This window comes from Gilliamella sp. CG16 (assembly GCF_046635785.1).
Lineage (GTDB): Bacteria > Pseudomonadota > Gammaproteobacteria > Enterobacterales > Orbaceae > Gilliamella > Gilliamella apicola_I.
Genome location: NZ_JBIDFL010000004.1, coordinates 173,014 through 230,684, shown reverse-complemented (window position 1 = coordinate 230,684; position 57,671 = coordinate 173,014). Strand labels below are relative to the sequence as shown.

The window sequence follows — 57,671 nt, the reverse complement described above, 5'->3', positions numbered from 1 at the left end:
CTTGAAAAAGAGGGCATTAATTGTAATTTAACGTTACTATTTTCATTTGCACAGGCACGTGCTTGTGCTGAAGTCAATGTGTTTCTCATTTCGCCTTTTGTTGGTCGTATTTATGACTGGTATCAAGCTAAAAAACCAATTGAACCTTATATTGCCGATCAAGATCCAGGTGTGGTATCAGTACGTAATATTTATAATTACTATAAACAACATGGTTATAAAACGATAGTTATGGGGGCAAGCTTCCGTAAAGTTGAACAAATTTTAGCATTAGCCGGTTGTGACCGATTAACGATTGCGCCAAATTTATTGGCTGAAATGCAACATTCAACAGCGCCTGTTGAACAAAAACTGTATCCAAATCAAACTGTCGTTGAACGACCTGCACCGATTACCGAGTCTGAATTTAGATGGCAACATAATAGCGATGCCATGGCTGTCGAAAAATTGGCAGAAGGAATTCGTGCCTTTGCGGTGGATCAAGGTAAATTAGAAGAGATGATTGCAACACTTCTATAATAATAAAGGGGGAATCACCATTCCCCTTTCACTTTTTTTTATAAAGTTAATAATATAAATCTGTTTCAAAAATACAGAAAAAATGAATTTGAATAACTTAAAATATATTTTGGAGATTAAAACATGAATGCAACGACGCTATCTCACCGCGAGCTTGCAAATGCGATAAGGGCATTAAGCATGGATGGTGTACAAAAAGCAAAATCAGGTCATCCGGGTGCGCCTATGGGTATGGCTGATATGGCGGAAGTACTTTGGCGTGGATTTTTAAAACATAACCCGAACAATCCAACTTGGGCAGATCGAGACCGTTTTGTATTATCAAATGGTCATGCTTCGATGCTAATTTATAGTTTACTACATCTTACCGGTTATAAAGTTAGCATTGATGACTTGAAAAATTTCCGTCAGTTGCATTCAATCACAGCAGGGCATCCAGAATATGGTCATGTTCCGGGCGTTGAAACCACAACCGGACCTTTAGGACAGGGCATTGCTAATGCAGTTGGTATGGCAATTGCAGAAAGAACTTTATCTGCACAATTTAATAAACCAGGTCATACTATAGTCGACCATTTTACCTATGTATTCATGGGTGATGGTTGTATGATGGAAGGGATTTCACACGAAGCTTGTTCATTGGCTGGAACACTGAAATTAGGAAAACTCATTGCATTTTATGATGAAAATGGTATTTCAATCGATGGCGAAATAGAAGGTTGGTTTACTGATGATACCGCGAAACGCTTTGAAGCTTATGGATGGCATGTTATTCGCGGTATTGATGGTCATGATGCAAATGCCATTGCTCAAGCGATTGAACAAGCACAAGCTGTGACCGATAAACCTTCTTTACTGATGTGTAAAACAGTTATAGGTTTTGGATCACCAAATAAAGCGGGCAGTCATGACAGTCACGGTGCACCACTGGGAGATGCTGAAATTGAAGCAACCCGTCAAGCACTTGGGTGGAATTACCCGCCGTTTGATATTCCTAAAGCTTATTATGAAGCGTGGGATGCGAAAACCAAAGGCAAACAAATCGAAGATGAGTGGAACACTCGCTTTGAAGCTTATGCCAAAGCATATCCAGAACTTGCAAGCGAATTTAAACGACGAATGCAAGGCGATTTACCAGAAAATTGGCAACAAGTGGCTACCGATTTTGTCAATAAATTGCAAGCAAACCCAGCAACGATAGCGACGCGTAAAGCATCACAAAATGCAATTGAAGCTTTTGCACCAGTATTATCTGAGTTTCTTGGTGGCTCGGCTGACTTAGCACCAAGTAACTTAACAATGTGGTCAGGCTCAAAAGAAATTTTAGCCAATCCGGATGGTAACTATATTCACTATGGTGTACGTGAGTTTGGTATGTCTGCTATTATGAATGGTATTGCACTTCATGGCGGCTTTATTCCTTATGGGGCAACATTCTTAATGTTTATGGAATATGCACGAAATGCGGTACGCATGGCTGCCTTAATGAAGATTCGTTCACTGTTTGTCTATACCCATGACTCAATTGGCTTAGGTGAAGACGGACCAACCCATCAACCTGTTGAACAAATGGCAAGCTTACGGGTAACACCAAATGTCAGTACTTGGCGCCCATGTGACCAAGTTGAATCAGCCATAGCATGGCAATATGCCATTGAACGTAAAGATGGGCCAACAGCATTGATCTTCTCAAGGCAGAATCTTAAACAACAACCACGAACAGCTGAACAATTAGCCAATGTTTATCGTGGCGGTTACATTTTAAATGATTGTGCAGGAACGCCAGAGTTGATCTTAATTGCGACGGGTTCAGAAGTCGAATTAGCAGTAGAAGCCTATCATCAATTAACAAAAGCGGGGAAAAATGTACGGGTTGTTTCAATGCCATCAACCGATGCATTTGATAAACAAGACTGCGCTTATAAAGAGTCGGTATTACCTTCTTCGGTCACAGCGCGTATTGCGATTGAAGCCGGGATTAGTGATTACTGGTATAAATATGTGGGACTAAATGGCAAAATTGTGGGTATGACAAGTTTTGGCGAATCAGCACCTGCTGAACAGTTATTTGAAAAATTTGGTTTTACAGTTGAAAATGTGATTGCAAAAGCCAATGATTTATTGAAATAATTGTAATTCCTGTTTAAATCGCCATTACCATTTAGATAATGGCGTTTTTTTTTGGATCTATCTTAAGATATTATGATTTTATTTGATAAAAAAAGGATTCGGATCTTTTTTTAATTTCTCATAAGGATATAACTCATTTTTCCAATCTTTAATTTTAATCTTTGTTTGGTGTGGTATATCTGTCAACTTGTTTTGCATATATTCATGTGAAACATCTAAGGTGATACCCATCCATTTACTTAACAAGTAAACAAGCTGATAACCTGAGATTTTTTTCTCAATTTTTTGTTGTGTTGTACTTTTCGAATCAAAGAAAATAAAAGGTACTTCGTAGCTATTTTGGTATTCCCAGTTATGTCTTAAATCTTGATATTGATCCAAGTGGGTAAGACCATGATCGGCAAAATAGACAAGCGAATAATCTTCATTATGTTTTTTTAGTATATCAATTGTTGATTTAATCAGGTCGTCCGTTTCTTTTATACTGCTGACATAGCAAGAAATATTTTCGTTATATAGATTGAATTGAATATCAAATTGTAATCGACGACAAAAATTGGAATGAGAACCCATAAGGTGCATGACGATCAGTCTTGGCTTAGCCTGTTTATCTGATAATATTTTATCTAATTCTGGTAATAATAAAGTATCATGTTTTCCGTGTGATGACTTACCATTATATTCCCCTTTTTTGGTGTAGAAGTTATAGTTTGCATAAGCGGCAATGCGAGGTACGGTAATCTCAATTTTTCCGAGTTTGCCTTGATTAGAAAGCCAATAAGTTTCAAATCCTGCATCGTTAGCAATACTAACAATATTATTATTTAACTGAGCATTCACTATTTTATCGTCTGAATAAATAGCTTGGCTAATCAAATGAGGGACAGATGCTTGCGTATTCGAAGCGGGTGCGATTAAACCATCCCATATCACATTTGCATGTTGAGTGGCAAAAGGCGTATTGTCATAACTAAATCCATAGGCATTCATATAATCTTTACGGACACTTTCACCAATAATAATAAGGTAATTTTTGTGGTCTGGATTAACCGATAAAATAGGAATCGTATTTTGTTGTTCAATTTGTTTAAGTTGTGCTTCTTTCTCGGAACAATAAATTTTTCCACTGGTAAAAAGCGCTTTATAAAATTCAAAAAAAGGATATTTCACATTATCCATTATCTCTTCAGACAGTGAATGAGAAGGGGTCGGGATAAACTTAATATACGCTTTAATCGGTTTATAGCACAATAAAATCAATGTAAAAATAAACAGGTAATAATTGTGAACAGTAGGAAATGGCAGTTTGATAAATATAAGAACAAAAGCGATTATTAGTAAAAAGGTAATCAAAAATAGATAAGTCGATATTTGCGAACAGAATTCATTTACTTCGTCCATGTCTGTTTCAAATAAAGCACTTATTACTGCTACATTAGGAGGGCCGTAATAATAAGCAATGGGAAAGTAAAGAGCAGCTATAACAAATGATAGACCAAAAAAAAATCGAAAAATGGTGAATCTGCCTAGGAAAATTAATGAAAAATAAGTAAGCAATATACGATCTATTCTTTTCGGATATCCTAATAAATACACGACTAAGACTGCAAGGCTAAGACAAATACAATGAGAAAACAAAATTTTTTTTGAGAGCTTCACAACATTATTACACTATATTAAATTTATCTACAAGGCACGTGATTATATAGTGAATTATTATTTAATCAATTTATATCGTCATTTTGTGTTTGATTCAATTTGAATTGAACTAAATGATTTTTCTATCATTTATGTACCTAATAAAAGGCGTTTAACAGCCTTAAACGAAGGAATAAAATAGCTGTTTGAGTTAAAAATGGTTAACTGTATTGAATAGTTGTTATGGAGTAGAGGCTATCAATGATTTAACACTTATCGGTTAATTTGATAAGTGTTAAATATTAAGATGAGAAGTGGCTTACTAGCCAATAAATCGTTATTTTGATGATCGATTTAATATTATTGCTTCAGGCTGTTTTTGGATATAGATCATTCTGGCTATTAATAAAATAGCGGCGACTGCCAGACCTAAAATAATGCCAATCCAAAAACCGGCAGCCCCAATTGGCGCTATAATCAGATCGGTTAAACCTAAGATATAACCTACAGGTAATCCAACTACCCAATAAGAAAGCAATGTAATAAAGAAGATGCTTTGCGTATCCTTATAACCACGAAGCACATTGCTGGCTACAACTTGCAAATAATCAGAAGCCTGATAGATTGCTAATAAAATAATTAGGTGCATACATATCGTAATGACAGCAACTTCTTTAGTAAATAATGCAATGATTGGTGTTCGAAAGACAACCAAAATTAATGCGACAATAATTGCTATTGCCAACGAAATAGCTAAACTTATATATGCGGTATGTTTGGCAAGAGATAGCTTTTTTTGACCTAACAAATAACCAACACGAATGCTAGTAGCAACACCGAGTGAAAGCGGAATAGCAAATGTTAAACTGCTAATCGTAAATATGATTTGATGTGCCGCAACTGTAATTTTACCCAATGGGGCAATCAGTAATGCTATGACGGCAAATAAACTCATTTCGAAAAAATAAGCCAATGCCAGAGGTGTGCCTAACAGGATAACTTTTTTAATAATAGACCAATCAATAAGTTTTGTGAAAGGTGTTATACGAATATCACGTTGGCTAGTGGTGGTTAACGTATAAAGGCGAATTAAAAAAAACATTAGCCAAAATATAATCGCTGCGGTAATGCCACATCCAACTCCACCGAAAGCAGGCAAACCTAATTTTCCATAAATTAATACATAATTAATGGGAATGTTGGCAAGTAATGCAATAAAGATGATCACCATGGCTGGTTTGGTATTGGATAACCCTTCACACTGATTTCGGTAAACTAAAAATAATAAGAACGCGGGAACACCCCACATAATGGCACGTAAAAAAGAAACGGCAACTTCAACCATTTCAGGATCGATAGGATGTTCAACTGAACTTCTTAAACTAATCAGTTTATCTGAATGGTATAAAATGAACATCATTATCACTGATAAGAACAAGGCAATAACGACTCCTTGTCGAGTGTGATCAGCAACTTGATGACGTTTAGCAGCCCCATTTAAATTGGAAATAATCGGTGTTAAGACGCTAAGTAAACCCTGTCCAAATAATATGGTTGGTAACCAAATTGAGACTGCAATGGCAACCCCTGATAATGCTGTGTTACTGTAGTTACCAGCCATAATGGTATCGACGAAGGTAATCGCTGTTTGCGATATTTGTGCTATCAGTACGGGTACCGAAAGGGCAATAAGTTTTTTGATTTCGTTTCGATAATGTTGTTTCATTAGATGTGTTTACTGTTTAACAGTTCCCCATAAATCATATTCATCGGAATGTTCAACTTCAACTTGAACAATATCACCAACGTGAACATTTTTTTCTTCATTTAAATAGACAACGCCATCAATTTCTGGTGCATCAGCCATACTGCGTCCAATAGCGCCTTCTTCATCGACTTCATCAATAATAACCGATAAGGTTTTGCCAATTTTATTTTGTAATTTTTGGGTAGAAATTGTCTGCTGTAATTGCATAAAACGATGAAAACGTTCTTGTTTAATTTCTTCCGGAATTTGATTTGCGAGCTGATTGGCTGCTGCACCTTCAATCGGGCTATAAGGAAAACATCCCACACGATCAAGCTTAGCTTTGTTTAAAAAATCGAGTAATAATTCGAAATCTTGGTCTGTTTCCCCTGGATAACCAACAATAAACGTTGAACGTAAAGTAATATCTGGACAGATTTCTCGCCATTTATGAATTCGTTCAAGTGTTCTATCAATGGTGCCTGGGCGTTTCATTGATTTTAAAACCGAAGGACTGGCATGTTGAAGTGGTATATCCAGATACGGTAAAATTTTCCCATCCGCCATTAACGGGATCAAATTATCAACACTTGGATAAGGATACATGTAATGGAGCCTTACCCAAATGCCTAACGTTGCTAATTGTTCGCATAACGTTTGAATATCAGTTTTTAATGGCATACCATTCCAAAAGTTGGTACGATTTTTAATATCGATACCATATGCTGAAGTATCTTGAGCAATAACGAGTAACTCTTTAACGCCACTATCAGCTAATCGCTTTGCTTCATCAAGTACATTACCAATTGGTCGGCTAACCATTTCGCCACGTAGCGATGGAATAATGCAAAATGTACAGTTATGATTACAACCTTCTGATATTTTTAAATACGCATAATGCTTAGGCGTTAATTTCACACCTTGCTGTGGTACTAAACTGGTAAAGGGATTATATGCGGGTTTAGGGGCATATTTATTGACATGAGTAAGTACTGCCTCGTAGCTATGGGGGCCCGATATTTCAAGTACTTTAGGATGTACATTACGTATTTGATCTTCTTTTGCACCTAAACAGCCTGTTACAATGACCTTGCCATTTTCATTTAAAGCTTCACCAATGGCTTCTAACGATTCTTGTACGGCGCTATCAATAAAGCCACAAGTATTGACGATAACTAAATCTGCATTTTCGTAGCTTGGTACTACTTGATAACCTTGTGTTCGTAATTCAGTTAAAATTCGCTCTGAGTCAACCAAATTTTTGGGACAACCAAGGCTCACAAATCCAATAGTAGGGGATGACATATTCATAATATTTATAATAATGCTTAATATTTAAAGAGGAATTAAATTGATAATAAAATAAATTTTATCGATTAATTAGTTGTTGTTAATTTAAAATGTCGGCATTTTAACACATTTAAGCATTGTAAATATACTGATTTTCAAATTCTTAATTAACAGAAAATGGGTTTTAAGTGGTAACGTCAGGCAAGTGTATAAAATGGGATTTTGACCTGTTAAATTTACTATATTTGATTGAAATCATGCGAGCACAACTTAATAGATGAATATTACCTTCTCAAATTTTGTGACCTAAGAATACTTGTGGGCAGGTCGATTTAATGTGATAAATCCGTTGAATGCTAACTCATACAGCCTTTTAATTGGGCTGTATGAATTAATTTAAACAAAATGTTAATCGTTTAAAGCATTGAGCACTTCAGACACTTGACGGTCTAAACTTTCTGCTCCACCACCAGATAAGTACCAAAGATCAGGTGTCAAATAGACAACGGTGGTTTTACTTTTATTGAGAACTTTTGTATCAAAATAGTTGGCTTTCATGGCTTGTTGACCAATAGCATGACTTCGGTCAATGACAAAAATAATATCTGGCTTAACTGTTTTAATATATTTATCGTCAACAAAAGTAGGTGCTGGGCGTTCTTCATTTTTAGCTAGCTGGTTAATTAAAAGTGGTACCGCTCTTTTGACTTTCAACACATCATGGATTAGCACAGCACTTGAGCTATTATTAATAAGAATCATTTTTCCATTGTTGTGAATAGCGACAATGGCCTTTTTAGGGCTTGCTGAGGTCATTCTTTGAGCTTGGTTGATTTTGTTATTGAGCGAAGCAATGAGTTGAGTTGCTGTGTTTTCGGTTCCGGTAAGGCTCGCTAACAAATTGATATGATTTTTTGTTGATTCAAAATAATGTTTGCTATCAACACTTAAATTAAGCACTGGGGCAATTTTTGACAACTCATCTTTTTTATTTGCTTGACGTCCATCAATAATAATAAGATCAGGATTAGTTTGTTTAATTGCATCTATATTGGGTTCTTTCATATTACCCGTATCAACCACATCATCCCTTTTAAATTGATTCAAATAGGATGGAATGACCGATTGTGGGGTTGCCGTCACTATTGAGCCTTTACCTAAAGCATCTAATGTATCTAATGCTCCATAATTCATGACAACAATTTTTTTCGGAGATTTAGGTACGATGATCGTTTCACTATTGTTTGTGACAGTCATTGTCGACGGTGATTGACAACCGGTTAACCCCAAAACTATTAATGCAATGCTACTTAGCAGCAATTTTTTCTTTCTGTTCATAGACACCCTTTATATTAAATGTAAATAATAATTATTATCATTTAAAGTAAGTTGCTTGTCTAGCGAAAAATAATTTAATAAAAGATATTGATAATTATTATCATCTAATGTAGTGTTCATACTCATGGGTAATTATAAAATATCATTATAAATAATGGGGTTATAATAAATGAACGTTAAGCTAAAATTTAAACTGACAAATTATGTCATTAATTCAGGTTTTTTATTATTATCAAGTACAGCACTAGCCGCTGTGAATAGTTCAGATACTGATACAATGGTTGTTACCGCTTCGGGTTTTGCACAGCAAATCAAAGAAGCCCCTGCAACCATTTCTGTTATTACCTCAGAAGAAATTAGTCAAAAATCGTATCGTGATGTCACTGATGCGTTAAAAGATATTCCTGGTGTCACCATTACCGGTAGCGGTGATTCAACAGATATAAGCATTCGAGGTATGGATGCCAAATATACGATGATTTTAGTTGATGGCAAAAAGGTCAGCACCCGAGAAACGCGACCAAATAGTGACGGTTCCGGATTTGAACAAGGCTGGTTACCACCATTAACGGCGATAGAACGCATTGAGGTAGTCCGTGGTCCTATGTCATCACTGTATGGTTCTGATGCAATGGGTGGGGTAATTAATGTTATTACCAAAAAAGTGTCAGATAAATGGCATGCAGGATTACGTTTAGAATCTGTAATTCCTTATCGTTCTGAAGAAAAAAACACTTATACAGGAAGTTTTTCAGTCATGGGACCGATTGTTGATGATAGAGTTGGCATCCAACTATATGGTCAATATTCAAAACGAAAAGAAGATAAATTTTTAAATGGTCATGCCCAACAAAAACTTCAAAGTCTAAATGGTAAGCTGTCTTTAAATGCAACAGATACGCAACGATTTGATTTAGATATGGGGCGTTCAATTCAAAAAAGTAAGGCAACAGCGGGTAATACCCGAGCTAAGAATAGAGGCGATTTTCCTCGTGATAATCGCCGTAATACGTATAGTTTAACTCATACTGGGCTGTTTGGTGATATTTCGACAACTTCATTTATTGCTTATGAAGGTAATAATAACCCGGAAAGAAAGATGAAAATTCGAAATACCGATCTTGATACCCGTGTAACAATTCCGCTTAATATTAATATGTTAACAGTAGGGGGAAAATATAATTACCAAGAGTTACACGATAAAGGTAATCAATTGAAGAAGACATTAACTAAAATAGATCGTTGGAATTATGCTCTATTTGCTGAAAATGAAATAAGTTTATTAGAAAATTGGAATTTAACTGTTGGATTACGTTATAACAAAGATGAAAATTATGGAAGCAACTGGAATCCAAGAGTTTATAGCGTATGGAATATTGATGATAATTTCACTCTCAAAGGCGGCTATTCAACGGGTTATGCAACACCACAATTACGGCAAGTCGTTGCTGATTGGGGACAAGTTACAGGGGGTTCCGGCACGGGTAATAAAGGAATGGTACTGGGAAATCCTAATTTAAAACCTGAAAAATCAGACAATATCGAAATTGGACTGGGCTATACTAATGATTATGGAATAGATGCTTCAGCCACGGCGTTTTATACAAAATATAAAGATAAGATTCAAACTTATTACATTTGTCAGGGACCAGCTGGAAAAGGTAAATGTAAAGTGAATGGTTACCAAGAAAAATTTGATTTTGTTCAAGGCAGAGAAAATGTCGATAAAGCCGATCTTAAAGGCGTTGAATTAACGTTTAAAACGCCATTGTTTAATGAGTTCTTGTTGACGTCAAATTATTCATGGACAAAGACAGAACAAAAAACCGGTATCAATAAAGGACGTGCATTAAACCGTACACCTAAACAAAAATTTAATATGCAATTGGATTGGTACATCAGTCATAATTGGGACTTATGGGCTAAGATGGCATACTACGGACAAGAAAACGCCAATAAGCGAATGGGTAAACAAAGTAGGTATGTCACGTATCCTGGATATACGTTCTGGGATATGGGAGCAGCGTATCAAATCAACAAGAAAGCAAAAATTTACACGGGTATTTATAACTTGTTTGATAAAGATGTTGACAATGAAGATTTTGGTAAAACCTTAGATGGACGTCGCTATTTTGTTGGAACAGAAATTAGTTTCTAGATAACATTTTTCTCATCAATTGGTCATCAAATGTATTTAATTGATGAGAATGATTGTTTTTAGTCAATGGTATGATTAATAACATCTTTATCAAATCTTCTTTTTTAATCATATTTTTAATCTTAGGTAAATTCTCATTGAAATATTTGAATTCATTTTGTACAAATTACACATTGCTTACTTATTCATAACAATCTGTTTACATATGTTTTAATAAATTGTAACTTACTTAACCTATAATTTTGATAGGAAAAATTTATTGAAGAAAATGAATTGTATAAAACCTAGATAAAACGCTTAAAAATAAATTAATATTATTCATTATGTTATTTTAAAGTGTGAACTAATGTGATTAACCTGTTTTTATGTTTGCATTATAACGAATATGTCATAAATATCGTGATTTTATGTTGTTTTGATAGTGATTCTAAATTGATCGTATATTGATAGATCGATAAATCCGATCAATAATATTTTTGAAGATTATCTCTTCTTTTAAATTAAGTGGATAAATTTTTCAATTATTAAATCAATTTTATTATCTCCTCATATTGAAAATAATGTAAGGAATATAGCAGTATCTTATTATTTTTGATAGTGATTTTAAATTGATTGGGTGTTGATGGATCGATAAATCCGATCAATAATATTTAAAAGGATCACCTCTTCATTTAAATTAATTGGATGAATGTGAAGTTATTAAATCAATCTTAAGATTTGTGATTGATTTGTTATTTTGTTAATGAAGAAAACTATATGAAGCACATTATCAACCCTAATTCACGAAATTTTAGTGAATACAAACCTAACCATTTAGTCATCTCTAAATTGAATATAGGTTCGCATTTAAATTGCTTATTATCTATGCTAAAAAAAAATAGGACTGCAACTAAACTGAGTTATTTAAGTGCAGTTTTGGCTTTCATTTCAGTTAATCCTGCTAATGCAGCACTATCAACAACGACCGTCAATTCGATAAAAGGGGATAAACCTGTCTTTTTTGCAACAGAATCGATCGTTAATAAATTAGGTTTTAATTACAACGGTACTGATTACAATGAAATATCCGGTAACATCACTAGTAATACCACCAAATATTTTGATCATACGACCAACTTAAATGATTTTGTCATAAAAAGTTATTTTGTTCCTAGAACAACTATTGATGATAATAAGGGTGATTATTTTGATATTAATAATGATGCTTTTGATCCTAAGCAACCCATCAGCAACACATTAAATTACGTTTGGAAGGATAGTAATAATGTTAAAATCGATCCTGCAGATTTTAATAATATTGCTTGTAGCCATAACAAATATAAAATGCCGTTAAAATTAGAAATCACCGCGACTGATATTAAAGTTCATACTCAATTTGGCGATCCTAATGAAAGTGATCCTGTCAATTTTATTGAAACTCAATCAATGGGTGCTCAGCCTATAACAAAAACTTATCAAATAGCTATCGCTAATACTTGCTTTGCAAAACCTTATAGTCTTATCTCAGATCCACTTACTCAATGGCGTTCAGTTAAAAATGACAAATCTGAGAATGATGAAAAGTGGAATCTCACCGGAATTGGTATAAATAACATTCCTAAAAATAAACCTAATTTTGCAGTAGGTGGCGGAGTAACTGAAGATTATGTCTTCAATCAAGGATTTAAAGTGACACCTACCTTATCTAAAAAACATTTTCCAACGACAGGTTTTGCCGGTGCGCAATTTCAGTTAGTCATGGGTGGTGTACAAAACGATTATACCTTCACGACAAATAATAGTTCTGTTACTGTTGATAAAGATGGTTTAATTACGCTTAACCAGCCTACTAAAACGGTCACTATAACGGCAACCTTAAAATCTGATGATAAAATCCATTATGATTATACATTCAGTCTTGATTTATGGCTTGAACCAAAATTACAATCTTTCCAAAATCAAAACGATGCAAGGGCTCAATGTACAGGTTCTTCAAAATTGTTGAGCCGAAAAGAATTAAATAATTCATCCGAGTTCTCGACTAAAAATTTAGATGGTGCGAAAGGTCGTATTTATAATGTGTTTACACGCGGAATTGGATATGGTGTCTTCAGTGAGTGGGGGAGATCGCTTAATCAACAGTATAATAGTTTGATTGTTACTTATCCAAAATCTAATTGGAAATTTGGTTGGTATTATACTAATGAATCTCACAACACCACTAATGACAATAATGAAGCCATTTCAGAAGCGATTCTGGTTTCAAGTCACGATGGAATGATTTCGTTTCCTAGTGCTTGGGGTATAGATGAAGCAAAAAGAGCCGTTTGCGGAACTTACTTATAATGATTATAAGGAGTATTTAACCCATTCAACAAGGATTGTTATTTAGCTAGTATTAGGGATGAATTTACACTGACTAATACTTCAAAAGTAGCGTTACCTATTAAAATGATTTTATCAAGTCTGATATGAAAATATGATAGGTAACCTCTATATCACTTTACCTTTTTCTTCCAATAAAATGCCTATATTAAATCACAGTTATGATCAAAATGATTTTTTGTTATCTTGCTGGATTTCATCATTAACTGTATTGTTTTAACCTTTTTATAAAAATTTGAATAGTCATAATAAGGTTAAAAAAGCCCCAATATAGGGGCAAAAATGTGGACTACCACTGTCTTTCCAGTTGTCAGGTACTCAATATTGTAACTTTAAAATACGCTATCAAGTACCGTATCAAAACTGCAGTATGTTCGTACGCCTCTGCTAGCTACTTGAATCTTCTTACCCCATTAGTAACTCGTGGTCTTGCTAACTTTATGGTAAGTCAATTAGTTTTGATAAAATCAATGATAATATAAGTTATCAATTTAGTCAATACTAAAAGTTATTGTTTTTCAGTTTTAATCAAATATTAAATACCACTATTTTGATTTTAAATTGTACTATACATATTAGAACATTATTTTTGTTGTCGTAATATTTATTAATAAATAATTGATATTAAGTTAATTTATGTTTTTTGTTGAGGTGGTATGACACCAATTTTAATAAAAATATTATGTTAGTGTAAAACTTTAAACATTTTGTTTTTATAGGATTATCATTAATTTTTTATAACAATAGTTATTGATTTTAATGATAACTATTGTTATTATGGGTGTGTTTTATTTTGAATAGGAAAACTTTATGATGACACCACAACAACAATTAGCTTTACTTGATGAACAAATAAAAGTCGCTGAGAAACATGTTGACCAACTTTATGATTATCGCCGTCGACTCATAAATCAATATGATCTTAATAAGGGAAAATATCAAAACATTAAGGTAACGCGTCCTCTTTTTTAATTCTTCCTATCGATATTGTTACTAAAAAATAAGTACTTCAACATATGACAATAAGTTAATAGTCACAGATTAATAAATAGTTAAACATTATAAATTGGAATTATATGGAAAAGTTATGAGGTAAATAATGACAGCACAGAACCTGAATATTCAAGAAAATAATAAACCAAAACAATGGCTAAATAAAGTGAGTTTAAATGCTGATTATGATATCACTCAAGTATTAACCCGTTGGGGTAATTGGGCTCGAAAAGAAGCCTATCAACAACGCAAAGTATTTAGTCTATATCAATCTCAAAGAAAGGAATATAAACAGGTCTGTTTAGATAAAGACGGGTTAATAATAGATGGCATTATTTCGACGATGAAAAACAGTAAAATTGCGAAAATAAAAGATGAAGCAAAAGTCTTAATTAAATTCTATTATGGAGACGAAATGATTGTTAATGATCATCTTTATATCGAACGAAGCAAAACACAAACATCGTCGACATTAATTATCAAACCTAAAAATTTACGTGAAATAGCGAAGGATTTAGCCTGTAGTGAAGGCAATATCCGAAAAATAAAAAGTAGTGGTGAAAGTTACATTATTGGTGCATTATCGATGCAAACGATGTTAACCGGCACTGAACTGGAGTTATTGCAACATTTAGTGTTTTAAAAAAGTGGGAAAGTTAATCTTGACAACGTACGCTAATGCATGTATAATTATCTCAAAATCAAGAATTGTTACTTAAGCCCGCTAAGCGGGCTTTTTTATTCTTCTTATTGCTATCTTAACTATTTAGTCAATAGTGTTAATAAATAAAATCTCTCAAAACAATAATTCAATTTATTAGCTATAACTTTTCTCATATTTCTGCCTATATTCGTGCTAAATAGATATTCATTTTATGTTAATACGATTAGTCATATTTTTAATAATTTCATCCTAATTTTATTAATATGATTATTTAACATCTCATAAATAATGAGAATTTTTGAATTTCAATTATTTTTCCCTATTGTGCCCTTATTAAAACTTATTTTATTAAGCTTAACGAATAATATTAGAATGAAATATTAGCTCAAGGGGTTGACAACGTACGCTAATGTAGGTATAATTATCTCAAAATCAAGAATTGTTACTAAAGCCCGCTAAGCGGGCTTTTTTATTGCCTTTAATTTGCAACATATTATTTAACATCCTGTTTATTCATATAAAATAATTAAATCAAAATAAATTAAATTAAATAAACTTCTTTAATATAAGTTTCTTTTATTCAATCGCTTCATTGCGGTTTTTTTATGTCTACGATTTAACTATCAGTTATCACAATTCAACGGGTTCGCAGAGCAATCTCAGAAAATAATTTATACATAAGTGCTGCGTAACCCTTTCTTATTTTTAACTGCCTCAGCAGAAGGCTCACGATGAAGATGAAACCTATGCCAATCAAAGAGCCTGACCATATCAATTGGTATGTTGTCGTTTATTTGTTTTTTGTCACCTTACTGGGATCATTAGCCAGTTATTGCTATCACATTATTAATGGGAATAAGTTTAATCTGATGATTTTAATTGCTCAGATATTTATTTCTACTTTTGCCGGCGCGCTGGTGGTGTTGGCAGCCAGTTATTTTAACTGGCAGTTTGAGCTGGCCGGCGGTGTTGCCGGTTTAGCGGGGTGGTCGGGTGCAACCTTAATTAAAGCGCTTGAAGAACAATTAATAAAAAAAACACGTGGACATGATGATTAAAAGGAAAACTAATGAAACTGACTGAACATTTTAAACTGGATGAGTTTACCTACTCATTGACGGCCAGTCGATTAAAAATTGACAATTCCGTACCGGCAGCACTGATGCCCAATATCCAATTAACAGCAATAAAACTTGAACTGGTCAGAAAAGCCCTTGAGCACCCCATCATCATTACTTCCGGTTACCGTTGTCCGGCATTAAATGCCCGGGTAGGCGGGGTGGCAAGTAGTGCACACACTCAAGGTTTGGCGGTTGACTTCCGTTCGCCATTCGGCACACCGAAACAAATCTGTCAACGATTGATAGATGCAGGAGTCGTGTTTGATAAGCTTATTCAGGAGCATAATCAATGGGTTCATATCGGATTCAGTCCCACTCATAATCGCCAAATAGTGCTGACCGCCGTTAAAAATGGTGGTAAAACCGTGTATTTAAACGGATTAGTATGATGAATAAATTAACATTGTTGATTAAGTTATTACCGTATTGTTGCATTGTAATAACCGGTTTAGCGCTTTATTTTGCGTACCACTGTTGGCAAGGTGAACAACTGGCAATGGCTAAAACGGTGGCGTTAGAAACGCAATTTAACGCATATAAACAAGGTAATAATACCATTAAATTAATTGAGTCAAATATTCTTGAGACAATAAAAGATGAACAGGTTAAAACAGATAGTTTACGTGATGATGTGGATAATGGTCTTGTCGAGTTGCGCATCAAAGTCGCCACCCTCGAACGAAATAGTGCCGCCACCGGCGATATTGCTGACAAAGCCTTACGACTTGCAAAATCTTCTCAACAAGATTATTACCGTCTCACCCACGCAATCAGCTATAACCAAGCCCTAATTGAAGGATGGCAACAATACTATTGTCAGGTCATTGCACCTCAAAATAACACACTGTTTATGTGTAATAAATAAATTACGCATCACCCTTTATTTAATATTAAATAATATATGGCGTTATGATGATTATATCCTAATGATTAACGCAGTTTTATAACGTTATATCAAACTAGTTTTATACAATCACAATTGTTTTTACTTCGATTGGGTTAAAAAATTTTTAACCTAATTAATCCCTGTTTATATGATTTAACAATGGATAATGTGAACAATCAATTCAACTAGATTTATCAATTTATTACAAATAATAAATCAACAACAGCATGGTTTTTATATTATCACCTTATCGTTAAACCCTATCTTCTTTTTTATGGAGTCATTATGCCAATCACGACTGTTTCTAAGCTTGAAATGACTGAAGTTAGACGTTTGATAGCGGAAATTCTGTCTTTACCTGAAACAATTATATTTGAGGAGGATAACATACCCGATGTCTCTCGTTTAGATAAATTCATCACTGTTCTTAATATGTCTCAAACCGAGATAGGCAAAGAAATTTTATATCACGGTGAAGATGAAGAAGAAGTGATATCGACACTAAAAGAAGCAACCATTACCGTCAAAGCATACGGTAAAGATGCCTATGAACAGCTATGCAAATTAACAGAATCAATGCAGTTCACGCCTGTTTGGCAAAAGTTAAAGAAATTAAGAATGGGGTATCTTCGATGCTCCGATATTGAAAACGTATCTACAACTTCTGCAGACAAAACCGTTCAACATGCACAAGTAGATCTTATTTTTTCCATCAATCCAATCGTTAAAACCAGCGTTAAACGCGGTGATAGCGTTAATTTTACATTCGAGGTTACTAAATGAGTTTACCATTAAGTCAAGTCGTAGATGCAACTCTACAACAATCGCCAAGAGGGGCACAAAAACGTGACCTAAGCGTTGTGGCTATTTTTACAAAAGATATGTGTGAAGAATTCAGCAATAAAGATACTCGTTATGTTGTTGTTTCAGATGCAACAACAGTTGCAAATTTATTTGGCACTGATTCTGATGCATATCAAGCTGCTTGCGCATTATTCTCTGCTCAACCTAAACCGAAAACGGCATTGATTGCTAAATATATGCAAGAGGGGGTTACCACTAAAGCGTTGAGTTCAAAAATTAATGGCTCTGCTTTAGCTGTCAGCTATATTCAATTTAAGAGTATTAAAGATGGTTATTTTTCTTTTAACTTTGGTGATGCTAAACATCAAATTACTGATCTGGATTTTAGCAATGTATCAAGTATGAATGATGTTGCAACTGTCATCAATACTAAATTAAAAGATAGTGGAGTTTCAGTTATTTATGATTCTGTTGGTAATAGATTTATTTTAGCTGCTCAAAAAGAAGGTAAAGGCGACAATTTTGGATATGTGTTTGATTCTCAATCAGAAGGCTCTTATATCGGTAATCTTTGTAATTTAATTGATGGTAAAGCATCATTAATTAAAGGAGAGGATGCGACAACTTATCGTAAAGAGTCGCCTGCTGAAGCATTAACTGCATTACAAAATCAATATCAAAATTGGTATGGTGTGTATTTTGCAAATACTATTACAGATAGTGAATTAGTGGAAGCGCATGATTGGGTTGTTGCTCAAGGGGTTGAAAATGCCAAAGTATTAGCCTATACCGAAACTCGAGAAAAAAATATTGAATACAGTGATGATAATGTTCTTAAAACATTGTCAAAACGAAACAGCGGACGCTTGATGGTTCAATATAACAACAAAGGTAATAGCCATGCAGCTGCTGAACTTATGGGCATTGCGTTAACCACCGTATGGACAGGTATTAATACCGCTAAAACAGTCAAATTTAAACAAGAAGCTAGTGTTACATCAGACGACAAAATCACTGTCAATGAAGCGATGAAATGTCGTCGTTTAGGTATCAATTTTTATACAGATTATGCTGGTGTTAATATGCTTGCAGAAGGCGTTATGGTTGGTGGGACATTCATTGATGAAACCACAGGACTGGATGCATTCATCAATGCAATTCAAGTACAAGCATTTAATGCGTTACAAGGTGAACCGACTAAAATTCCACAAACCGATAAAGGACAACAACGTTTAATCAGCAAGTTAAAAATTATTGGTGAGCAATTTGTCAATAACGGTTTTCTTGGCATGGGTAAATGGTCGCTTGGCGATATTGGTGAGCTGAAATTTGGCGATACGGTGAATGGATACTATTTCTATTCAGATTCTTTTGATACGCAAGACACGGCTGATCGTGAAGCGCGCAAAATGATGCCAATTAATTGCGCATTGAAACTTGCTGGTGCAGGTCACAGCGTTGATATTATTGTTCAATTTAATCGATAAGGATACACGATGTCTAATAAATCTTTTTCTTTAGAAGATGCTGTCTTAACAATAGATGGCTATGAAATAACAGGTTATGAAAATGCTCAAGATTCCATTAGTATTGCACCCATAGGGGATGACGGTGATATCACTTATGGTATCAATGGTGAAGGGGTGTTTGTTAACACTTGCAATAAAGGTGCTACTGTCACGATTAAAACATTACAGCACACTGAAACTAACGAAGTATTAAATCAATTACGACAAGCCCAAATTAATAATCCGACAAAAGCTAAAGGTAAATTAATTACCTATAAAGATTTGCGTAATGGTGATGAATTTTTATTGACTGGATGTTGGTTTACCACGCCACCAACTATTGCACGTGGTACAGCTCACAATGGTTTAACATGGACACTTAAAGCAACGAAAGCTGAATTTAACATCAAAGGAGGTCAATAATGGAAAACAAAGATTATATGATAGATAATGTTGTTTATACCTTTAAACAAGCAGATTTTTACAAAGCCAATAAATATCTCAAAAAACTCACAGCCCTCTTAAAGGGCTGTTTTTCTGTCGGTGATACTACATCAGGATTTGATATTGGACAGTTAGCTTCTAATATTGGTACTGAGCAATTTGAAGAAATTGAGCGATTTATTCTCGATTATGTCACTGCCACAGATGAAGCTGGAAAAAAGATACTATTCCAAAATCCAAGAGAAGCCAGTGAATTTTTTAATGCGCATAGAAGTCATTATTACCAAATCATCATTGAAGGATTGAAGTTCCATTTTTTGGCTTTTTTACCAAGTGGCCTATTATCCAATCTAAATACGCTCAGCTTGGAGGAGATAGCCAAGAAAGCGATATAGATTGGTTTATGTGGAGTGTTATTGTCAACAATTATGCAACACTCCACGAATTAAAAACTGTATATTCACTTGATGATGTTATCGATATGCACCATGTGATAGCAGAAGTTAGATTGGCTGAAAAGCCAAAGGAGAATTAAAGTGCATCTAGAGCAATATTTGATAAAAATTGGTGTTGATATCTCACAGGTAAACAATCTAACTAAAGTCACGGCTTTTTTAGAAATCAGTGCAATGAAGTTATCTAACATTGGTAAAGTTATAAATACTACACTTAATAATGCGATTAACGATGCGAGTCAATCTAATGAAAAAGTGGCTGAGTCATCTGAAAAAGCTAAATCTAAATTTGAGATTTTAAAACAAGCTTTAACAAGTATTACGGCTGCAGCCAAAAACTATGGGGAAAAATTGATTAGCGCTTTTAATAGCGCTATTGATAAAGCAGAAGAACTTGCTGGCAAAAAAAATCTCTTATTTTCGATTTCAGAAAATGAACTGGCACAAGTTGAAATATATAAGGCCGAAATTGAAAAATCAAGTCTTGCGATAGACAGCATAAAAACCAAAATAGCTGCGGGGTTATTACCAAGTGTAAATGAACTTATTATAAGCTTTAATGAATGGCTCGAAACTAATAAGGAATTGATTGCTAAAGGTATCATAGTTGTTATTCGTTTTCTTTCAAATTTTATTCGTGTTATAAAACATGCTTGTGAATTTATCGATCTGATAATTTCTAATACCATTGGTTGGGAAAACGCCATAATAGCCTTAAGTGTTGCTTGGGCAGTTTTTAATCGTGCTATGCTGTTCAGTCCTATTGGACTAGTCATCGGTTTGATAGCTGGATTATTGTTGATCATTGATGATTTTATGGTTTTCTTGAAAGGTGGTAAGAGTCTATTTGGTCCATTTTGGCAAGCCTGTATCGACAACATCAAAAATGCCATAACTTGGTGGCAAAATTTAGATAAAAACTGGAAAAGTATTATTTTTGCCGTATTGGGCTATTTGCTTTTATTAGGCGGAAAAATAGCGTGGGTATCAGCTAAGGCTAAATTAATTACCTCAATCTCCAATGCTATTCATAGTATTGGTAATGCTCTCAAAACGCTTGGAAATTTAGTTAAAATTATTAAAACAATTGGCAGTGCAATAAAAACACTGACGTCTATCATGATAGCTAATCCTATTCTGGCTATAATTACTGTTATCGCTTTGGCTGCTTATCTTATTTACGATAATTGGGATTTTCTTGTTTCCTTTTTTTCTGATTTTTGGAATAAAGTCACTAATTTCTTTAAAAATGGTATAAAAGATATACTCATGTACTTTGGTATGAGTGAAGAAAATGCCGAGAAAACGGTCAATGCAATAGGCGCTACCTTTGACGCAATTTCAGACTTAATTACGGCACCATTTAAGGCTGCTTGGGAATTGGTTAAAAGCTTATTTACAATTTGGGCGGATGATAGCACTTCAACAACTGAGAAAATTGGTCAAACTTTTGAAGCAATAAATGATTTTATTACAGCGCCATTTAAAGCTGCTTGGGAATTTATAAAAGGATTGTTTGAGATTTGGGGTGTTGATGTCACTTCTTTTATTGATAATTTAGGAAAAACGTTTTCAGTTATTCTTGACTGTATTACGCAACCTTTTAAAGATGGATTGAAATGGATTGAAGACAATTTTTTTGCTGTCATCGATACGATGAAAAGTAAAATAAAAGGTGCACTTTCTTTTTTTGGTTTTGGTAGTAATAAAAATGAACAAGGTCAAGAAGAACATCTTAAAGCCACGAATTATTCCACAACCCAAAATCTTGCACGCGTGAGTACAGATGTAGCAAAAGTTGGAGGTTTATCTGCATTAAATAAAAACGTCAATAATAATAGTGAAATAATAATTCATAATACAATGAATGTAACTACACCTCAGAATGGTCTCGATCAAGTTTGCAATCTTGTCGACAATGCTGCGAGACGAATCAATGATAATACAGTTACAGCGATGGGGTCTAACTGATGTTTCAATCTATTTTAAACAAATCATCAAAAAATAGTGGGTTAATTGTTACTGATAATTTTGTATTCAGTTTAGATATTAATACTGTCGAACAACATACATCAAAATTAAAAGTCACAGAAAATCCCATTGAAAATGGGGCTAATATTGCCGATCATGCAGTTTTAGAACCAAAGGAGATTTCAATAAATGGTCTTATTGTGGGATATGAAAAAAATACTTTCTCGATTGACCATTCTTTGGGAATAGATTTATCCAATTACCCTTTGCCGATGCCAATCAAAACTTTTGCTGAACAAGCGGAAAACATGGTAAATCGTTTTGCATCACATTTTCAAACAAGCGCTGAAAAATTGAATCAAGTCGTGGCCGATTTTCTACCTGAATATCAATCTCCTATTATAAATAGCTTATTTTCAGATCGTATTGCAGACGCTTACGAAAAATTGCTGGCAATTCAACGGAGTGGTGAACCTGTTATCCTGCAAACTAATGCTAAGCAATATAATAATATGGTTCTAAGTTCTGTGGGTTTGACTCAACAAAAAAATACTTATGGTGAGTTTGCCTTAACGTTTCGAGAAATTTTTATCGTCGAAACGCAAATTGCAAGTGGTCTAAATCAAACGGTTAAAAAACAGAATCTTGGTAAAACACAACCACAGAAAATCGAAGAACTAAAATCTGTTCTTTATAAGATTTTTAGTTGGTTTATTAAGTAATGTAGATAACTTCAAAGCTATAAAAGTGATTAGTTGTTGGTAAATAAAGAAAATTTGAGAGATTAAGTATGTATATAATTCAGACAACTTATGATGATGTGCTAGAACAAACCTTTACATTATACGATATGAATTTACGATTAACATTAAGATTCAATACGGTATTAGTCGGCTACCAATTTGATTTGTTTGATATTAACAATAATCAATATATTACAACCAATAAAGGACTGTCTGTAGGCAGTCCAGCGCTTATTGAATTTGACCTTCCTTTTGTTTTAGTCCTTTATGACAAATCAGGATTAGGAATTAATGCAATAACGAAAAATGACTTACATAATCGAATGCAATTATTAATTATGACAAAGGATGAATATCGTGAGACAATTCGGGCGAGTTTTAGAACTGAAAATAGGCAATCGTAAAGAAAGTATTGTATTGAACAATCTTAGAGTCACTTTCTCGGTCAACAAAACACTTACTTCCGATCCTAACACCGCTGAAATTTCAATATACAACCTCAACGATTCAAATCGTAATTTAATCAGCACGAAGCAATATGATTATGTAGAATTATATGTTAGTTATCAGGATGATGTCTTACGAATGATTTTTTGTGGTGATATTTTAACGGTGGAAAATCAACTTTCCGAGCTGGATATTATCACGACCCTAAGGTGTGCTGATGGTCACAAAGCTTTTACAGAAAAAGTTATTATCAAAACATTAAAAAAAGGACAAACTGACAATGATTTTTTTAATGAAGCGTTAAAAAGTTTTGGTTTAAAAAAAGGCAATGTTAATCTTCCTAATAATAAAGCACTTCCTCGCGGAAAAGTTTTCATGTGTGATACTCGCGAACTTATGCACCAAATAGCAAATAATAATGATGCCGATTGGTCTATCCAAGATGACGAACTGATTGTTATCCCCAAAAATAAGGCTATTTCAAATCATGAAGGATTTGTTATTTCAAGAACGACGGGCATGATAGGAACGCCTAAAAAGACAGATAAAGGGTTAGAAATAACAACATTATGTAATCCGCATTATAAGATAGGTGCATTAATTCGAGTTGAATCTAAACTCACAGAACTTAATGGAGACTATAAAATTAATGCGTTACAACATAGTGGGGATCTATATGGAAATAACTGGCAAAGCAAATTACAGTGTATTTTTGGTAATTTCGAAAAAATTTGATTTGTTATCAATTTAGATATAGGATGAGCATCCCAATATAATTTATAAAAGGATGGAAAAATGAAAAAATTACTTGTACTTTTAATGTCTATAACTTTATTAACTGCTTGTGGCGATAAAAAGATTGATGCTTCAACACCTGAAAAATATCAAGAATCATTAGCTGAAGTTGTAAAAGACCTTAACTTCAGTGAAGCGCAATCTTTTACAGCAGCTTTGAGTAAAATTAATATGCAGGCGGCTACCGAAGCAAATTACGATAATAAGAAAATGGAAGAAATCATGAAGCAAAAACTTGATGGTAAAACTGTTTCAGAAGTGATTAAACTTGCTGAGCAAATTAATTAAACCTATTAATGCAATCAAATGAATATTCTTGATTAATATCTAAAAAAGATTGCAATTTTTGGGATCTGGTCATTTTTATTGTTATTGTACCATTGTTTAGATGTTTTAAGTAAAGCTTAGTAAAAACAAAGTTAACACGCTTAATCTAATCAAACATTTTACTGTAATATTAAAGTTAGCAGATATACGCTAACGTTCCCGAAGCTAAAGATTGCAATCTCAACGTAATTTTTTTATTTCCATTCGTTTCAAATATTTTCTAATCTATCAAATCAAAATTAAATTTCTGGTATCTTTTATAAAACAATAAGTTATTTTAATTAAAATAATCATTATATCAGTCAATACTAGACAATTACTCTGTAACCAACAATAAATTAACCACCTGCCAAAGGTGGTTTTTTATTGGCTTAAATTCGTAGGTAAATTATGGTTGATACGCTATACCAAGCAATTGAAAATCAAATTAAACGTGCCCAATCAAATATTTATACGGCATTGCCTGCAAAGGTGATCAGTTTTGATGGTCATACAGTGCAATGTAAACCGATGATTAATAGAGTATTAGCAAATGGGGAAGAGATATCGATTCCGCCATTGGTTGATGTTCCTGCACAATTTCCTCACGCCGGCGGTTTTTGTATTACGGTGCCTATCAAAACAGGTGATGAAGGTCTGGTGGTCTTTTCCAGTCGTTGCATTGATGGCTGGTTTGCATCGGGCGAAGCATCAAAACCTCTTGATAATCGTATGAATGACTTAAGCGATGGTTTTTTTATCGTTGGTTGTAACAGTGTACCTAACAAAATTCCAGATTTTTATCATGATGGCGTATCGATGCAAACAGATGACGGGCAAACTCATATTCGATTAACGGAAGGAACAATCTATATCAAAGGCAATATTGTACATGAAGGAAATAAGCAACAGTTTGGAAACTATGACCAAATTGGTAGTTTCAATCAATCTAACGGCAATACAATTAGTGCCGGCATAATCACTGCACAAGATGTCATAACAAACAAAGGAATTAGTTTGAATACTCATAGACATACAGGTGTGAAAAGCGGCGAAGACACGACAGGAGAGCCAACATGAAAGTAAGAGAGTTAGACAATAATCATGATTGGACATTTGGGCAAGGTTTGGCTAATTATTTACATCAGTCAGATGCAATAGCCCAATGTGTAAAAACTAAATTATTATCCTTAAAAAAAGATTGGTTTTTGGATCGCAATGACGGTATTGCCTGGTTTGATTATCTTGCAAAAAACCCAAATACTAAACAGTTGGAAATTGATATAAAAAAACAAATTTTCAACATTGAAGGTGTGATTAGTATTGATGAGTTCGATATTTTATTGGATAGCGAGACGCGTGAGTTTCTCATTCAAATTACCTACACAGATAAATTCAACAATTCTAATGAGGCTTCATTTAATGTTACAGATAACAGATAAAGGAATTGTTATTGATGATTTTGACACAATTAAAAATCGTTTAATAACAAGTTTTAAATCGATTTATGGTGAAAATGTCAATTTAGATAGTGATACGCCAGATGGGCAATTGCTCGGTTTATTTTCTCAGGAATTATCGAACATACATCAAGCAGTATCATTTATTATTCAGATGTTAGACCCTTATCAAGCAACGGGGCAGTGGTTGGAACAACGGGCAATGTATGCAGGATTAACCAGAATAACCGCATCATATTCATACATCGATGAAGTCATTTTTAATGGAATGCCAAACACATTGATTCCTCAAAACGCTATTTATGTTGATAAAAACAAAAATAAATGGGTAACAACTGAGCCAATAAAATTAAATGATTTAGGTAGTGCTCGTTCAAAATTTAGGTCGCTAGAGTTAGGTCATTATACCGTTAACGCAATGGATGAATTTACACCGAGCACTATTATCATCGGCATAGATAAAATTACTGCCAACACCCAAAGCTATGGCGGAGTTGATGAAGAAACTGATGCGCAACTATTAAAACGCTTTATGTTATCACACTCAATCAATAATCATGATGATCGCCAAGGCATACAGTCTGCATTAATGAATATAACCGGTGTGACTAAATGCGTAGTATATGAAAACTATACGAATAAAACGGATGAAAAGGGTGTGCCTGCTCATTCATTTAATGCCGTGATCCTTGGTGGCGATGATGAACAAATAGCAGAGGTGATCACTAAAAAGAAAATTGGCGGTTGTGGACTATTTGGAAAAATTGAGACGATGTATTTATTAGATGAAATACATCGAAAAGTTCACTTTGATAGACCAAGAAAAGTCGATATCAATGTCTCAATGACAATTGGTCGTTACAAATCTTTTAATGATATCAATTCAGAACAGATTAAAGCTAATTTAAAAAGTCTTGATTTTGAAATTGGTGAAAATGTGTATGCATCTCGCATTATTTCAAGCATTAACTTAGTTGACGGATTTTATATTAAAGAACTCGCTGTAAACAGTGCCAACATTGTCAATATCGATTATCGAGAGTATGCACAGATAACGCATGTTGAGGTGCTAATAGATGAATAGAGAAAAATTCCTCATTTGGCAATATCGTACAAAACCCAAGGCATTAGGCACTATCAGAGCTATCAATAAAGAGACTGGTAACACATTTAACAATGTCATTCAAATTGCGGATGTTCTCAGCATCAACGACGCGACAGGTTATGCACTTGATTTGATTGGTCGTCATGTTGGCGTCTCGCGTGTGTTACCTTCTGCTATCACCAAAGAATATTTTGGATGGTTAGAAGATAACACAGCATTATCATTTGATATTGGTGAATTTTATCGACATGGCGATGCTTTAACGGCATCTGTTGTATTAAATGATAGCGATTATCGTTTCTTTATTAAGGCAAAAATTACTAAAAATTATCAAAGTGGTGAAATATCAAACATTGTAAAATCAATTAAATTCGTGATTGGCAAACATGGAAATATTATTGATTCCCAAAATATGACAATGAATGTATTAGTTAACAGTGATCAACTCAATTCACTTACTTTATATGCAATTAGTAAAATGGATATTTTAGCCCGACCTGTTGGTGTTATGTATCAATATATTGTTCTAATTAATAACGAACCGTTTGGATTTTCGCATGACAATGCATCATTCGGTTTTAATTTAGGCAAATTTGTTCGACTTCAAGAAATAGGAACTATTCAATGATTATACAAAAAAAACCAGATTATTTAATCTTTGCAGATTCAGCAAAAAAAGGGGAAGTTACGGATTTTCCTGATGTAAGTCGAGGCTGGGGAATCACCATCGATCAAACTGCTTCGAAACCACCAATGGAATGGATGAATGGCGCATTTAACCGTATTGATAAAAATATACTATATCTGTTACAACAAGGCGTTCCGGAATGGAGCGAACAAGTTTTCTATCCCGCTAATGCAATCATTAAATTTAACGGAATAATTTATATTGCCAAAGTAGAAAATAACGATAGTAATCCAGCGAATAGTATAAATAAATGGACTAAATTAATCCCGGATGCCTCAATCGAACACAAAGGCATTGTGCAATTAAGTTCAGCTATTGACAGTAAATCAGAAGGGCAAGCGGCGACATCAAAGGCAATAAAAACAGTTAATGACAAAGTTGAACAGGTTGCGCAAACATTACTCCCAAAAACGGGAGGGACTACCTCGGGAACGATAAAAGCCAAAGCCCCCGTTATGGATAAGATTATAACTAGTGAGCAATGGAAAGAAGGGCTAGATAATAAATCGATAATATCTTCAGATCAATGGGCAATATTTAATGGGACTGACTGGCCGTATCTTGGCAAAACATCAAATATAACCATAGCTAGTTGGTGGGGGGTTGGTTTTGCTCCGCTCTATTCGTTAGATGGACAACCAAAAAATAATACTGTCGTCATTGACACTCGAGCTGGAACGGTGACAGCAAAAGGGGGATTTTATGATAACGGTGTTAAATTAGTAAAACAAGGTGACTACGGTCTTGGTACCCGAGGAATGGCAACATCAAGCACTAATCGACCTATGGGCAGTGCTTTCATTGCAATTGCATCGACTGATGTAGATAAACCAAAAGTAAATGGCGGTGTATGTGGCTTTCAGTCATTTAGTACAAATAATGGCTACGGTATGCAACTTGTTTCAACTAATAATGCTGATACACCAATGAAGATTTTTGCCCGTTCTGTTGAAAATGATAAAAAAGTTGGCGAATGGACAGAAATAGTAAAACAAGGCGATCGCGGTTTATTCTTGCACCAACAATCATGTACTAAAATTGATAATATTTTACAACTCACATCGATGCTTTCAGGTGAACGTCTTTTTGTTAAAGCTGATAATACTAACATTTTACCTACTACGGTTTATGGATACTTATCAAAATTGGGGGCAAGAGATATTGATGGTGGCGGCTTTTATCTCTTTTGTGAATTTACGGAAAATGGAGAGATTTGGAAAGGAACCAATCTATCTGTAGATCAACCAATCAAGTGGAATAAAATTATTACCGATAATGCTGTTAACAGTTATTTTGCAGTCGGTATCCCCAAACCATGGCCATCTGCTATTCCTCCAGAAGGCTGGCTTAAATGTGACGGTTCAGAATTTGATAAAAGTAAATATCCACTTTTAGCTAAAGCCTATCCACTTGGAAAGCTGCCAGATTTGCGTGGTGAATTTATCAGAGGCTACGATGACGGTCGAAAAGTTGACTTGGATAGAACAGTGTTATCACAACAGGGAGATCAAGCAAGAAATGCTGTTGGTTTTTGGCATTGTAAAAATCGTAGTGGTGTTGACGGAATTCTTATTAAAAAAACCGGATACACACGTGGTGGTGGTGATGGCAGTGGTTCATCAGATCAACATACAATTGATTTTTCGGCTGTCTGGCCGACCGGAGATGAGTTTAGACCACGTAATATCGCTTTTTTATATATCGTTAAAGCTGAATAACTCAATAAATATAGGACTTATCAATGAATTATCAATCACAATCCCAAAAAGCAGAGTTTGACCCGACTACTGGCTTTGCAACTGTTTCAGGTTGGACAGATGTTTATCATTACAGCGAGACAACTCGAGAGTTTATTAGCGCAACTTATGATTTTATTTGTGAGGGTGTTGGTCTCCCAGCATATTCATGTTCAGATGTACCTCCACAACCAATTGAAGGTAAAGCGATTATTCGTAAAATTAACAAATGGGTTTATGTAAATGATTTTCGAAATCAAAAAATTTATTCAACTGAAACAGGTATTGAATCGATTATGCAAGATATAGGCGATATTCCAGATAATTACACTAGGCTTAAACCTGAAAGTGAATTTGACGTATGGGATGGGAAAAAATGGCGACTTGATCGCGATAAAAAGCATCAATATGAAGTCGAAAATGCAACAATCCAAAAGAAGCAAATGATTGAAGAAGCTACCAATCAGATCGGTTATTTACAAGATGCCGTAGATATCCAAATGGCTACTGAACAAGAAATCAAATCTTTAGCTGATTGGAAAAAATATCGGGTATTACTTAATCGAATAAATACGGATCTAGCGCCTAATATCACATTCCCTGAAAAGCCTAATAAATAAATTTAATCATTCAGGATAATTGTATTTATATAAAATAATGCAGTTATCCTGAATTCCCTCAGCAATTTCTACCAAGTTCAATTTTCCATTTCTAATCGTTTTACCTATCGTAATTTCTCTTTCATACACGAAATATATCTTAATTATGTCCTCATTATAATAATCGACAAGATAGTAACATCACTCTTTTAACTCCATACTTATATATCTATAAACTATATATTACTTATTTACTAAATAATTCTATATTTTTAATCTAAGATTCAAAGTGAAAAAAGTGTAGTAAAAAACGAGTTAAATTTTTTTATATCAAATTATTTGCAATACTATTTTAACAATTTAAAATAAACTAAAATGTGAACTCTTGATAAACCTTTTCGAATAAGGCTTTAGAATGGTACGCCCGGGTGGACTCGAACCACTGACCCCCACCATGTCAAGGTGATGCTCTAACCAACTGAGCTACGGGCGTAAATTTGAAACACGCAAATATTAGCTTTCAAATTGATTACAAGCAAGTAAAAAAATTATTTTTTGGTTGTTTTTTCAGCTGTTGAACATTTTTGACTATAAAAAACACAAAATTTGTTAGTTTTAAAACTATAACAAATCTAAATTGAAAACAAATATCAGTTCAAGGTGGTTTGTTGCTTTAAATTTAGCTATACTCGATAAATTAACAGCAGTGATTTATTTTTAGGTTAGCATGTCGATAAAAGATCAGATTGATACAGTTTTGCATAATGTTTTTGGTTATAAATCTTTCCGAAATCAACAAAAAGAAATTATCGAATCGATTATCGATGGGCGTGACACTTTAATTATTATTCCTACTGGTGGCGGAAAGTCGTTATGTTACCAAATCCCCGCTGTAATCCTACCCAAAACGGCAATTGTAATTTCACCCTTAATTTCATTGATGAAAGATCAGGTAGATCAATTAGCCGCAAATGGTATTCCTGCTGCTTATCTAAATGGTTCTCAATCGTCATCCGAACAGCAAAATGTCATAGAACAATACCTTAATCATTCTATTAAGCTTTTATATATCTCACCAGAAAGATTGGCATTAGCGTATTTTCAAAGTTTAATCGAACAAAATCCACCGTCTTTAATCGCAATTGATGAAGCACATTGTATTTCACAGTGGGGGCATGATTTTAGACCTGATTATCGGCAATTGGGACAACTTTCAGCACGTTTTCCTGGTGTGCCGATTGTTGCTTTAACGGCTACTGCCGATAAAATGACTCAAGCGGATATTATTACCCAATTAAATTTAGTGGATCCCTTAGTTGTCGTTCGTAGCTTTGATCGTCCAAATATCCGTTATACTGTTGTCGAAAAATATAATTTAACCGACCAAATTGTCTCATTCATTGAAACCCAAAAAGGGAATAGCGGCATTATTTATTGCGCTAGTCGTTCAAAAGTAGAAGATATGACTACCAGACTTGCTGCACGGGGATTTTCCGTTGCAGCTTATCATGCTGGACTGACTAATCAACAACGCCAACAAGCACAAGAAGCTTTTTTAAAAGATGATATACAAATCATTGTTGCAACCGTTGCTTTTGGGATGGGCATCAATAAACCAAATGTTCGTTTTGTTGTTCATGCCGATTGTCCACGCAGTATCGAGGCTTACTATCAAGAGACCGGGCGAGCAGGGCGTGACGGTGTGCCGGCTGAAGTTATGCTACTGTTTAATGCCAATGATCTGAGCTGGTACCGACAACAGATTAGTGAAAAAATGGAAGGACAACACAAAGATGTTGAATTCCATAAAATCGATGCAATGCAATCATTTGCCCAAAGTTTAACTTGCCGTCGTATCGTTTTACTCAACTATTTTGGTGAACAACGACACGAACCTTGTAATAACTGCGATATATGCCTTTATCCTCCTGAACATTATGATGGTTTAGTTGATGCGCAAAAAGTATTATCTTGTATATATCGTGTTGAGCAGCGCTATGGTGCGCAATATATTGCAGAGGTTTTACGAGGATCAAACCGATCGAAGATAAAAGAAAACGGACATGATCGTTTATCTGTTTATGGTATTGGAAAAGAACACTCCATTGATTATTGGCTTCATGTGATAAGGCAATTAATTTATCATGGCTATCTAATACAAAATATTGCTGCGTATAATACCCTACAATTAACAGAGCGTGCACGCCAAATATTGAAAGGTGAAATTGCATTATCCTTGGCTAAACCACGACTTGAAATTGTGAAGAAAAGTCGTTTAAATCGTTATGCAAGAGCAATAAATTTAACCACTATCTTATCTTATGAAGAGCGTATTTTATTTGGTTATCTTAAAAAATTACGTAAAGACATTGCCGATAGTGAAGATGTTCCACCCTATATTATTTTTAGTGATGCAACCTTACTCGAAATGGTACAAACGATGCCTGAAAGCAAACAACAATTACTCAATATTACTGGTGTTGGTAAAATTAAATTAGAAAAATATGGCAATCTTTTTCTTGATAAAATTAAAGAATACATGATTAACAATATATAATATTAAAACTATTTAAAAATAAACTTAGCATAATAATTATTTGTATGATCCAACAGGAAAAGTTAAATAATTAACAACCAATAAAATGGAGCTTTTTATGTCAACAATGAATGATATGTCTCAAATGCTTGCATTAGTATTATTGCTACTAATTCTTTTTTTAGGCGATATCGTATCTACACGAACCAAAGCATGGGTGCCGTCAGTTTTTGTTTGTGCCGTGCTTTTCTTAGCAGGTTACTTCACTTTTTTCCCAAAAGATATTGTCGCTCGAGCAGGAATACCTAAAGTTGTTGCTGTCATGTTTATGTATCTGTTAGTCGTTAACATGGGAACTTTGCTTTCAGTTAAAGAGTTACTGCGTCAATGGAAAACTATCGTTATTTCACTGTCAGGTATTGTTGGAATCATCATTGTGGTTGTGATCGTTGGATACTTATTTTTTGACTACAACACAGTTATTGTTGCGATTCCGCCTTTAGTTGGGGGGATTGTTTCCGCGATTATAATGGCTGGCGGTGCAACGAAAGCCGGTTTACAAGATCTTGCTGTGTTTGCCATTATTATTTATGTCATGCAAGGTTTTATTGGTTATCCTCTCACTTCAATCATGCTTAAACGTGAAGGGCGCAGAGTGCTTAAACAGTATCATGACGGTACATGGAATGCTTTAAATGATCCTAAGCCTACATCGAATAAGGAAGAAACCGAATCTAATGATGAACATCCAATGCCAAAAATGTTTGCGATGTTTTCAGCACGGTATAACACAACCTATTTTATTTTTTTACGAATTGCAATTATTGGCTTTTTTGCTTATTACGTGGCGAAAGTATTGGATCCTATTATCAGTATAAGTCCATTTGTACTTTGTCTATTATTCGGTGTAATTGCCGCATCGTGTGGTTTTCTTGAACGTCATCCTTTAAAAAAGGCGGGTGGTTTTGGTTTAGCGGTCATGGGGCTTATGCTGTTTATTTTTGACACATTAAGTCAAGCTACACCTGACATGCTAGTAAGATTAATTACGCCTTTGGTTGTCTTTATATTAGCGGCGGTACTTGGTATGTTTATCTTTTCGCTTATTGCCGGAAAAATGCTAAACGTTAGTCGAGAAATGGCGTTTTCGATAGCACTAACAGCACTCTATGGGTTTCCTGCTGATTATATTATTACCAATGAAGTGATTAATAATTTGACCAAAAATGAAAAAGAAAAAGAGGTACTTACTCGTCATATGTTACCGCCTATGTTGATTGGTGGATTTATTTCAGTCACTATAGTGTCGGTTGTTTTAGCAGGTTTTATGGTCAATATGATAGTCGCACCTGCAATACAGTAAATGATAAATGTCTACAAGTTTGATGACAACTAATCGGATAACAAGATTTAAGAACAGTTTTTCTAACTATCTTCTTAATATGTTTTCAATATCAAACGCATTAATTTTGATGGACTAAATAACAAGAACAAAGGTAGTAAAATGATAAATCAAGATATTAAAAAGATAGTACAACAAAATATAAAAGAAATGGTCGCTTTTCGCCGTGATTTGCATCGTCACCCAGAATTACCGTGGGAAGAGTTCAGAACGACAGATAAAATTGCAGAGCAGCTTAATAAAATTGGCATCCCTTATCGTCGTACTGAGCCAACCGGTATTATTGCCGATATCCAAGGCGGAAAACCAGGTAAAAGAATTTTATTGAGAGCTGATATCGATGCGTTACCGGTGCAAGAGTTAAACGACAATATTGATTACAAATCAACCATAGACGGTAAAATGCATGCTTGCGGACATGACACGCATGCAGCCATGCTACTGAGTGCGGCAAAAGCGCTTTATGCAATACGTGATCAACTAAAAGGTAATGTGAGATTGGTTTTTCAGCCTGCTGAAGAAATCGCACAAGGTGCAAAAGGCATGATAAAACAAGGTGTATTAAATGATGTGGATACAGCCTTTGGTATGCATATCTGGTCACAAACGCCTGTCGGAAAAGTATCCTGTGTGGTAGGTTCAAGTTTTGCTTCTGCCGATTTGCTCACTGTCCGATTCAAAGGAAAGGGCGGGCATGGCTCGATGCCTCACGACACGGTTGATGCTGTCATGGTGGCATCTTCATTTGTGATGAACATACAATCGATTGTCTCACGTGAAGTGTCTCCGCTTACCCCTGCGGTGGTCACCATAGGAAAAATGGATGTCGGCACTCGTTTCAATGTTATAGCGGAAAATGCGGTTTTAGAAGGTACAGTTCGCTGTTTTAGTGTTGAAGTGCGAAATAAAATTGAAGATGCTATTCGCCGTTATGCCAATCAAGTTGCTGCAATGTATCGTGCAACGGCTGAAGTAGAATACATTTATGGCACGTTACCCGTCATTAATGATGAACAATCTGCGCTATTAGCACAAAAAGTCATTGTTGAATCGTTTGGTGAACAAGCCCTTTATTTCGAGCCACCAACAACTGGCGGTGAAGACTTCAGTTTTTATACTGAAAACATTCCTGGTGCATTTGCATTAGTGGGTTCGGGTAATCCTGAAAAAGATACACAGTGGCCACATCACCATGGTTGTTTTAATGTTGATGAAGACGGCATGATTATGGGCGCAGAATTTTACGCACAATATGCTTGGTCATATTTGAATCAACAATAAATATGAATAATCCAACCATTATGGAATCGAAATAATGGTTGAGATTTATCTACTCTGGATTCAAATTTTCAACTACAATGAATCTGTATTAGTAAACACGCCCATATTTCTGAATAACTAACCACAACAAATTCAATTTATTCTTATTATTCATTTCTTATTAATAATCTATTTATTAAAAGCATTCATCAAAATAAACGTCAATAATAAAAATTGACTGGATTCTCATTCAATAAAGTATTGTAAATTGTTTACTGTCATCTTAAAGACTAATTTTACGCTTTATGATATTATTGATGCCAAATTGATTAGTTATACGCAATGGTGAATATGAGTTATCAAGTTCTGGCACGCAAATGGCGACCAAAATCATTTACTGAAGTCGTAGGGCAACAGCATGTCCTCAAAATTCTATCAAATGCACTTTCGCTAGGTCGGGTTCATCATGCTTATCTATTTTCAGGCACGCGTGGTGTTGGAAAAACCTCCATTGCTCGCTTACTTGCTAAAGGCTTAAACTGCGAAACAGGGATTACTGCCACGCCTTGTGGGGTATGTGATAATTGTCGTGATATTGAGCAAGGCAGATTTGTCGATCTTTTAGAAATTGATGCCGCTTCACGAACTAAAGTTGAAGATACACGTGAAATATTAGATAACATTCAATACTTGCCAACTAAAGGGCGCTTTAAAGTCTATTTAATTGACGAAGTGCACATGTTATCTCGCAGCAGTTTTAATGCCCTGCTAAAAACATTAGAAGAACCACCAGAACATGTCAAATTTCTGTTGGCAACAACCGATCCACAAAAGTTACCGATTACCATTTTATCACGCTGTCTACATTTACATTTAAATGTGCTTGATACTTCGCTTATATCGGAACAGCTTTCTCACATTTTACAACTTGAAAAAATTGAATCTGAACCGAAGGCGATTCAGTTATTAGCCAAAGCGGCTAATGGTAGTATGCGAGATGCCTTAAGTTTAACCGATCAGGCTATTGCCTTAGGTAATGGCGTTGTTGATGCGCAATCAGTCAGTGTTATGTTAGGGACACTGGATAAAACAATTCCTTTTTTATTGGTTGAGGCACTTTATCAAAATGATGGCAATGCTTTGATGCAACAGATTGAAGCAGCTGCAACACAAGGCGTGGATTGGGATAACTTATTGGCTGAAACCATTACGCTTTTGCATCAAATCGCTTTATTACAAATTGTACCAACAGCATTGGGTGATTATACCGATAATGAAGAACGAATACGCTTTTTAGCACAATACATTGCGCCAAATGATATTCAGTTATTTTATCAAATATTATTAATGGGGCGAAAAGAATTAGCCTATTCACCCGATAAAAAAATAGGTGTTGAAATGAGCTTTCTAAGAGCATTAGCATTTCAACCCAAAACTAATGATAACAATACGTTAGTGTCAAATACAAAGCCAACGGTTCAGGCACCGCAGCCATCAAAGCCTTTACCTATTCAAGCATCAGCTAATAAGAGTGACATATCAAACGCCACATCTGACTCGATGAGTCATGTATCGCCCGTGACTGATAATCATCAAAAATCAGCATCTGGCTCACCACAATCAGTGCACAATTTTCAACAAGATGAGTTAGAAAAGACATCACGTATTGAGAGTAACGCACAATCTGATATAAAACACTCTCAAAATAATCAGCAACAACCGGCTAAACACGATATGCCGATCCCAGATGATGTCTCTTCAATGACGAAAAGTATTTTAGAAATGCGGATGCAATTAATACAAGAGGAACAAAATAAAAAAAAGTCTGAACTGGTTGAAAAAAATCAACCAATTCAGGCGAGTATCAATGCATCATTAGCGCATGGCACAGACAAACGTTCACACGTAGAGTCAAATGAAAATAACTTAAATAAGCCCGATAAGGATGAAGAGCAAATTACCGCAGAAAATTATCAATGGCAGGCGTGTGGGCTGATTGAAACCAAAGATGAATTAATCATTGATACGAAAAGTTTTCGCGAATCATTAAATGGTGATAAAACGCCCGAAATGATGAAAAAATTAATTGATGAAATGGCACAAAAAGACGCATGGTGTGCCGAAATTGAGCAACTCGATATTGCGCCTTTAATTAAGCAAATTGCGATAAATTGCTCTATTGAACAAATAGATGATGAAAATATCGTTTTACATTTGCGATCAGCGGTAAAACATCTCATTAATGCATCAGCAAATATTTCAAAATTAGAAAAAGCAATGTCGAATTATCGACAAAAACCGTTAAAAATTAACGTTATTATTGATGATAATCAAACGATAAAAACACCTTTGGAAATGCGTGAAGATCTTTATCAACAAAAACTTGCGCAAGCTAAAGTGACAATTAATCAAGATCCAAAAGTGGCAATGATCTGCCAATATTTTGAAGCCAAGATTGATGAAACAAGTATTCGTCCTGTATAATTATGGACTAAATATATTTAACGAGGAATAATTATGTTTTCAGGTGGAAAAGGCGGTTTGGGTAATTTAATGAAACAAGCCCAGCAAATGCAAGCAAAAATGCAGCAAGCGCAAGAAGAAATCGCCAAATTAGAAGTAACAGGAGAGTCGGGTGCAGGAATTGTTAAAGTCACCATTAATGGCGCTCATAACTGTAAACGAGTTGAATTAGATCCGTCATTATTGAATGAAGATGACAAAGAGATGTTAGAAGATCTTATTGCAGCAGCTTTTAATGATGCAACTCGCCGATTAGATGAAGCTCAAAAAGAGCGTATGGCTCAAGTTACAGGTGGAATGCAATTACCACCAGGTTTCAAAATGCCTTTTTAATTTAAGCAAATTATCATCTGTTTCTACTCACTATTTTGCCGAATTGGTCGGCAAAATTTTTCCTTTTATTGCCTGTCTATTTATACAGTTTTTCTTTATTATTTCAATTTCATCAGGTAAACTAAACAACAATAGTTTATACACTCGATATCAATGACAACATACACTTTACTCATTAATACTGTATTTGATTGGGTAATTATTCTTTTTTCATTGTTAAATGTCATTGATAAATTTGATAACACTCAATATTAAGGATTAATTGTGATAGGTCGTTTACGCGGAATCATTATAGAAAAACAGCCACCCAAAGTGCTTATTGATGTGGGCGGTGTCGGTTACAATGTTTTTATGCCCATGACCTGTTTTTATGAATTACCCAACAATGGTCAAGAAGTTATCGTTTTAACACATTTGATTGTTCGTGAAGATGCCCAATTATTATATGGATTTAATCATGAACAAGAACGCGAATTGTTTCGTGAATTGATCAAAGTGAATGGCGTTGGACCAAAATTAGCATTGGCAATATTATCAGGAATGTCGGCTCAACAATTTATCGTGGCGGTTGAACAAGGTGAAATCAAAACGCTGGTTAAATTACCGGGCGTGGGGACTAAAACGGCAGAACGATTAATCGTGGAAATGAAAGATCGTGTTAAACGCTTTGGTGAAGAATTATCTGACTCAATGACCATTGTTGAAACTGGCAATATCAAAAAATCCTCAAATCAAATTGAAAGTGAAGCTGTTTCCGCCCTTATTGCTTTAGGCTATAAGCCACAAGAGGCCAGCCGTATAATCAGTAAAGTTATCAAGCCTGAAATGGATTGTGAAACGCTTATACGTGAAGCATTAAAATCAGCGTTATAAAAAGGTAAGCATTATGATTGAAGCGGATCGTTTAATAGCTCCACAAGCTCAAAAAGAAGAAGAGTCTCTAGATCGTGCAATTCGTCCCAAGTATCTGGATGAATATATCGGGCAACCTCATGTACGTGAGCAAATGAAAATTTTTATTCAAGCTGCAAAACAGCGTAGTGATGCACTCGATCATGTTCTTATTTTTGGCCCTCCTGGGCTGGGTAAAACAACCTTAGCAAATATTGTTGCTAATGAGATGAGTGTTAATTTGCGCACTACCTCTGGCCCAGTTTTAGAAAAAGCGGGTGATCTTGCTGCCATGTTAACTAATTTAGAGCCTAATGATGTCCTTTTTATCGATGAAATTCATCGATTATCGCCAGTCGTTGAAGAAATCTTATATCCGGCAATGGAAGATTATCAACTAGACATTATGATTGGTGAAGGCCCTGCTGCACGTTCAATAAAAATTGATCTTCCGCCTTTTACCCTTATTGGTGCGACAACAAGAGCTGGTTCGTTAACATCGCCATTACGTGATCGCTTTGGAATCGTACAACGCCTTGAATTTTATCGTGTCGAAGATCTGGAATATATCGTTAGTCGAAGTGCCAAATTTTTGGGTATGGATTTATCCTGTGAAGGGGCTCATTTAATTGCCAAACGTTCACGGGGGACCCCTCGAATAGCTAACCGTTTATTACGTCGGGTTAGAGATTATGCTGATGTAAAATCAAAAGGTATTATCGATGAAAAAATAGCAACCCAAGCACTCGATATGCTCGATGTCGATAATGAAGGCTTTGATTATATGGATCGTAAATTACTGCTAGCTATTATTGAAAAATTTATGGGTGGTCCGGTTGGTTTAGATAATATTGCTGCTGCAATTGGCGAAGAGCGAGAAACGATTGAAGATGTGCTTGAGCCTTTTTTAATTCAACAAGGTTATATTCAAAGAACACCAAGGGGCAGAATTGCAACACCGCATGCTTATCGGCATTTTGGCATTATTCACGAATAACGATTTTAATCAGTTTAAATTATTAATAGATCTCTAAATTAAGTGGATTAAATACCGTCAATTGACGGTATCTTTTATTTTAAGTCATCCTAATTCTTTATCGGTAAAAATCCCGCTAAATAAGTCAGTACTTAAATAACGTTCACCCGATGAAGGTAATATTACCACAATGGTTTTATTGCTATTCTCCGGTAAGTTAGCCAATCTATCAGCGGCAAAAACTGCTGCTCCTGAAGAGATTCCCGCCAAAATTCCCTCCTTTTCCATTAAAATGCGCGCAGTTTCGATCGCTTCTTCATTCGATACTTTTTCCACTAAATCAATTAAACTCAAATCCAAATTAGCCGGAATAAAACCCGCTCCAATACCTTGAATTTTATGTGGCCTTGGTTTAAGCGGTTCGCCAGCAAGTGCTTGAGTGATTACAGGTGACTGGCTTGGTTCGACCGCAACCGCCGTAATATTTCGACCTTGGGTATTTTTAATGTAACGTGTTACGCCTGTGAATGTTCCGCCTGTTCCTACCCCTGCGACAAAAATATCTATCTTTCCATCAGTATCAAGCCAAATTTCAGGCCCGGTTGTTTTTTCATGAATTTCGGGATTGGCTGGATTGCTAAATTGTTGTAGCATAATATTACGTTTGGGATTACTTGCTACCATTTCCTCAGCCTTTTCAATGGCGCCTTTCATTCCTTTTGACGCTTCTGTTAAAACTAAATTTGCACCTAATGCTTTCAACAATTTTCGTCGCTCAATGCTCATGCTTTCAGGCATGGTTAACGTTAATTTATAACCACGCGCTGCGGCAACAGCTGCTAATGCGATACCTGTGTTACCGCTGGTGGGTTCAATCAATTCAACATCCGGCGTTAATAAACCACGCTTCTCCGCATCCCAAATCATATTTGAAGCTATACGACATTTAACACTAAAACTGGGATTGCGTGACTCCACTTTAGCTAAAATATTACCATGACCAAAATGCTTTAAACGAACAAGAGGTGTATAACCAATAGTTTGAGAATTATCATCAAATATCTTACCCATGAATAAATCCTTATTAAAATATTAGAAACGGATAGCATTGGAACATTATCGCTAATCATAGCTAATATTATAAATAGAACTCAAAAAGATGATACTAATTATTCATTATAACATTATGCATTTTAGCTATATCTTTGATCAAAGGAGTAATGCAATAAATCTAGACGCTGATTTAGCGATTATTTAAAAAGTTCATCGAAGTCAACAATATTCATTCCGTGTGCTTTGGCATTTTTTTAATAAATACCGCTTTCCGTATCTAATTCCTGTTCAATGTTTTTGATCGCTTGTTCACACCGATAAATACGATTATCCAGTGTTGCAATCTTGATTGGATCGATTGACTCAGCAGAAAGTAATAACTCATATTTCATTTCTTGCAATCGACGCAAATAATCTAAATGGCGACAATGTTTTTCAGAGAGTGTTTCTTGAAATGAAAGTTTAGATTCTTCTTTTTTACGAAGTTGATGCGTCGCTAATTCACGGGTGAGGGCGGTGATTTGATTAACTAACATTTCAGACAAATAGACAATTTGTTCATCTTTTTGATTCATCACATTATTGACTAAAGCTTGAAAAGTTTGTTTGATTTTTTCTAAATAAAAAGCGTTATCCGTATTGATTTTGGTGGTATTAAATAAGTGTTCATCAAAATAGTGTTCTTGATAATTTTGTTGTTCAGATATATTGACTTGTTGTTCAAGTATATCAATTTGTTTTTTTAGTGATACCAGCCGTTTCTGCATTTATTTTGATCTTAATAATGAGTTTCTGAACTATCATCTTGAGCAAAGTAATTGCCAAAATGCTTTTTTGATAAAGTTATCAGCTTCATAAATGATTCGAAGGTTAATTTTTCGTTCGTTTCTTTATTTTCTACCAAAATTTTTTTTTCAATTAGTTTTGATTGAATATGATTATAGCAATCGACTAAATTGAGTGGTAACGGAGATTGTGAACGCTTGCCTAACCAATAGATACCCTGAACAGGTAAACTTAACGCAAACAAGATTGCGATAATCGTCACCGCTAATTGTGCTGGCATATAATATTGCCAAACAGCTAACGCAATAATTATTGGGGGTAAATACTTCTTCGCGGTTTTTATGTGGTTTATGATTTTTAATTCGGGAAATGAATACGAAAGTGCTTTATCTTTTGGACAAAGTTCCATATATCGTTGACCAGTCTTAAATGCCTTAACTAAATTCATAAATTTGTGATTCCTCGACATTCACCTATTATTGTCTTAAAATAGTGCCATCCAATTAGGGGCTTTCTTTATTTTATCTTAAAATGCAGAATATCAGAAGTCACCTTGTATATTCACATCGATTATTAAATCATGTGTAGAGTTACCAATTTTGATTGGTATATATCTTTTTATTCAATTTATAGGAATTACTATGTCGTCAAGTAACAATGTTCTTGTTCTAAATTGCGGAAGCTCATCTTTAAAATTTGCTATTATCAATCCTGAAAATGGCGATGAATTTTTATCTGGGTTAGCTGAATGTTTTAATCTTCCTGATGCACGCATTAAGTGGAAACTTGATGGAAGTAAAAACGAAGCATCTTTAGGCGCAGGAGCTGCACATAGCGAAGCAATTAAATTTATTGTTAATAGCATCTTCCCACAAAAACCAGAATTATTAGATAGTATTAAATCTATTGGGCATCGAATCGTTCACGGTGGCGAAAAATACACGCAATCAGTTGTAATTGATGATTCTGTTCTAAAAGGAATTGAAGAAGCATCAGCATTTGCACCATTACATAATCCAGCGCATTTAATCGGTATTCGTGAAGCATTTGCTGCATTTCCTCATTTAAAAAATAAAAATGTGGCTGTATTTGATACGGCATTCCATACAACTATGCCGAAAGAAGCATATTTATATGCAATTCCTAACGAATTATATACTAAACATGGTGTTCGCCGTTACGGTGCTCATGGTACAAGTCATTACTATGTTAGCCGTGAAGCGGCAAAATTATTAAATAAACCAGTTGATCAAACCAATGTGATCACTTGTCACTTAGGTAACGGTGCGTCAATCACAGCAGTTAAAAATGGTAAATGTGTTGAAACCTCAATGGGGCTAACTCCATTAGAAGGTTTAGTCATGGGAACTCGCAGTGGCGATATCGACCCTGCAATTATGTTCTTCTTACACGACAACTTAAAAATGTCTGTTGCTGATATCAATAACTTGTTAAATAAAAAATCAGGTTTATTAGGTTTAACTGGTGTAAGTAGCGATTGCCGTTATGTGACAGATCACTATGACACTGATGAAAATGCGAAAAATGCCCTAGATGTATTTGTTCATCGTTTAGTCAAATACATAGGTGGATATGCAATGTTATTAGATGGTCGTTTAGATGCGATTATCTTTACAGGTGGTATCGGTGAAAATGCGGAAGAAGTTCGTCGTATGGCGCTTCAAAAATTATCAATTTTAGGATTTGAACTTGACCAAGAACGCAATTTAGCTGCACGTTTTGGTAAAGGTGGCACAATCACTAAAGATGGTTCAGCAATTGCAATGGTTATTCCTACAAATGAAGAACTCGTCATTGCTCAAGATGCTGCGCGTCTAACTGCTTAAAAGACAAATAAAACCGCCTTTATGGCGGTTTGTTTTTATATTTAATAAAGAATTAAGAGGAAATTGATTATGTCTCGTACTATTATGCTAATCCCAACCGGAACAAACGTCGGGTTAACAGGTGTGAGTCTTGGTGTTATTCGAGCAATGGAGCGTCAAGGAATTAACTTAAATGTATTCAAACCTGTTGCTCAACCAAGAGCAGGTGGGGATGCGCCTGATAACACCACCACTTTAGTAAGCAGCAACACATCTATACCAGCATTAAAACCACTAAAAATGAGCCATGTTGAAAATCTATTAGGTTTAAATCAACAAGATGTGTTAATGGAAGAAATTGTCGCGCTTTATGCTGAAAATACCAAAGGGGCCGATGTTGTTTTAGTTGAAGGGATTGTGCCTACCAGTGATTATCCTTTTGCTAACGAACTAAATAATAATATTGCTAAAACATTAGGTGCTGAGATTATTTTTGTTGTTAATATGGGTAAAGATACTCCAGAACAATTAAAAGAACGAATCGAAATTGCACGTTCTAATTTTGGCGGTATTAAAAATGAAAAAATCGTAGGTGTTATTGTCAATAAAGTGAATGCCCCCGTTGAAGAACAAAGCCTTGCACGTCCAGATGTGGCAGAAATTTATCATACACCAAAATTTGATGATAAAAAAATCACAATCGACGATTTAAATGCGCACAGTCCTTTACCGGTACTTGGCTGCATTCCTTGGAATATGGATTTAAGTGCATGTCGTGCAATTGATATTGCCAAACATTTTGATGCAAAAATCATTAATGAAGGTGAGATCAAAAACCGCCGTATAAAACACATCTCATTTTGTTCTCGCAGTGTGCCAAATATTGTTAATCATTTACAACCAAATGCATTACTTGTCACATCAGCTGACCGTGTTGATGTTTTAGTTGCAATCAGTTTAGCCGCAATGAATGGTGTGGCAATTGGAGGGGTATTATTAACAGGTGGTTATGATATAGATGAAAAAATCTATAAATTATGTCAACCTGCATTTGATACAGGTTTACCGGTATTTACGGTAAAAACCAATACATTCCAAACTTCAATCTGTTTACAACAGTTTAATTTAGAAATTCCTGTTGATGATAAAGAGCGCATGGAAAACACGCAAAACTTTGTTGCTGACCATATTGATAGCAATTGGATCAAGTCGCTAAACCAAGTAGTGAATTCTGTTCGTCGCTTATCTCCTCCTGCATTCCGTTATCAATTAACTGAACTTGCACGGAATGCGAAAAAAGTGGTGGTATTACCTGAAGGTGATGAACCAAGAACAGTTAAAGCAGCCGCTATTTGTGCAGAGCGTGGAATTGCAAAATGTGTGTTAATTGGTAATCCAGATGATGTGCGTAAAGTTGCTGCTTCACAAGGAGTGACATTGGGTGAAGGCGTTGAAATCGTCGATCCTGAAAATATTCGTGAAAAATATGTACCGCGTTTAGTTGAGTTACGTAAAAACAAAGGCATGACCGAAGTGATTGCGCGAGAACAATTGGCTGATAACGTTGTGCTTGGAACCATGATGCTTGAAGCAAACGAAGTTGACGGTTTAGTGTCTGGTGCAGTGCATACCACGGCAAATACAATTCGCCCACCATTGCAATTAATTAAAACGGCACCGGGTAGTTCTTTAGTTTCCTCAGTATTCTTTATGTTAATGCCTGACCAAGTATACATTTACGGTGACTGTGCAATTAATCCAGATCCGAATGCGCAAGAACTGGCTGAAATTGCGATTCAATCTGCTGATACTGCTATTGCCTTTGGTATTGAACCAAGAGTTGCAATGATCTCTTATTCAACCGGTAGTTCAGGTCAAGGTGCTGATGTTGAAAAAGTGAAAGAAGCAACCCGAATTGCTCAAGAAAAACGTCCAGATCTCATGATCGACGGGCCTTTACAGTATGATGCTGCTGTCATGCCTGATGTGGCTAAATCGAAAGCACCTAATTCTCAAGTTGCAGGTAAAGCAACCGTATTTATCTTCCCAGATCTTAATACGGGTAACACGACTTATAAAGCCGTACAACGTTCTGCTGATCTTGTTTCAATTGGTCCTATGCTTCAAGGTATGCGTAAACCAGTTAATGACTTGTCTCGTGGTGCATTAGTGGATGATATTGTTTATACCATTGCATTAACGGCGATCCAATCAGCGCAAGAACAAAATGCAACTAACTAATTTATATCGGTTATTTCAATATAAAAAGAGGTGAGTAACATCACCTTTTTTTATATGCATTGATTTTTACCACACGCTTTTTTATCGACTCCATTAACGCTATTTCATTAATGTTATTTGATTGATCAAAAAAAGTGTTTTAATTGACTATAATAAGAGTCAATACTCAGTTTTTTTAAATTAAATTTTACAATATAAAGGGGAGTAGAGACACAAGAATAAAATATAAAAACAATTCTAAGATAATTCATACTGTTTTAACAAAAAAATTTCAATTCACTCTTCATCTCATAACTGATTAAAAATTAATTAATGCCTTGAATTGATTATCAATCTTAATTATTTTTTTATAAAAAATAAATTGATGAATTTTTATCTTTTATGTAATACAATTGTATGTAAATGTTAACAAAGGTAAAGCTATATGAAAAGTCTTGAGCAAGACTTGATTAGAATTATTGCACCGAGTTTATATCATGACACCTCATGGAATGAAGCTGAGGTATTAGGGGCTATGATCTGGTTATGGAATCGAAACCCTGAATACAAAAAAGCGGAATTAAACTCCGCTTTAAGCGTTTTGTTACCTATCATTCAGTCTAAAAATTTTGCTCTATTTATTCACAACAACCAACCGCTAGGTTATTTAAATTGGGCTTATCTCAACCGAGAACAAGAGCAACTCTATTTAAACAAAAAAAAACCTTATATCAATTTTGTTCAATGCAATCAGCCAATGGAATCTACACGCTTGTGGATATTATCTTTTTTTTGCCCATTTGGACTGCATGAAGTGTTACTAACCAAATCGTTAGGAAAAAAAGTCCTAAAAAATAATCTTTGCTTTTTTGGCTATCACAAGTCAAAAACAGAAACAGTCGTTAAAAAAGTTCAGTGCTAATCATTAATATGCAGTTTAAATCTGTTTTTTCTCTATAGTTTCAGATGGTTCTTAATTAAATCGTTGTCATTCTCGATAGTAATTTGTGTCGTACTTATTTTTTATCGTTAATTTGAAGGAAATTAATATGAACCAAATTTATCAAACGAAATTTAATGTTATCACGGGTACTACTATAGTGTGTTCTGAATTAGTACGACGAGCAAGTAAAGCAATGATAACATTATGTGTTTTAGTTACCTCTGCTTCTTCGTTTGCTTTAGACTGTACCGCCAGTGCCGATGGCTCTTATTTGGTCGGTCAAAATAGCCCAAGCTGTAATAATATTAACCCAGCGACCGTTAACCAATCGGGTAATGCCAGTTTTTATATTCTCACTCGAAGCCGATTACATGAACAACTCAATGTCGGTGATACAACGCTTACCGCCAATGTAAACGGTGATTACACTGGTCTGGCTAATCAATATACCTATGGCGTGTCGGGCGGATCAATTAATGCAGGTAATTTAAATTTTACATTGAATAACAACGGTAACATGCTAGGTCTTGCCACTTATCACAATGTTAATCTGACTGCAAAAAATGTGGAATTAAATATCAATGATAACTATACGCGTGGTGGCAATTCAAGTGGTACGGTTGCTTCTTATGGTTTATTAGCTGGTTCGTCAGTTAATGCCGGTGAGAGAGATACGTATAATGGTAAATACAGTACCATCACAGTGGATAGTTTGAAAATTAATCAAACAGCAAAGGGGGGCAAAACCCAGCCAATTTTAAATAACGGTATTCGAGCAATTCAAGGAGCCTATGATAATTCAGGCGATGGTTCTGCAGGACAAGTTATTATCAATGATAATTTAGATATGACATTAACGGGAAATCGCTCAATCGGTATTTATGTTTCGGGCAATCCAACCAATCATGGGGTTGCAGAAAATAAAGGCCGAAACGGTCAGTTAACCCCAAAAGTAATTTTGAAAGGAGAGAAAAACACTATCATCATTAATAAAGGTAATGATAGCTCAAGGTTAAACTGGGATAGTGTGGGGATTAAACTGGGTAAAACCCGTAATACAGGTGAGGGGCCAGGTATTTTAGAATCACATGGGGAGTTGACTATTGATACCACTAACGCTTTAAATGGTAGTGGTATCAAAATGGTTAGGAATTCTTCATTAACAGCAAATTTTGATAATAGTAAAACGATCATTAAAACCAATGGTTATGCATTGGAAATTGGTACCCATGATGATGCGACTTCAAGTGGACAATTTGAACAAGCTGCATCACACAATATGAGTATCAGTTTAAATAATGCAATATTTACCACAACAGGAACAAGTGCTGATCCCGTAATTGAAGGTTCTGTTGCACGCAAAGATTTAATTTTTGTTGATCAAGGTCAACAAAATGTTAATTTTACAATTATGGGTGATGAAACCGATCTCCATGCTAATCAAGACGGCTATATTCTCAACGTCAGCGGTAATTACACTGCACCTAATTATCAATTTTTTTCTAATACGTATGATGCTAACGGTGTTGAACAAGGACATGATGACTATGAAGTTTCCTCTGTCAGCTTTTATGCTTATGGTAAAGGAAGTATGACTGGGTTAATTTCCAAAGGGCAAGTAAAAGAGAAGGAGGGTCAAATTCTTGATATAAATAAAGAACCAGGAGTTTGGTTAGATTTAGCTAATGACTTTCGTTGGAATTTGCAAAAAAAAGGTAATGATAATATATCAAAATTAAATACGATTCTAATTGAATCTGGTGGAACAATCAATGCAGCTTATAATGATGATGGTGGTAATGATTTTATCGTACAAGCTGATGTTTATAGCAATTCAGGCATTATTAATTTAGATAATTCCTCTCATCAAAAATATAATGATATATTAACTATCGATGGTAACTATACCGGATCTAATGATGCTCAAATAAGATTGAACACATCGTGGAATAATGCCAGCGATACTTATGCGATGAATTCACAATCTGATGTGTTAAAAATCACAGGTACTGCATCTGGTTGGACTAAAGTGATACCGATAGATGCGAATGGCACAGAAAACGTGATTGATGGTAATATAAGCCAAATTGACGCAGTGATAAATACTGTTCCCGTGATTTATGTAGGACAAAGTAAAAATGAACTTAATTTTCATGGTGAAGCGCACACAAACGGCGCGACTGAAATTCAACTAGCAAAACGTCAAACCGCTGATGGTGACGAATATTTCTGGACTATGCAAGCAGGTACGACACCACCACCGCCGCCGCCGCCACCGCCGCCGCCACCACCACCACCGCCGACGCCAGAACCGCCGACGCCAGAACCGCCGACGCCAGAGCCACCGACGCCACCGACGCCACCGACGCCACCGACGCCACCGACGCCGACGCCGACAATTAAACCTAAACCCATTTTTGCCAGTCCGGTAGCAGGATATGTTGCTATGGCGAGAGTCAATCAGGAACAAGGATTTTTAAGTATTGGTTCTTTACATGAACGTCGGGGAGAATACACCAATTTTGATTTAGCAAATTGTAATACTTGTGAAGAGTTTTTAAGTGAAACTTGGGGTAGGATTTTAGGCAAACACATAAAACAAGATGGTAAAGATCGATTAAATTTAGAGAGCGATATATATGGATTCCAATTTGGTCATGATTTGCTGAATAATGTAAGTGATGATGGAAGTCATAATTATACAGGTATCTATTTAACCTATAGCAAAGCGCATACCGACTTTTCCGATAAATATCGAGCTGTACATGGGATAATTGACCATAATAAACGAACAGGAAAAGGCAAATCAGAATCATTGAGCTTGGGATTAACCAATACTTATTTTTCAGTAGAGAATAACTATTTAGATTTAGTTGGACAGTTTTCCTATTTACGTAATAAATATGAAGCTCGTAATGGTAATAATCCACATACTCAAAATGGGTGGGCATTTGCCATTTCGGCCGAAGCTGGGCACACCTTTAAAATAAATCAGAATGATCTTGATAAAGACTATTGGATAGTTGAGCCTCAAGTTCAATTAGTGTACCAATATGTTGATTTAGATAGTTTTAAAGATAAATATCGTCGTGTTGATCAAAATAATCAGGATCTATTACGGGGTAGAATCGGTATTCGTTTGGGTAATAATAACCAAGCAACAGTTGAGCAACATACCACATTCTATGCAATTGGTAATATTCTGCATGACTTTATCAAGCCAAGCCAAGTTACCATAGGTAGAGATAAACTGCGTGAAAATTATGCTCGCACATGGGGAGAATTGGGCGTTGGGTTAAAAACGCCTTTATTTGAAAAGACTTATCTTTATGGCGATGCTCGCTACGAACACGATTTTGGAAATACCAAACGGCAAGGTTATCGAGGAAATATCGGTATTGAACATAAATGGTAAGTGTCAATTAATAAAGTAAATTATGATTTAGTTTCAAAGTGTTATCTATGTTACACTCATCTTATACGTAATGGCTTGTTTGGCATTACGTATATTTTTTATCTAACATAATAGTAAGTTATATAATAAAAAATATTGATTTTTTTAGACTTATTAATCAACTAAGTTTGCAGCAAGATAACTCAATAATCATAATGAATAGCTAATAACAGCAAATACTTAAATTTTTAACTCAAGCTATTCTTCAATCAGTTCGGTTTTTTAAGAGCGTTAAAAGCATCGTCATAAAGTGCTTTTTATCCTCTTTTAATATTGAAAAAAATTCTTGATCCATTTGTTCAACTAAAGGAACGGTTTCATTTGCCTTATCAAGCCCTTTTTGTGTTAATACAATTGATTTTGCACGACTATCTTTGATTGAACAAGTGCGTTTAATGTAATCTTTTTTCTCTAAATTCTCTAATATTTGAGAAATAGTCATGACATCAATATTCGTTTTATGGGATAGAATAACTTGTGTTATCTCATCAGGATATTGAGATAAATAAGCTAGGGTCGCTAGCACAATAAATTGGGGATGTGTGATAGACTGTTTTTTTAAACAATTTTTTATATTTGTATGCCAGGACGAATAAGTTTTCATAAAAAGAAAACCAACAGATTCTGAATCAGATTGGAATTGCGTCAAAAACTTATTGTCCTTTGCCATAACTTACCCTTCAACTAAACTATTTAATTTGTATGTTTTATCAATAATATCATCCGAAATCTGTTTAATAAAATTATAAGATGCATGAGTATCCATTTTCGGATCCGGTTTTAATGAAATTTCAGATTTTAATGCATATTGATTATGCGATAATTCAATAATTTGATGTGAAAAATAGAGTAAACCTATGTCAGGCATATCAAATTGTTCGGTAAATTCTTGTTCATTAATTATTTTAGATAACGTCACGTCCATTTCTGGCATATTTTGTAATTTAAAAATACCTTTAGAACCGGTTTTTAACTCGCCCGTGATACGAAAATCTTCAAGATCGGTTTCCCATAATTTTCTGAAATTAAGATCAGTATAGTATGGCCATATTTTAGATGGTGTAGCCTTTGTTGGTAGTACAAAAGAAATTGAAATAGTATTCATCGTTTTTTCCTCGTTTTGATAAGTCTGCATATTATAAGTATACTTATTAAATAAGTAAAGAAATTTTATTGTATTAAAAAAATTATATTCATAATTAAAATCAGTTAGTTAATTCAAAAAGAAAATAATTAAGATCTGACTAGTTCATATAAGGATTGTCGTTTTATTAACAAAATAAAATGCCGTATCAGGATATATTGAAACTTGCAAAGGTAAAATATTTACAATTGTTTTTTTATTTAATCCGTTCAATTTAGTCGGTAAATGATACAATACCACCTTGATTTTGTAATAGACCATAGTTTAGGAACAAATTTGATGAAAAATGACATCCACCAGCAACGTATTTTAATTCTTGATTTTGGTTCACAAGTTACCCAATTAATTGCACGTCGGATTCGTGAAATTGGTGTTTATTGTGAGCTTTGGCCGTGGGATGTATCGGAAGAAAAAATTAAACAATTCAATCCTAAAGGGATTATTTTATCGGGTGGTCCAGAAAGTACGACAGCACAAAATAGCCCAAGAGCCCCCGAATATGTTTTTAACGCAGGTGTGCCTGTTTTAGGTATCTGTTATGGTATGCAAACTATGGCAATTCAAGTTGGTCAAGGTGGACAAGTCACCGGTTCAAATCAACGTGAGTTTGGTTATGCTAAAGTCGACATTATCGGACGCTCAATATTAACTGACGGCATTTTAGATAGTACTAACAACGATGGTATAGATCAACTTGATGTCTGGATGAGTCATGGTGATAAAGTCACAACTTTACCGGATAGTTTTACGGTCATTGGTCGAACAGAAACCTGCCCATTTGCCATCATGGCTAATGATGAAAAGCAATTTTATGGCGTTCAGTTTCATCCCGAAGTCACTCATACAATAAAAGGGTTTGAATTGCTCCAACGGTTTGTAATCGATATTTGTCATTGTGAAAAACTATGGACACCATCTTCTATTATTACCGATGCAATTACCCGAATAAAAGAAAAAGTCGGCAAAGATAAAGTATTACTAGGGTTATCGGGTGGCGTTGACTCTTCTGTTACGGCATTATTACTCCATCAAGCCATTGGTGATCAGCTGACCTGTGTTTTTGTCGATCATGGTTTATTACGTTTGAACGAAGCGCAACAAGTTATGGACATGTTCGGCAATAAATTTGGGTTAAATATTATAGCCGTGAATGCCGAAGACCGCTTTTTAGCAGCCCTAAAAGGGGAGGCCGATCCCGAAGCTAAACGCAAGATTATAGGGCGTGAATTTGTCGCTGTGTTTGATGAAGAAGCGGCAAAACTCAAAGATGTGAAATGGTTAGCACAAGGTACTATTTATCCTGATGTGATCGAATCTGCGGCAGCTGATACCGGTAAAGCACATGTGATTAAATCGCATCATAATGTCGGTGGTTTGCCAGAAGAGATGAAAATGGGGTTAGTGGAACCACTACGAGAACTTTTTAAAGATGAAGTACGTAAAGTTGGGTTAGAGTTAGGTTTACCATATGACATGTTATATCGTCATCCATTCCCTGGACCGGGTTTAGGCGTTCGAGTACTTGGCGAAGTGAAAAAAGAGTATTGTGACTTACTCCGTCAAGCTGATGCGATCTTTATCGAAGAACTGTATAAAGCCGACCTATACCACAAAGTCAGCCAAGCTTTCACCGTATTTTTACCGGTACGTTCAGTCGGCGTAATGGGGGATGGGCGTAAATACGACTGGGTTGTCTCGTTACGTGCAGTTGAGACTATCGACTTTATGACCGCTCACTGGGCACATCTGCCATATGACTTCTTAGGACGAGTATCAAATCGGATCATTAATGAAGTAAACGGAATATCTCGCGTTGTCTATGACATCAGCGGTAAACCGCCAGCGACGATTGAGTGGGAATAAAGTCCGATACTTTTATTTACATCTTTTAAAATTTATAAAAGCCAGTGATATCTATTTTGTCACTGGCTTTTTATTCTTAAATAGTAATGAGGTGTTATTTACTTCTAAGGATGAAGAAGCATTGAACATAACTTAAAAATATGGCTTAAAAAATTAATTTGGATTTTGAATGAGGATTTTAAGAGATGCTTATGGAATGTTTAGAAAATAAAGAGAATTCAAGTTAAGTATATTGTCATCTGTTTTCATTTGATAATTGATCTTTACCATTGATAAATATAATTATATTATGTTAACTCAAAGGATTACAAAGAATCAAAACAATGAAAATTATATCATTCAACATAACCAACTTTAGACGATTACTCAATGTAAAAATAGATATTGCAGAAGAAAAAACTGTTTTCGTTGGAGCTAATAATAGTGGTAAAACTTCTGCATCTCATGCTCTAAAATGTTTTTTATCCAAAAATGGTAGAAAACAAATAAAAATGAATGATATTACATTAATCAATCATAAAGAAATTAATCGGATTGGTGATACATGGTTGGGATATCACAAAAAAGATATATCAGATGAAAATATACAGACGAGTTACCAGGAATTTATGAGCTATTTTCCTTCTTTAGATATATTAATTGATGTCCCAATAAATGAAATTCATCATGTAATTAAAATTATTCCTAGCTTAGATTGGCAAGCTGGTATATTAGGTGTCCGTTTATGCTATGAGGCAAATTCTGTTGAAGACCTAAGAAAAGAGTTTGTTGAAAAAAGACTAAAAGCTATCGAAGCGCAAGATAAAAACGTTACGCTTTGGCCTTCTGATTTGGTCGACTTCTTATCCAATAAAATAAATTCATTTTTTACAATAAACACTTACCTTTTAGATGTAGATAATCAAAGCAAAGAGGTCAGAAAAAAATCTGATTTCATTGTTCAGGGATTTAATATACATGATTTGATAAAATTTGATTTTATTCCTGCCCAGCGTGAAGTATCGGATGAATCTGACAAAGTAAATGATATAGAAAAGCCAGCAGCCCAAATCAGGCAATATTACGATACTATACTAAATCCAGAAGAATCACCAACTGATGATAAAGATTTTAAGGCAATAGAAGCGACACAAGAATCACAAAAACATTTTAATCAAATGTTACACACATCTTTAACCCCTTTATTTGAAGAAATGAAATCGCTAGGTTATCCGAATATTGCAGACCCAGATATTGAGATCAAAACTAAGATAGGAATACTTAGTAGTTATCTTAATCATTCATCTGCTTTAAATTATAAAATCAATGATCTCTCACTTCCTGAAAATTATTTAGGGCTAGGGTATCAAAATATTATTGCGATGACAGTTAAGCTTATTAAACATCGTGATGAGTGGCTGGGAATTGGAAAATCAAAAGCGCAAGCGGAACGTATCAAACGCTTACATTTTGTTATTATTGAGGAACCTGAAGCACATTTACATGTACAGGCTCAACAAGTATTTATAAACAACTCGTATAATTTATTAACACGTTATAAAAATATTAAAGATAGTAAAATAGAAGAACTTTATCAACATCTAGATAAATCTTTGTGTTCACAAATGCTTGTAACGACTCATTCTTCACATATCGTATATGAGGTAGACTTTGCTTGTTTACGTTATTTTGACCGATTTATCTCTAATGATACCAAGATACCATTAACACGAGTTATAAATCTTTCCAATTTTTTTAATTCGCAAGATACAAGTAGGCGCTTTGCCGCTCGTTATTTGAAACTTCATCACTGTGATATATTTTTCGCAGATGCATTGATCATGTTGGAAGGAAAGGCTGAAAAACTACTAATTCCACAATTCATTAAAGATCATTTTTCAGAACTGCACCGCCGTTATATTTCCTATATTGATATTGAAGGCAGTTATGTCCATATTTTTCGTCCACTCATAAAAGCTCTTAGCATTGATACATTAATTATTACAGATTTAGATTCTGTTAATGAAAAAGGGAAAAAAGTGCAAAAAGCGCAACCACAAAAAAATATGAAACAAATATCCTCAAATCCAGTGATTAATGCTTGGCTATTTGGTGATCAAGAAGGGGAAAAAACAATTGATTTATTAGTTAACTTAACTGAAATAGAACGGACTAAAAAAATATCAACAACCTCATCTGAAGTGTATTTCGCTTTTCCACAAGAAATAAATGTTGATTTTTCATGTTTAAATGGTAAATCGATTAAAAAATTCAAAGGGAAAACAATTCCAAGAACATTTGAAGATGCGTTGCTCATAGATAATTTAAAGTTCATTTCTAAATTACCAGAAAAAATGGACTTCTTACCAACCCAAGAAAAAAGCCAATTAAAAAAGGTTGTTGAGGATTATAAAGAAAGTAATGATCTTATTACATTAATGAAAGTATTTTATACCAGATTAAACCCTGATGATAAATTAGTTCCAGATAAAAGCGGAATTAATAAAGCAGAACTTGCTTTAGAATTACTTTTTATTTGTGACACAAATTATACACTTTCTCCACCTAAATATATAAAACTAGGGCTAAATTGGCTTGATAACAAGCTTAAAAAGAGAAATTGAAATTCAGAGAAAAGTTAATGATTAATAGTATTGATGATGAAGTAGAAAAGGAAATAGAGCGTTGTTTAGATTTAGATACGCCTAAAAGTTTTTTTTTATTTGCAGGTGCAGGTTCAGGTAAAACTCGCTCTTTAGTTAATGCACTAAATTATATAAAAAATAATTATAAGGAAATTTTTTTATCACAAGGTAAATATGTGGGTGTTATCACATATACCAATGCCGCCCGTGATGAAATTATACATAGAACTAATGAAGATCCAATTTTTCATATAGCAACTATTCATGGTTTTTGTTGGACAGCTATACAAGGCTTCAATGAAGACATTCGAGCATTTTTAAAAGAAGATTTAAAAATTAGAATTGAAGAGTTAAATGCAGAAATAAATAGTGCTCGGAATACAAATACCAAAACATATAGAGATAAAACCCATCGTCGAGAAAAAGCAGAAAAAAGGTTAGTTGAGCTAGATTCTATTTATGAATTCACTTATAACCCTAACTCTAATACTCAATATGGAAAAGACTCTTTAAACCATTCAGAGGTGATCAGTCTTACTATTCATTTTTTTAAAAATAAACCAATATTTCAATCTATATTTGTTCAAAAATACCCTTTTTTACTTATTGATGAAAGCCAAGATACTCATCAGGAACTTATAGAGGCTTTGTTAGAACTTGAGGATAACAACAAATCTCATTTCTTAATAGGGCTAATAGGCGATGATATGCAAAGGATTTATTTGCAAGGAAAACATGATTTACCCTTATATATTAAAAATATTAAAAAGCATTGGGCGACGCCACAAAAAAAGATGAATCATCGAAGCCAGAAGCGAATTATTGATTTAGCTAATAATATTCGACATGAAAGCGATAATATAAAACAATATCCAAGGGATGATAAACTAGACGGTCATGTCCACTTATTTATTTTGAAGAATACGGCTGATAATTCATTAGAAAATGAAGTTAAAATTTGCAGTAAAATGGCTGAAATAACTCAAGACACACTATGGAATCAAGAGGATAAAGTCAAAAAATTATATTTAGAACATCGAATGGCAGCGATTCAACAAGATTTTATTGAATTATACGATATTTTTTATGCTGATAATAAATATAAATCATTGATACTTGAGGGCTCTATTTCAGAATTATCTTTTTTTTCAAAATTAATAACGCCATTAATGGAAGCTCTTTCACAAAATGATAATTTCAAAGTTATGGAAATAGTTAGAAATTCATCGACTATTTTAAAAGGTATCGAAAGTTCTTTAACTTTGACTGAAGTAGTTACAATTGAAACGCTTTCAGATTTAAAAAAATCTGTTCAAAAACTAGCAGATTTATTTTGTTCTGATCGTGATTTTAATTTCCTAGATGTTTTAACAATACTTGAAGAAGAAAAAATTTTCACAATACCATCTAAATTAGATGAGGCTTTTCACGTATATCAAAATATTATAAAAACACAAAAAGTAGAAGAACAAGATGCAAACACAGTTTGGATACAATTTTTGACTGTTCCATATCAACAGTTAATCAACTACACAAAGTATATCAATGATGAAACGTCTTATGCAACACATCATGGGGTAAAAGGTCTTGAATTTGATAGAGTTATGGTTATCATGAATGATTATGCTAAAAAAGGTCGTGGTGGATTAAGTGCTTCGTATGAGAAGTTATTTGGTGTTGTTCCTGAAAGTGAAACAGATTTCAAAAATCAAAGAGAAGGAAAGCAGACTGACCTACAAAGAACTCGTCGATTATTTTATGTAACATCTACACGAGCAAAGGAAAGTCTAGCGCTAGTTGTCTATACAGATTCACCTGATATAGTTGAAAGCAAGATGTTATCCAGACAATGGTTTGTTGAAGATGAAATTACTAGACTATAATTTATAAGTTTATAACATTATCTAGTCTTTATCATTTTAGTTGTT

47 protein-coding genes and 1 tRNA gene (1 of these 48 running past the window's edge) are annotated in these 57,671 nt (G+C 34.6%); 38 read left to right on the top strand and 10 right to left on the bottom strand.

Going from position 1 to position 57,671, the window contains the following annotated elements; translation table 11 throughout:
• Both tal and tkt read left to right on the top strand, forming a co-directional pair.
• A protein-coding gene (gene tal / locus ACGH47_RS06535) for a transaldolase (protein WP_267349642.1) crosses the window boundary here: on the top strand, window positions 1–519 show its 3' portion. Its footprint begins 432 nt before the window's first position; the window shows 519 of its 951 coding nt (coding positions 433–951); its start codon lies beyond the left edge, outside the window; its stop codon occupies window positions 517–519.
• 123 nt (window positions 520–642) lie between these two features.
• Entirely contained in the window at window positions 643–2,649 is a 2,007-nt protein-coding gene (gene tkt / locus ACGH47_RS06530) for a transketolase (protein WP_267360627.1), read from the top strand.
• A gap of 78 nt (window positions 2,650–2,727) precedes the next feature.
• Here tkt and ACGH47_RS06525 read toward each other — a convergent pair whose 3' ends face one another.
• The 4 genes from ACGH47_RS06525 to ACGH47_RS06510 all read right to left on the bottom strand — a co-directional run bounded on the left by ACGH47_RS06525 (window position 2,728) and on the right by ACGH47_RS06510 (window position 8,662).
• Window positions 2,728–3,828 (bottom strand): phosphoethanolamine transferase, encoded by a 1,101-nt coding sequence (locus ACGH47_RS06525; RefSeq protein ID WP_267360629.1) that lies wholly within the window; start codon window positions 3,826–3,828, stop codon window positions 2,728–2,730.
• 796 nt (window positions 3,829–4,624) lie between these two features.
• Window positions 4,625–6,013: an MATE family efflux transporter gene (locus ACGH47_RS06520; protein ID WP_267360631.1), complete on the bottom strand. Its 1,389-nt coding sequence runs from the start codon at window positions 6,011–6,013 to the stop codon at window positions 4,625–4,627.
• Window positions 6,014–6,022: 9 nt separating this feature from the next.
• Window positions 6,023–7,339, bottom strand: coding sequence for a 30S ribosomal protein S12 methylthiotransferase RimO (rimO, locus tag ACGH47_RS06515; RefSeq protein ID WP_267381805.1), 1,317 nt, complete (start codon window positions 7,337–7,339; stop codon window positions 6,023–6,025).
• Between the two features lie 393 nt (window positions 7,340–7,732).
• Entirely contained in the window at window positions 7,733–8,662 is a 930-nt protein-coding gene (locus ACGH47_RS06510) for a siderophore ABC transporter substrate-binding protein (RefSeq protein ID WP_411623023.1), read from the bottom strand.
• 169 nt (window positions 8,663–8,831) lie between these two features.
• On the opposite strand from ACGH47_RS06510, the gene ACGH47_RS06505 reads away from it, so the two are divergent.
• From ACGH47_RS06505 to ACGH47_RS06400, 22 genes are all read left to right on the top strand, one after another.
• The gene (locus tag ACGH47_RS06505) at window positions 8,832–10,820 is read left to right on the top strand and encodes a TonB-dependent receptor domain-containing protein (RefSeq protein WP_411623022.1); all 1,989 of its coding nucleotides are present in this window, start codon (window positions 8,832–8,834) and stop codon (window positions 10,818–10,820) included.
• A 756-nt stretch (window positions 10,821–11,576) separates the two neighbouring features.
• Window positions 11,577–13,145, top strand: coding sequence for a hypothetical protein (locus ACGH47_RS06500; protein ID WP_267349631.1), 1,569 nt, complete (start codon window positions 11,577–11,579; stop codon window positions 13,143–13,145).
• 849 nt (window positions 13,146–13,994) lie between these two features.
• Window positions 13,995–14,156 carry a hypothetical protein gene (locus ACGH47_RS06495; RefSeq protein ID WP_411605220.1) on the top strand — a complete coding sequence of 54 codons (162 nt, stop codon included), beginning with the start codon at window positions 13,995–13,997 and terminating at the stop codon, window positions 14,154–14,156.
• Window positions 14,157–14,283: 127 nt separating this feature from the next.
• Window positions 14,284–14,820 (top strand): antiterminator Q family protein, encoded by a 537-nt coding sequence (locus tag ACGH47_RS06490; RefSeq protein ID WP_411623021.1) that lies wholly within the window; start codon window positions 14,284–14,286, stop codon window positions 14,818–14,820.
• A gap of 752 nt (window positions 14,821–15,572) precedes the next feature.
• Complete coding sequence (locus tag ACGH47_RS06485; RefSeq protein WP_218837354.1) at window positions 15,573–15,899, top strand: phage holin family protein; 327 nt, start codon at window positions 15,573–15,575, stop codon at window positions 15,897–15,899.
• A gap of 11 nt (window positions 15,900–15,910) precedes the next feature.
• Entirely contained in the window at window positions 15,911–16,351 is a 441-nt protein-coding gene (locus ACGH47_RS06480; RefSeq protein WP_065559620.1) for a D-Ala-D-Ala carboxypeptidase family metallohydrolase, read from the top strand.
• Window positions 16,348–16,827: a lysis system i-spanin subunit Rz gene (locus ACGH47_RS06475; protein ID WP_411623020.1), complete on the top strand. Its 480-nt coding sequence runs from the start codon at window positions 16,348–16,350 to the stop codon at window positions 16,825–16,827. Before ACGH47_RS06480 ends, ACGH47_RS06475 begins: the two co-directional genes overlap by 4 nt.
• A 306-nt stretch (window positions 16,828–17,133) precedes the next feature.
• Complete coding sequence (locus ACGH47_RS06470; protein ID WP_267360092.1) at window positions 17,134–17,631, top strand: LIC_12616 family protein; 498 nt, start codon at window positions 17,134–17,136, stop codon at window positions 17,629–17,631.
• Window positions 17,628–19,139 carry a DUF3383 domain-containing protein gene (locus tag ACGH47_RS06465; RefSeq protein WP_411623019.1) on the top strand — a complete coding sequence of 504 codons (1,512 nt, stop codon included), beginning with the start codon at window positions 17,628–17,630 and terminating at the stop codon, window positions 19,137–19,139. Before ACGH47_RS06470 ends, ACGH47_RS06465 begins: the two co-directional genes overlap by 4 nt.
• A gap of 9 nt (window positions 19,140–19,148) precedes the next feature.
• A complete protein-coding gene (locus tag ACGH47_RS06460; protein WP_065558727.1) occupies window positions 19,149–19,583 on the top strand; it encodes a phage protein in 435 nt (144 codons plus the stop codon).
• Entirely contained in the window at window positions 19,583–19,999 is a 417-nt protein-coding gene (locus ACGH47_RS06455) for a phage tail assembly chaperone (RefSeq protein ID WP_411590781.1), read from the top strand. The genes ACGH47_RS06460 and ACGH47_RS06455 overlap by 1 nt, the downstream gene beginning before the upstream one ends.
• 159 nt (window positions 20,000–20,158) lie before the next feature.
• A complete protein-coding gene (locus tag ACGH47_RS06450) occupies window positions 20,159–22,030 on the top strand; it encodes a hypothetical protein (RefSeq protein ID WP_411623018.1) in 1,872 nt (623 codons plus the stop codon).
• Window positions 22,030–22,752, top strand: coding sequence for a phage baseplate protein (locus ACGH47_RS06445; protein WP_411623017.1), 723 nt, complete (start codon window positions 22,030–22,032; stop codon window positions 22,750–22,752). The genes ACGH47_RS06450 and ACGH47_RS06445 overlap by 1 nt, the downstream gene beginning before the upstream one ends.
• A gap of 68 nt (window positions 22,753–22,820) precedes the next feature.
• A complete protein-coding gene (locus tag ACGH47_RS06440) occupies window positions 22,821–23,177 on the top strand; it encodes a phage baseplate plug protein (RefSeq protein ID WP_267351846.1) in 357 nt (118 codons plus the stop codon).
• Complete coding sequence (locus ACGH47_RS06435; RefSeq protein ID WP_411623016.1) at window positions 23,122–23,955, top strand: phage protein; 834 nt, start codon at window positions 23,122–23,124, stop codon at window positions 23,953–23,955. Before ACGH47_RS06440 ends, ACGH47_RS06435 begins: the two co-directional genes overlap by 56 nt.
• A gap of 60 nt (window positions 23,956–24,015) precedes the next feature.
• Complete coding sequence (locus ACGH47_RS06430; RefSeq protein ID WP_267351849.1) at window positions 24,016–24,303, top strand: DUF6694 family lipoprotein; 288 nt, start codon at window positions 24,016–24,018, stop codon at window positions 24,301–24,303.
• A gap of 429 nt (window positions 24,304–24,732) precedes the next feature.
• Entirely contained in the window at window positions 24,733–25,401 is a 669-nt protein-coding gene (locus tag ACGH47_RS06425; protein WP_411623015.1) for a Gp138 family membrane-puncturing spike protein, read from the top strand.
• A complete protein-coding gene (locus ACGH47_RS06420) occupies window positions 25,398–25,763 on the top strand; it encodes a hypothetical protein (protein ID WP_267351853.1) in 366 nt (121 codons plus the stop codon). Before ACGH47_RS06425 ends, ACGH47_RS06420 begins: the two co-directional genes overlap by 4 nt.
• Window positions 25,744–26,865: a baseplate J/gp47 family protein gene (locus ACGH47_RS06415; RefSeq protein ID WP_411623014.1), complete on the top strand. Its 1,122-nt coding sequence runs from the start codon at window positions 25,744–25,746 to the stop codon at window positions 26,863–26,865. Before ACGH47_RS06420 ends, ACGH47_RS06415 begins: the two co-directional genes overlap by 20 nt.
• Window positions 26,858–27,514, top strand: coding sequence for a DUF2612 domain-containing protein (locus tag ACGH47_RS06410; RefSeq protein ID WP_267351857.1), 657 nt, complete (start codon window positions 26,858–26,860; stop codon window positions 27,512–27,514). The genes ACGH47_RS06415 and ACGH47_RS06410 overlap by 8 nt, the downstream gene beginning before the upstream one ends.
• A complete protein-coding gene (locus ACGH47_RS06405) occupies window positions 27,511–29,292 on the top strand; it encodes a phage tail protein (protein ID WP_411623013.1) in 1,782 nt (593 codons plus the stop codon). The genes ACGH47_RS06410 and ACGH47_RS06405 overlap by 4 nt, the downstream gene beginning before the upstream one ends.
• A gap of 23 nt (window positions 29,293–29,315) precedes the next feature.
• The gene (locus tag ACGH47_RS06400; protein WP_411623012.1) at window positions 29,316–29,930 is read left to right on the top strand and encodes a tail fiber assembly protein; all 615 of its coding nucleotides are present in this window, start codon (window positions 29,316–29,318) and stop codon (window positions 29,928–29,930) included.
• Between the two features lie 395 nt (window positions 29,931–30,325).
• On the opposite strand, the gene ACGH47_RS06395 is transcribed toward ACGH47_RS06400, so the two are convergent.
• Window positions 30,326–30,402: transfer RNA gene (locus ACGH47_RS06395), tRNA-Val, on the bottom strand.
• Between the two features lie 234 nt (window positions 30,403–30,636).
• Here ACGH47_RS06395 and recQ point away from each other — a divergent pair.
• From recQ to ruvB, 7 genes are all read left to right on the top strand, one after another.
• A complete protein-coding gene (gene recQ / locus ACGH47_RS06390; protein ID WP_411597391.1) occupies window positions 30,637–32,466 on the top strand; it encodes a DNA helicase RecQ in 1,830 nt (609 codons plus the stop codon).
• Between the two features lie 115 nt (window positions 32,467–32,581).
• A complete protein-coding gene (locus tag ACGH47_RS06385; RefSeq protein WP_411590792.1) occupies window positions 32,582–33,808 on the top strand; it encodes a hypothetical protein in 1,227 nt (408 codons plus the stop codon).
• A 141-nt stretch (window positions 33,809–33,949) separates the two neighbouring features.
• Window positions 33,950–35,128: a M20 family metallopeptidase gene (locus ACGH47_RS06380; protein WP_411623011.1), complete on the top strand. Its 1,179-nt coding sequence runs from the start codon at window positions 33,950–33,952 to the stop codon at window positions 35,126–35,128.
• 330 nt (window positions 35,129–35,458) lie between these two features.
• Complete coding sequence (dnaX, locus tag ACGH47_RS06375; RefSeq protein ID WP_411623010.1) at window positions 35,459–37,591, top strand: DNA polymerase III subunit gamma/tau; 2,133 nt, start codon at window positions 35,459–35,461, stop codon at window positions 37,589–37,591.
• Window positions 37,592–37,624: 33 nt separating this feature from the next.
• The gene (locus ACGH47_RS06370) at window positions 37,625–37,963 is read left to right on the top strand and encodes a YbaB/EbfC family nucleoid-associated protein (protein ID WP_411599705.1); all 339 of its coding nucleotides are present in this window, start codon (window positions 37,625–37,627) and stop codon (window positions 37,961–37,963) included.
• A gap of 264 nt (window positions 37,964–38,227) precedes the next feature.
• Window positions 38,228–38,836 (top strand): Holliday junction branch migration protein RuvA, encoded by a 609-nt coding sequence (gene ruvA, locus ACGH47_RS06365; protein WP_065558172.1) that lies wholly within the window; start codon window positions 38,228–38,230, stop codon window positions 38,834–38,836.
• 13 nt (window positions 38,837–38,849) lie between these two features.
• The gene (gene ruvB / locus ACGH47_RS06360) at window positions 38,850–39,851 is read left to right on the top strand and encodes a Holliday junction branch migration DNA helicase RuvB (protein WP_267351879.1); all 1,002 of its coding nucleotides are present in this window, start codon (window positions 38,850–38,852) and stop codon (window positions 39,849–39,851) included.
• 84 nt (window positions 39,852–39,935) lie between these two features.
• Here ruvB and cysK read toward each other — a convergent pair whose 3' ends face one another.
• The 3 genes from cysK to yfbV all read right to left on the bottom strand — a co-directional run bounded on the left by cysK (window position 39,936) and on the right by yfbV (window position 42,117).
• Window positions 39,936–40,901 carry a cysteine synthase A gene (cysK, locus tag ACGH47_RS06355; RefSeq protein WP_411623009.1) on the bottom strand — a complete coding sequence of 322 codons (966 nt, stop codon included), beginning with the start codon at window positions 40,899–40,901 and terminating at the stop codon, window positions 39,936–39,938.
• A 236-nt stretch (window positions 40,902–41,137) separates the two neighbouring features.
• Entirely contained in the window at window positions 41,138–41,650 is a 513-nt protein-coding gene (gene priC / locus ACGH47_RS06350) for a primosomal replication protein PriC (protein ID WP_411623008.1), read from the bottom strand.
• 11 nt (window positions 41,651–41,661) lie between these two features.
• On the bottom strand, window positions 41,662–42,117 hold the full coding sequence (gene yfbV, locus ACGH47_RS06345; RefSeq protein WP_267351883.1) for a terminus macrodomain insulation protein YfbV: 456 nt from the start codon (window positions 42,115–42,117) through the stop codon (window positions 41,662–41,664).
• Between the two features lie 193 nt (window positions 42,118–42,310).
• On the opposite strand from yfbV, the gene ACGH47_RS06340 reads away from it, so the two are divergent.
• From ACGH47_RS06340 to ACGH47_RS06325, 4 genes are all read left to right on the top strand, one after another.
• A complete protein-coding gene (locus ACGH47_RS06340; protein WP_220217085.1) occupies window positions 42,311–43,516 on the top strand; it encodes an acetate kinase in 1,206 nt (401 codons plus the stop codon).
• A gap of 69 nt (window positions 43,517–43,585) precedes the next feature.
• Entirely contained in the window at window positions 43,586–45,736 is a 2,151-nt protein-coding gene (pta, locus tag ACGH47_RS06335; RefSeq protein ID WP_267380101.1) for a phosphate acetyltransferase, read from the top strand.
• Window positions 45,737–46,160: 424 nt separating this feature from the next.
• Window positions 46,161–46,637: a toxin-activating lysine-acyltransferase gene (locus ACGH47_RS06330; RefSeq protein ID WP_267380102.1), complete on the top strand. Its 477-nt coding sequence runs from the start codon at window positions 46,161–46,163 to the stop codon at window positions 46,635–46,637.
• 127 nt (window positions 46,638–46,764) lie between these two features.
• Window positions 46,765–50,073: an autotransporter outer membrane beta-barrel domain-containing protein gene (locus ACGH47_RS06325; RefSeq protein ID WP_411623007.1), complete on the top strand. Its 3,309-nt coding sequence runs from the start codon at window positions 46,765–46,767 to the stop codon at window positions 50,071–50,073.
• 244 nt (window positions 50,074–50,317) lie between these two features.
• On the opposite strand, the gene ACGH47_RS06320 is transcribed toward ACGH47_RS06325, so the two are convergent.
• Window positions 50,318–50,782, bottom strand: a complete 465-nt coding sequence (locus ACGH47_RS06320; protein ID WP_411623006.1) for a MarR family winged helix-turn-helix transcriptional regulator — start codon at window positions 50,780–50,782, stop codon at window positions 50,318–50,320.
• 3 nt (window positions 50,783–50,785) lie between these two features.
• Window positions 50,786–51,217 carry a hypothetical protein gene (locus tag ACGH47_RS06315; RefSeq protein ID WP_267351888.1) on the bottom strand — a complete coding sequence of 144 codons (432 nt, stop codon included), beginning with the start codon at window positions 51,215–51,217 and terminating at the stop codon, window positions 50,786–50,788.
• 318 nt (window positions 51,218–51,535) lie between these two features.
• Here ACGH47_RS06315 and guaA point away from each other — a divergent pair, with 318 nt between their 5' ends.
• The 3 genes from guaA (at window position 51,536) to ACGH47_RS06300 (ending at window position 57,626) form a co-directional block, all read left to right on the top strand.
• Entirely contained in the window at window positions 51,536–53,119 is a 1,584-nt protein-coding gene (gene guaA, locus ACGH47_RS06310; RefSeq protein WP_411623005.1) for a glutamine-hydrolyzing GMP synthase, read from the top strand.
• 323 nt (window positions 53,120–53,442) lie between these two features.
• A complete protein-coding gene (locus tag ACGH47_RS06305) occupies window positions 53,443–55,722 on the top strand; it encodes an AAA family ATPase (protein WP_411623004.1) in 2,280 nt (759 codons plus the stop codon).
• Window positions 55,723–55,739: 17 nt separating this feature from the next.
• Window positions 55,740–57,626 carry a UvrD-helicase domain-containing protein gene (locus ACGH47_RS06300; RefSeq protein WP_411623003.1) on the top strand — a complete coding sequence of 629 codons (1,887 nt, stop codon included), beginning with the start codon at window positions 55,740–55,742 and terminating at the stop codon, window positions 57,624–57,626.
• Window positions 57,627–57,671: the final 45 nt, after the last annotated feature.

What these genes read in the sequence shown, in the direction of transcription:
- pta (WP_267380101.1), top strand. Translation starts at nt 43,586, where the DNA reads ATGTCTCGTACTATTATGCTAATCCCAACCGGAACAAACGTCGGGTTA.
- ACGH47_RS06320 (WP_411623006.1), bottom strand. Translation starts at nt 50,782, where the DNA reads ATGGCAAAGGACAATAAGTTTTTGACGCAATTCCAATCTGATTCAGAA.
- ACGH47_RS06435 (WP_411623016.1), top strand. Translation starts at nt 23,122, where the DNA reads ATGAATATCGTGAGACAATTCGGGCGAGTTTTAGAACTGAAAATAGGC.
- ACGH47_RS06430 (WP_267351849.1), top strand. Translation starts at nt 24,016, where the DNA reads ATGAAAAAATTACTTGTACTTTTAATGTCTATAACTTTATTAACTGCT.
- ACGH47_RS06300 (WP_411623003.1), top strand. Translation starts at nt 55,740, where the DNA reads ATGATTAATAGTATTGATGATGAAGTAGAAAAGGAAATAGAGCGTTGT.
- ACGH47_RS06410 (WP_267351857.1), top strand. Translation starts at nt 26,858, where the DNA reads ATGAATAGAGAAAAATTCCTCATTTGGCAATATCGTACAAAACCCAAG.
- tkt (WP_267360627.1), top strand. Translation starts at nt 643, where the DNA reads ATGAATGCAACGACGCTATCTCACCGCGAGCTTGCAAATGCGATAAGG.
- ACGH47_RS06325 (WP_411623007.1), top strand. Translation starts at nt 46,765, where the DNA reads ATGAACCAAATTTATCAAACGAAATTTAATGTTATCACGGGTACTACT.
- ACGH47_RS06440 (WP_267351846.1), top strand. Translation starts at nt 22,821, where the DNA reads ATGTATATAATTCAGACAACTTATGATGATGTGCTAGAACAAACCTTT.
- ACGH47_RS06495 (WP_411605220.1), top strand. Translation starts at nt 13,995, where the DNA reads ATGATGACACCACAACAACAATTAGCTTTACTTGATGAACAAATAAAA.
- ACGH47_RS06330 (WP_267380102.1), top strand. Translation starts at nt 46,161, where the DNA reads ATGAAAAGTCTTGAGCAAGACTTGATTAGAATTATTGCACCGAGTTTA.
- ACGH47_RS06380 (WP_411623011.1), top strand. Translation starts at nt 33,950, where the DNA reads ATGATAAATCAAGATATTAAAAAGATAGTACAACAAAATATAAAAGAA.
- ACGH47_RS06505 (WP_411623022.1), top strand. Translation starts at nt 8,832, where the DNA reads ATGAACGTTAAGCTAAAATTTAAACTGACAAATTATGTCATTAATTCA.
- ACGH47_RS06370 (WP_411599705.1), top strand. Translation starts at nt 37,625, where the DNA reads ATGTTTTCAGGTGGAAAAGGCGGTTTGGGTAATTTAATGAAACAAGCC.
- yfbV (WP_267351883.1), bottom strand. Translation starts at nt 42,117, where the DNA reads ATGAATTTAGTTAAGGCATTTAAGACTGGTCAACGATATATGGAACTT.
- ACGH47_RS06315 (WP_267351888.1), bottom strand. Translation starts at nt 51,217, where the DNA reads ATGAATACTATTTCAATTTCTTTTGTACTACCAACAAAGGCTACACCA.
- guaA (WP_411623005.1), top strand. Translation starts at nt 51,536, where the DNA reads ATGAAAAATGACATCCACCAGCAACGTATTTTAATTCTTGATTTTGGT.
- ACGH47_RS06425 (WP_411623015.1), top strand. Translation starts at nt 24,733, where the DNA reads ATGGTTGATACGCTATACCAAGCAATTGAAAATCAAATTAAACGTGCC.
- ACGH47_RS06520 (WP_267360631.1), bottom strand. Translation starts at nt 6,013, where the DNA reads ATGAAACAACATTATCGAAACGAAATCAAAAAACTTATTGCCCTTTCG.
- ACGH47_RS06455 (WP_411590781.1), top strand. Translation starts at nt 19,583, where the DNA reads ATGGAAAACAAAGATTATATGATAGATAATGTTGTTTATACCTTTAAA.
- ACGH47_RS06480 (WP_065559620.1), top strand. Translation starts at nt 15,911, where the DNA reads ATGAAACTGACTGAACATTTTAAACTGGATGAGTTTACCTACTCATTG.
- ACGH47_RS06485 (WP_218837354.1), top strand. Translation starts at nt 15,573, where the DNA reads ATGAAGATGAAACCTATGCCAATCAAAGAGCCTGACCATATCAATTGG.
- dnaX (WP_411623010.1), top strand. Translation starts at nt 35,459, where the DNA reads ATGAGTTATCAAGTTCTGGCACGCAAATGGCGACCAAAATCATTTACT.
- ACGH47_RS06475 (WP_411623020.1), top strand. Translation starts at nt 16,348, where the DNA reads ATGATGAATAAATTAACATTGTTGATTAAGTTATTACCGTATTGTTGC.
- ruvB (WP_267351879.1), top strand. Translation starts at nt 38,850, where the DNA reads ATGATTGAAGCGGATCGTTTAATAGCTCCACAAGCTCAAAAAGAAGAA.
- ACGH47_RS06510 (WP_411623023.1), bottom strand. Translation starts at nt 8,662, where the DNA reads ATGAACAGAAAGAAAAAATTGCTGCTAAGTAGCATTGCATTAATAGTT.
- ACGH47_RS06525 (WP_267360629.1), bottom strand. Translation starts at nt 3,828, where the DNA reads ATGGATAATGTGAAATATCCTTTTTTTGAATTTTATAAAGCGCTTTTT.
- ACGH47_RS06445 (WP_411623017.1), top strand. Translation starts at nt 22,030, where the DNA reads ATGTTTCAATCTATTTTAAACAAATCATCAAAAAATAGTGGGTTAATT.
- recQ (WP_411597391.1), top strand. Translation starts at nt 30,637, where the DNA reads ATGTCGATAAAAGATCAGATTGATACAGTTTTGCATAATGTTTTTGGT.
- cysK (WP_411623009.1), bottom strand. Translation starts at nt 40,901, where the DNA reads ATGGGTAAGATATTTGATGATAATTCTCAAACTATTGGTTATACACCT.
- ACGH47_RS06420 (WP_267351853.1), top strand. Translation starts at nt 25,398, where the DNA reads ATGAAAGTAAGAGAGTTAGACAATAATCATGATTGGACATTTGGGCAA.
- ACGH47_RS06405 (WP_411623013.1), top strand. Translation starts at nt 27,511, where the DNA reads ATGATTATACAAAAAAAACCAGATTATTTAATCTTTGCAGATTCAGCA.
- ACGH47_RS06465 (WP_411623019.1), top strand. Translation starts at nt 17,628, where the DNA reads ATGAGTTTACCATTAAGTCAAGTCGTAGATGCAACTCTACAACAATCG.
- ACGH47_RS06305 (WP_411623004.1), top strand. Translation starts at nt 53,443, where the DNA reads ATGAAAATTATATCATTCAACATAACCAACTTTAGACGATTACTCAAT.
- ACGH47_RS06415 (WP_411623014.1), top strand. Translation starts at nt 25,744, where the DNA reads ATGTTACAGATAACAGATAAAGGAATTGTTATTGATGATTTTGACACA.
- ACGH47_RS06385 (WP_411590792.1), top strand. Translation starts at nt 32,582, where the DNA reads ATGTCTCAAATGCTTGCATTAGTATTATTGCTACTAATTCTTTTTTTA.
- ACGH47_RS06400 (WP_411623012.1), top strand. Translation starts at nt 29,316, where the DNA reads ATGAATTATCAATCACAATCCCAAAAAGCAGAGTTTGACCCGACTACT.
- ACGH47_RS06490 (WP_411623021.1), top strand. Translation starts at nt 14,284, where the DNA reads ATGACAGCACAGAACCTGAATATTCAAGAAAATAATAAACCAAAACAA.
- ACGH47_RS06500 (WP_267349631.1), top strand. Translation starts at nt 11,577, where the DNA reads ATGAAGCACATTATCAACCCTAATTCACGAAATTTTAGTGAATACAAA.
- ACGH47_RS06460 (WP_065558727.1), top strand. Translation starts at nt 19,149, where the DNA reads ATGTCTAATAAATCTTTTTCTTTAGAAGATGCTGTCTTAACAATAGAT.
- rimO (WP_267381805.1), bottom strand. Translation starts at nt 7,339, where the DNA reads ATGTCATCCCCTACTATTGGATTTGTGAGCCTTGGTTGTCCCAAAAAT.
- priC (WP_411623008.1), bottom strand. Translation starts at nt 41,650, where the DNA reads ATGCAGAAACGGCTGGTATCACTAAAAAAACAAATTGATATACTTGAA.
- ACGH47_RS06340 (WP_220217085.1), top strand. Translation starts at nt 42,311, where the DNA reads ATGTCGTCAAGTAACAATGTTCTTGTTCTAAATTGCGGAAGCTCATCT.
- ACGH47_RS06470 (WP_267360092.1), top strand. Translation starts at nt 17,134, where the DNA reads ATGCCAATCACGACTGTTTCTAAGCTTGAAATGACTGAAGTTAGACGT.